The following is a 57,671-nucleotide window of genomic DNA, read 5'->3' on the forward strand; positions in this document are numbered from 1 at the left end:
AAGTTTTTGTATAATTCCATAGTCTTAAAAACAATATTGCCATGCACGCCTTAGGCGGGCTGGCAATGACAAAAAGGTCGCCCTCATGGGAGGAGATTGCCACGGGCTTCCTACGGAAGCCATCGCAATGGAAAAGAGAAAGTGTTGACAATGATATGGAGAAATTTGAACTCAAAGAGCTTTAAAGCTCTACTTAAGTCTTCTCGCCCCTACATAGCGGGATTTGTAATAACCCTCGTTAAGGCTATCAATTCTTACCCTGCCTCTCGCCGAGGAGGCGTGAATGAATTTACCATTCCCAATATATATCCCAACATGGTTTATTCTCTTGCTTCTTCCCGTGCGGAAGAAAACGAGGTCGCCAGGCTGAAGCTCGCTCTTGCTTACGGGTTTGCCGTATCTATATTGAGCGGCAGCATTATGTGGCAGATTCAAGCCATGCTTCTGATAAACATATTTCACGAATCCAGAGCAGTCAAAACCACGAGATGAAAAACCTCCATAGGAGTACCTTGTCCCTTGATAGGCAAGCGCCGTCCCAACCACTCCCGGCGCCCCATTTCCCTTATTTGAAGATGTCTTCGTTCCCTTTGCTGTGAGAGTTTTCTTCGCGGTTGACGATTGAGAACGAGCGACCTGCTTTCTCCCCTGTGAAGGGATGACGAGCTTGTCTCCAATTTGGAGGGTTTTGTTCAAGCTTATCCCATTTGCGCTCGCTATCTTTTCAGGCGAAACGCCAAATCTTTTCCCTATGGTCCAGAGGGAATCGCCTGCCCTTACTTGATAAATAATCCCTCCCTCACGAGAAGCGGATGAGGTGCGAGGGCTTGAAGAGACCTTAACAGATGTTTTCTCTTTAGCTACCTTCATTCCAGCTTTGGGGATAATCAATTTCTCACCGATTTTTAATGTTTTATTTAGGCTTATCCCGTTAGCCCTTGCTATCTCCTCCGGCGAGACACCGAATTTTTTGCCAATAGTCCAAAGGGAATCCCCTTCCTTTATTTCATAAACACCCGTTCCCGCTAAGCTCTTCACCTTTTGTTCGCCATTTGTTGTTATCGCGTTCGTATTGCTTCCTTCCTTTTGGGGGATACGCAGCTTTTCCCCTATTTGAAGCGTTTTCTCTATCTTTATGTTGTTAAACTTGGCAATTTCCTCAATTGACACGCCGAACTTTCGCGATATGCTCCAGAGGGAATCTCCCTCCTTAACTTCATAAACTACCTCTCTCACAGGGTTCTGCTTGACTGTTTGGGAAGCGATAGCAGGAGGGTTGGGGCTTTCCGCTTTGCTCTTGAATTTGAAGATGACAAGAGAACTTCCTATAAGGACTTCAATAACAACGACAGCCAAGAATAAGCCCTTCCGCAATTTCTACCTCCTTATCAAGTAAATTTTTAAAAAAGGATAGTCCGAAACAAATAGATAGTCAACAAAAATTTTAGCTTATTTTTCCCGTAAATCAAGCCGAAGGGCGAAGAGAGGCAACCGTTTGAGAGTCCAGCTTTTTCAAAACGGCGAGAAGGAGATTTTTCGTGTTTTCAAAATCCTCAGCACTCATAATGCTTATGGGAGAGTGGATATGTCTTGTGGCTACGCCTATAACTATGCTCGGAACTCCCTGGGCATGAAGATGGATTCTCCCAGCGTCCGTTGCTCCTCCTTCCATTATCTCCACTTGGTAGCTCATACCCATTTCTTTGGCGGTATCCATAAATATGTCTCGTAGGCGCAGATTAGGGATGAGAGATGTATCCAAGAGGCATATCACCGGACCGCCACCGAGCTTAGCCTGAGCGTCTTCGGGGCTCACCCCTGGGATATCCCCCGCTATGGCAACCTCTAAAACGATGGCGACATCTGGTTTGACGAGATAGGCAGAGGTCTGCGCGCCCCTTAGACCTACTTCTTCCTGAACAGTTGCGGCTGCGAAGAGAGTGTTCGGATGGTCCTCTCCTATTTCCTCCAAAATTTTCACCAAAAGAGCACAGCCCACCCTATCATCCATTCCCTTCCCAAGATATGCTTTCCCTCCTGCCAATTCCTCAAAGGGACCGTAGGGAACTATGGGGTCCCCTACTCTAATCCCTAAACTTTCAACCTCCTCCTGATTTTTCGCCCCCACATCTATGAACATCTCTTTCCTCTCAACCAGTTTCTTTCTCTCCTCTGGAGTCGCTAAATGGGGAGGTTTGCACCCTATCACGCCGAGAACATCTCCGTTTCTCGTCTTTATCAAAACCCTTTGCCCAAGGAGAACTTGGTCCATCCAACCGCCAAGTGGTGTGAATTTTATATATCCTTCCTTTGTAATGTAGCGAACGAGGAAGCCGATTTCGTCCATATGTGCAGCCAGCATAACTCTTGGTTCATCGCTTTTCCCTCGTTTAATCCCCACGATGGTGCCTAAATTATCCGTCTCCAGCTTATCAACATAACCTTGCATCAGCTCCCGCATTAGGGAGCGAACTGGGTCCTCAAAACCAGAGGGTCCATCTGCATCGCATAACCTTTTCAGAAGCTCCTTGCTCTCCATAAAAACTACTTCCTCCCTTCTATTATTTGCTTCATATAACTAAATTTAAAAGAAAACTCAAGAGCATGCAACAATTTTTTATTTGCATGTGTTGTCAATGGATAGGATTTATTTTCCACCTAAGGAGGCAAATATATTGAGAAAAGGAAATTTTGTATAAATTTTATTAAGTTTTTTACAAATTCTTATACTATCTATTAACTTGTCTATACGCGACTTTCTTCTTGTCTCTCTGAAGGGAAAAATGATATAAAAAGAAATTGTCTTTTTGGAGGTAGGTCTTTTTTACAAAAAGGGCGAGAAATTATCAGAGAATCTGATTAGCTGAAAAGGAGGATTGCTTCCCGTGCTATTTTCGCAGAACTGACGGCGGTTATACCGCTGGGGTCTAAAGGCGGGGATACCTCAACGATATCCATCCCAACGATATTATATCCCCTTAAGGAGAGGACGAAATCCAAAAGCTCTTTGAAGCTCCAGCCTCCAGGCTCAGGATTTCCTGTCCCCGGAGCACAGCTCGGGTCAAGAACATCTATATCAATTGATAAATATATAGGTTTCCCTTTGAGGTAAGATGGCAAGGGAGCGGGTGAGGGAGAAAGAAGAAGCGCCTTCTTTAATTCTTTCCATTCCTGAGGAGTGGCTGTCCTCAAGCCGAGAAAGACCATCCGCTCTAATCCGATTATATCGGCAATGCGTTTCATAACCGTTGCGTGGCATAACTCTCTTCCTTCGTATGATTGGCGAAAATCGGGGTGGGAATCAAGGGAAACGAAATGAAGGTCGGGGAAACGCTTTATCAACCCTTTTATTGCTCCCAATGTTATCGTGTGCTCCCCGCCTAACAATAGGAGAAACTTGCAGTTATGAGATTCAACAAAATTCTCAACTTCATTTGTCATATCCGATGGCTCTAAATCGGTAACCTCCAAATTCCCCATATCTAATAACTGTATTTCCTCCAAATCCTTCTCCAGTATTATGCTGAAGGATTCCAAGCTATGGGAAAAATCCCTTATAGCGTCTGGAGCTAAAGAAGCTCCAGCACGGAAGCTCTCCGTTTTCTCATAAGGTATACCGCAAATTAGAGTGGAATCTTGATTTATCTCCTTGCCCTTCTCCCATTCTTTAGAGGATAGGAAAGGTTTTTTAGCTGGTTTGAGGAGCAAAGACGTTTCCCTCCTCTAAAATCCTTTTAAGAAGGGGGAAATTCGGTGGGAAGAATTGAAAATCGGGGCTCCAATATCTCGTCTTCAATCCCCTTGCTTTCGCTCTTTTCCTCCACTCATCAGATTCAATTGCTAATGGGTCATAAATCTTTGAGGCAAGAGTGGCTGTCCAAATGACCCCGGGATATGTGGGGACGGGAACGAAAACCAATGCCAATTTGGGAAATAGGGAGGATAGCCTCTGATGGACATCCCTTATGAGTTGGGATTGATAGAATAAGGAGCCGCTTTGGGTTACGAAGATTCCGTCGTTCACCAACGCCTGATATGCAAGCTGGAAGAATTCTTGAGAGAACAGCTTCTCAGCTTTTCCCACTGGGTCCGTTGAATCCACTATTATGACATCAAATTTTTGCTCATTTTTTTCAAGGAAGGAAAAGCCATCCTCTAAAAGGAGCTTTGCTCTTTTATCTTCAAAGGCCTCCCCACCGATTGAGGGGAGGAATTTTCTGCAAGTATTCACTACATAATCGTCAATCTCTACTAAGTAGGCTTCCTCAATGGGATGTTTGAGACATTGGCGTAAGGTGCCGCCGTCTCCACCGCCAATTATGAGGATTTTGCGGGGGTCGGGATGGAGAAGCAGAGCTGGGTGGGTGAGCATTTCATGGTAGATGAACTCGTCTTTTTCCGTTGTTTGCACTGCCCCATCCAGAACAAGCATTACACCCCAGTCACAGGTCTCCACAACCTCCACCAGTTGGAAGGGAGACTTCTCTTTATATAAGCGCCTCTTTATTCTATACCCTTGACTATAATTGTTTAACCTTTCCTCCAACCATTCATCGTCCATCGCTTATGACACCTCTGCGTATCTCCATCATTTGGGTATGTTTGGGTTTAAGCCATTCAATGAAAGGCTCGACTGCGCGAAGAGGGTCAACATTATCTCCGCAGGTAAATATGTCAACCGCTGCGTAGTTAAGCTCCGGCCAGGTATGAATGGAGATATGGGACTCCGCGATAACCGCTATGCCTGTGAGTCCGTGAGGGTTGAAGCGATGCACCTTAAGGGATATGAGAGTGGCGCCCGCTCTCCTCACGGCTTCCTTCAGCGTTTCCTCGCACATCTTGGGGTCGTCGAGCCCTTGGCACTGCCAGAGCTCGACGATAAGATGTCTTCCAACGCTTCTCATTTCCATCACCATCACCTCCACCAAAGAATGGCGGCTGCGATGGCGCAGCCAATTTTTTCAACTTTATGTTCAGAGGAGATGATGTGTATCTCCTTTAAACTCATATTTCTCATTTTAAAGGCCTCTTCTACCTTTTTCTTAACTTTCTCCTCAACCTTTTCCTTTCCACCTCTCTCCGAGTGTTCCATAATAACTCCAAACTCCTCCCCTACCCCGATGGCAACTGCAGCGGAGATGACCTCTCCTTCTTTTTCGCTGAAAATCTCTGCTAAAACGATGGGGACAAGCGAGCCTTCCCTTATTGATGGCACTTCATAGCTAATCTCAGCTTTAGGTGGCAATATGCTTGAAACGCGGACGAGATTCCAGTTCGCTATGCCGGCATTGAGAAGAGCGTTGTCAAGCGCATTTAGGGGAGTGCCACCCTCTCCCGTTCCAGCGGCAAGAACAGCAAGATTCGGCAAGGAAGTCAACATTTTCTCCTCCTCCAAGCGATTGATTCCTCATCAACGTATAGCTCACCCTTGCCTTCTTCATTAAAGCTTTTATAGCCCGGCACCAGCTCTATCCTGTATAGAGAGGACTTGTACCAAAGCACTTTCGGCTTATGCTGAAGTGGTGGCAAATCCCTTACAATGCTATCCAATAGATAATCCCAATTCTCATAGGAAGAGAAATCTGACAGGATGTCGGTTATCGCAACGCCGAATTTCTCCACAAGCACTCTTTGAAAATCTCGCCACTTTTTCAGGGATGACTCCGTTTTAGTGAGTCCGAAATACCCCGCACAACCTAAATCGCGAAGGGAAGCTATGCCCCTTCCAATGAATACCTCTAACCCCTGTAGGGTCTCCACAGGGTCGGTGAAGAATGTATCAAACTGGGAAAGGAGGTCATCGGGAAGAGGATGGCGAAGGTCATGTTTCCTAACCTCAATCCCCAACCCTTTTTCTTCGTTAGCCTTTTCTATAAAATTTACTAATCTATCATCCAACTCCAAAACTACTATTCTTTTAGGCAATCTGCTTAAACCAAATGCGATGCTTAAAAGGTCATCGTCTCCAAGTATAATAATGCTTTTGCCTCTTACATCTCCTTTTGAGTCGGCAAAAGCGACGCGGGAAATGGTTGATTCCGGGGTCAGATATCCCTGGTCATACTCCAAAACGGGTTCTGGGCGTCCTTTGGTAGTTTCTTTGTACTCTAAAAGGAGACTTTCCCAAGGTTTAAGGCTAATTCCTGTGCCAGAACAGCAAGGGCAGCGAGAATCTAAGGAAGAAAAAAGTTCTGGCTTAATATAAGACTTCCCTTCTTCCGTCAGCAGGACCTTATCCTCCTCAAAGGAGATAATGCCTGCTTTGTGCAGCTCCCTGCAGGCTTCGACGAAAAGGTTGAACGGCAATTGACTCAAAGGTATTGCCTGCCAGAAATCGTCTGTGGAGAGAAAGGCGAAAAGCAGTCTCTCCAATTGTCTTTCGTTTATACCCAAGGATTCTTGGAATTTTTTTAACAATTCCTTCACAGGCATCACCTCCTATTGAGGCATTATTTATAGGGATACCCCAGAGGGGTATCCCTATTAGCAAATAAATATAATAGCAAGGAATAAAGAAATGTCAAATAATTTAAAAAATTTTTAAGCGTATCCCCAATCCATATGCGTACTGGACCTTAGGAGTCCCTTGTTATGGAATTAAACAACCCAAAATGCCTCGGAGATTTAGTCCAAATTGACTCAATCGTGATTTCCCTCAATGGCGTAAAAATGTTTCTCATTAGCGGTATAGATGTTGTCTCAAGATTTGGTTTCTCTTACTCTTTTCCGAGATTATCAACCAGAAGCGCGAGGAAATTTATGAAGAAACTCTTGAAGGTATCCTCTTCTACATTCATCCAAAGAGACCGCAAGAGAGCGGCTATGTGAAGCGATTCCAGAGAACTATCAAGAATATTTCTTAGATGTATACCCGCTGGACTCAACGGATATAGATGAATTTAATAACCAAAGGAGTCCCAAATGTTATGGAATTAAACACTTATTTGACTTCAAATGAAAAAGGGGGTAAAATTTAAAAATGATATCCGCCGAGGTGGCGGAATTGGCAGACGCGCCTGACTCAAAATCAGGTGGGCTTCGCCGCTCGTGGGGGTTCGACTCCCCCCCTCGGCACCACGCTCTATTGGTTTTCCCAAAGGTCAATGATTATTAGCCGAGTGTAATAACGCTGCCTCAAGAACCTTTTTAGCTATCGGTGCCGCAACGCTACCGCCTTTCCCACCCTCTTCTACCAACACGCTGACGGCAATACGAGGATTTTCCACTGGAGCGAAACAAACGAACCAAGCATGTGTCTTCTTCCTTGGTGGGTCTTCGGCGCTTCCCGTTTTGCCAGCCACGGTGATTCCCTCAACCCTTGCGAGCTTTGCCGTGCCAGCACTCCCCATTACCGCTTCCTCCATCCCCTTCTTTATCAATTCTAAAGTGGATTTTGATATCCCGATGGGCATCTTTTCCTCCTTCTCGCCCAACATAATGATTGGCTTTACAAGATATCCTCCGTTGGCGAAAACGGAAACCATTCTGCAAGCTTGGAGAGGTGTCAGCTGTGTGAAACCTTGTCCAATGGCCATATTCGCCGTGTCGCCCGGATACCAAATCTCTCCGTAGGTTTTCTTCTTCCATTCCTCATCGGCGATGAAACCGCTAGCCTCCCCAGGAAGAATTATCCCTGTCTTCGCCCCCAAGCCGAATTTTCTCGCCCATTCGGAAAGTTTCTCTGGTCCGACAAGCAAGCCCAATCTATAAAAATATGTATCGCAGGATTGCTCAATTGCGGAGATAAAATCCACGCCTCCGTGCCTTCGCCAGCAGCGGAAGAATCTCTTACCTACTTGTAACCCTCCCGAACAGTTAATCACGGCTGAGGGAGATATCTTCCCTTCCTCTAATCCAGCAGTTGCGGTCACGAGCTTGAAAATGGAACCGGGCGGGTAAACACCTGCTATAGCTCTATTTAAAAAAGGATGCCTCTTATCTTTAAATAAAGCGAGGCGTTCTCTTTTCTTCCCTTCAGGTGATGCAAATAAGTTGGGGTCAAAAGAAGGACTGCTGGCAAGAGCAAGGATTTCTCCAGTGTGGGGATTCATTGCTACCACAGCTCCTCTCTTGCCTTTCAAAGCTTCCTCAGCTGCCTTTTGAATATCAATGTCAATTGTAAGGCGGATGTCCTCACCGCTCTTGGGCTCGACTCTCTCCAAGAGCCTCTTAACCTGTCCCCTTACATCCACTTCCATCCTTTGACCTCCCTTTTCGCCCTTTAAAGATGCTTCACAAAGCCTCTCAATACCCATCTTTCCCACCATATCGCCCATCTGATATCCATTCTCTTTCCATTTGTTCAATTCTTCCCTTGATATCTCACCTACATATCCTACGAGATGAGCACAAAGTGAACCGTAAGGATAATATCTTTGGTTTACCTCTTCTATAATTATGTTGGGTAGGTAAGGCAGTTGCTCAACAAGACGGACAAGCTTATCAAAGGGAATATCCCTTTCCAACTCAACGACATCATACATTGCCCTTTTAACTATCCTTTCCCTCAAAATAGCATAGGGAACATTAAGTATCTCTGAGAGCTTTTTAAGGGATTTCGCATCTACATCCTTCCCTATGAGTAAAATCCGATATTTTCTCACATTCGTTGCTATTATTTTTCCATTACGGTCCAAAATTAGCCCTCGTGGAGGTGGGATTGTCGCCAATTTTATCGTTATGCTCTCGGAGAGCTTTCGCAGTTCCTCTCCCTTAAATATTTGAAGATACCAAAGATAGGAAGCGAGGAGGAGAAAAAGAGCACAAGCGAAGTAGAAGAGGGCTTTTATTCGCCCTCTATTGATTTCCCAGGGAAGGCTGGTCGGTCTTCTCATCTTGCTGAACTTTTTCCCCGGGGGGAGAGGTATGAAGTGGGCAAGTCTCTGTGGGCATTTCGTTAATGGGCACTTTTATTTTCTTAGGAGAAGGGCAATACTGAGTTGCAATCTTTCCCGATTGGGGGCAGATATTTATTTCCACCAAATCTCCCGTGTGAAGGTCGCATTTCTCTTTTGGCTCAAATCCCTTGACGAATTCCTGTATATGGGTGGATGGGCAATATTTTGTTGCGACCTTCCCTGTCTTATCACAAATGCGAATTTCAACTAAATTCTTAGAGTATGTTTCTCCTTCCTCACAAGTCCATATTTTCCCTGCTTTCTTCATAAAGTCAGCCCATATTTGGCAAGGGATGGAGCCGCCGACTATCTTAGGCATGGGAGAGTAATCATCGTTGCCAACCCAAACAGCACAGGCAAGTTGTGGTGTGAAGCCCACGAACCAAGCTGCCCTGTAATCGTCTGAGGTCCCTGTCTTCCCGGCTGCGCCTGGCACGCCCCTCGCTCGTGTACCGGTTCCGTGGAGAACGACCTCTCTTAACATCATCTGCATCGTCTTTGCTGTCTCTTCAGATAAAACGGGAAAGGAAACAGGTTGGTTATCCTCCAATATAGCCCCTTTAATTGTGTAGATTTTTAAAATCCCTCTTGGAAGACATCTAACACCGTTATTAGCGATAACTCCAACTGCGGACGCCATATCCAGAACTCTCACCCCAGACGCACCTATGGCAGTGGAGAGATAAGGTTGCAAGGGAGTTGTGATTCCCATCTTATATGCATAATCTATCACGGTCTTTATCCCGATTTTATCCGCCAATTTAATTGCGGGAATATTTATGGAGTAGGCAAAGGCTTTTTTTAGCGTCACTACTCCTCTGAAGCGTCCGTCAAAATTCTTAGGACGCCATACCCCGCTTGCATTTTTATAGGAAACTGGGGAATCCTCTATTGTATCTTCTGGCTTATATCCCTTATCTATAGCAGCGGTATAGACGAATATCTTGAATGCTGAACCAGGCTGTAATTTAGATTGCACAGCCCTGTTGAACTGGCTCTCCCAGAAATTCTTGCCTCCCACCATAGCTAAAACATCTCCTGTCCGATAATCTATAGCTACAAGAGCGGCTTGATGAACATTCAAACTCTTCGCTCTTTCAAGCCCATTTCTTACCGCCTCTTCCGCTATCTCCTGCAGGCGAATGTCTAAAGTTGTATATATTTTCAGCCCAGCTTTATACACGAAGTCCTCTCCATACTTTTTTGAAAGCTGGTCTATTATCCAAAAAACGAAGTAAGGAGCCTTGAATCTCCTTATCGAAGGTGGTTCTTTGTAGGCGAGCTTCAAGGGCTCCCTCTTCGCCTTCTCCGCTTCTTCTCGTGTTATAAATCCTAATTTCTCCATTTTGTCTAAAACATTATTTCTCATTTTTAAAGCGAGCTGAGGATTCTTATAGGGAGAATAATCGGCGGGGCGGCGTGGAATTGCGGCGAGAAGGGCGCATTCAGCAAGGGTAAGTTTGCTGACGGGCTTCCCGAAATATATCTTTGCTGCCATCCCTACGCCATAGGCACCGCTTCCATAGTTTACTTTATTAAGATACATCTCCAATATCTCTTCCTTTGTATAGTGGCGCTCTAAGCGGATGGCAATTGCCATCTCCTGCATTTTCCTTGATAACGCTCTCTTTTGGGAAAGGAAAAGATTTCGTGCTACCTGCTGGGTAATAGTTGAACCTCCCTCCACTATTCTGCCCATTCTGATATCTTGATAAAGGGCACGAAGGATTGCCCGGAGGTCCAATCCGCTATGGGAGAAGAAGCGACGGTCCTCGCTTGCTACTGTGGCTAATTGAAGGGCAGGAGGAATTTCCTTTAATGGAACATATTCCCTAATCTCCCCGGAGAGGTCGGCTAAGAGGACTCCGTTCCGGTCCAAAATTTGGGTGGCCCCAGCGAGGACCTGCGTATAGGTATCCGCCCCTTCAAGGGAGATATTTCGCACGCTGGCGAAGCAGTAGAGAAAATACCCTACTAGCCCTGCTACGCTTAAAAGCAAAATAGAGCCGACTAACTTGAAAATGACTTTTATAAATCTTAACATTTTTCATCAATAATTTTAACGGCAATTTCTTCTCTTTTCAAGATACTGTATAATTCCATAACATTTGAGACTCCTTAGTGAGAGCCCTTAGTAAACATCCATATTGCGTTGACTATAAAATCTAAAATAGAATTTCCTTGGATTTTTAGGTCTTCTTGAGAATTGTGCTTCTTGAAACGACAAAAGATTCCTTTCCCGCTTCCCCAGCTAAACAAGCGTGATTTACCGATGGATAAGAGCACTTGAAAGAGAGCGCCTCGCTCTCTCTTTTGGTAAATGCTTTCTTTTTATTGGGGGCTCCCCTACGGGGAGCCCCCAATTAATTCGTTTAATTCCCCTTATTCCGCTGGAACCAATACTATCCTATCTATCCATAAACCCTCTATGTTCCCCTCTCCAGGAGATAACCTAACTGGACCCGCTAACCCTGCTCCCGGTGGCGCTATCCATATATACTGTTCCGGCGAAGCTTCAACCGTTCCTATTAAGTAAGAACGATACCCTTCGCTTGTCTCTTTTATCGGAATCACTACCTCCGCTAACCCCACCTTTTTCCCAGTGTGATAAACGCCAGCCCAAATCGCTTCTTTCTCAGGGTCAACTCCCGCTTTCCTATCAACTTTTATAACCACGTAGACCTTCCAACGCCCCTTTTGGGCTTTTGCTGGCAGATTCTTCCAATATACCTGACAAGCCCATTCGTGATGCCAGCCTGGCATCCAGACTGTGAGGTAATCTGAGGAGTTCGGGTCAACTCTGCGGCGTCCCAATCTTCCTTCCTCCGCTATAGACATCTTGTCATCCTGCACATCAATGCATTTCTTAGGGTCTATTCCGGGAATATCTGAAGGTAAGGGCGCTTCCTTGGGGATTCGCTTGGGAAGCTTCTCAAGTTCGGGGTCATCTTCTCCAAGGGATTCAACGAATTTCTGTGGCGTCAAGCCTCCCTCATTCACATGGGTCATAGGAGACCAACCTTGGGGTCCCTTGCCGGTTACCACGGAAAGCCACTCCTGAGCAACAGCCTTGCGGGAGAGAGGTAAGGGCCATTCCGCACCCGCGCGGGCGCATTCAACCCTCAAGCGAGCCCAATTGTTGAGGAAAGCATAATAGACGGGCATATGAGCCTGGCGCACTCTCCAATAAATCTCAGGGTCATCCTTAACTGCTTTCTCAGCTTGCTGCCATAGTTTCTCTGCCTTGCTGAGCGTCTCAAAGTTAAAGAAGGGAGCATTTGCGGGAGTGAAACAGCCGAGGTAATAATCCTTGGCGGCGTTATGCATTAGCTCCATATACCGCCTTATGTAAGGCGCTGCCTTGCCATAATATCCCTTTAGGAATTCGTCTATCAGCTTCTTGTCATCCTGGTAAGGGTCCCAAAGAAGCTGGGCTAAAACCCAAGCTCTCAATTCCGCGAACTCAGCTCCGTGGGATTGGTAGGCACCCTGCTCAAAAACTCCCAAAACGCCGTGCTTATGGAAGAAACGGAGGTTGGGTCCAAGGGAGAACCAATTTGGATGCGGCTGGGCATAGTTTACGAAATCGGTTGTATAATCCCAGATGTAAAGCCTTCTTGTCAGCTGAGACCAGCCGCGGATGTCGTCGGCAAAAGCTTTGTTGCTCTCGTGTTCAAGGGGTTGGGCAAAGTTGCACTCTATTGAGCAGAGGCGAACGATAACATTGGGGCGAGGCTTTATCGTCTTAGGTGGCTTGCGCGTATACCAATAGGCAAGGGTGTCAAAGGCGACATTAGGGAATTCCTTCTCCAATCTCTGAGCTATATCGTTCACCATATCTAAGACGGAGGCAGCAGGGGTTCCTTCCCTTTCGTCTAAAGCTCGGCAATTCTCGCACTGGCAGTTGCCTACCCAGTCGTTTTGCGAAATGGAGACGATGTTAGCCTCGGGGGATTCCTTGAGCCATTGTCTCACCCTTTCGGTGATGAAATCTCGCAACTCTGGATTAGTGCAGCAGAGCTGAGCGCCCTGCCATTGACGTTTACCGTTTATTAGGCTGAACCATTCAGGATGCTTTTCAAAATACTCCTGCGGCGGAACGAGAGCATAGAAGGTGTGAACGAATCCCTTATAAATTATCTTTCCACCGTGTTTCTCCGTGAGGCGAGCGGAATTGCCGTTGTAATAGTTCCTTGCTGCCCAATCCCCATCAAAAGCGGGATACCAAAATGGCTCGCGATATTCAAAAGCTGGCTTTTCCTCAATGGAGAGATTGGGAATCGTTAATGTGCTCTTCTTGGGAATCGTTGTAGCCCAGGGTGTCCACCAGCGAACGCCACATTGCTTGCTCAAGAAGCGGTATACCGCATAGAGAGTTCCCCTCGGTCTTCCGCCTGCGAGGAGAAGATAATTACCCTTCGTTCGTATCGTCAACTGCTCTCCGCCGAAGGGTGAGCTGGGCTTCTGCAGATAATCAACTACCTCTGGAAAGAGCTTATCCGTTAGCTCTCCGGGACCGATGATTATTCCCGCCTTTGGGACTTCCCCTGGGGTGATTTCCTTGAGCTCGAATTTTGCCCCGGTGATTTTCTCCAGATGTGAGGCGAGCTCCTCGCCGGCATATCGTTCCGTTACCGTAGCTCCCGGCTGGATGATTATCGGGAGCAACGCCTTGCCGTTTTTAGCAAGGGTCAACTGCGCCTCCGCTGGAAGAGCTAACCCGAATAGGATTAGCCCTAACAGGGAGAGGACGACTTTTTCACTCATAGTTCCTTCAACCTCCTTTTAAAATAATTTTTATTTTTCCAAGGGCAAATATACCCTTTTATTTGTTTTAGCCGATTCATATATAGCCAAGATTAACTCAACTGCTTTCCTGGCTTCCTCACCGGTGATTAAGGGCTCTCTATCCTCTATGATTGCTCTAATTATATCACGAAAATTGAGCAGGTGGAGCCTGAGCCATTCAGAGCCAGAGGTAAACGGGATGGGAGAGGCTTTTGAGGTTTCCTCGCGTCCTCTTTCAAGATTTGCCAAAATTTCCTTTTCATCTAATCCCTCAATCTTCAAGAATGAAATCCGTCCCGGCTCACCCGTTTCCTCCCAGACGACGGAACCTTGGTAGCCACCGATGCTCAGCTGCGTTCCCACATCAAGATAAGCGGAGGTGGTAGCTTTTATCGCGCCCAGCGCGCCGTTTTTGAACTTTAAAATGGCAACTGCTGTGTCCTCAACCTCTATATTGTGAGCTAATGTCGCTATTTCTGCCTCAACCCATTCAACTGGTCCCATAATCCAAAGAAGAGAGTCAACGAAATGGACGCCTTGATTCATAAGACATCCACCGCCATCAAGCGCCCAAGTGCCTCGCCATTCTCCGCTATCGTAATAAGCCTGGCTTCTGTAAATCTTCATATCCATATCCGCTATGGCGATTTTACCCAATTTACCCTCTTCAACAAGCTTCTTCATCAGCCTTATATCCTCCATAAATCTTCTCTGAAAAATACCTCCCAATTTCACCCTGTTTTCTCGTGCCGATTTTATGAGCGCATCGCAGTTCTCAAGCGTTATATCCAGTGGTTTCTCGCAGATGATATGTTTCCTCGCCTTTGCCGCCTTTATCCCGAACTCCGCATGCATACCAGATGGAACGCAAATGCAAACGACATCTATGTCTTCCCTCTCCAGCATCTTGTCGTAATCCGTATACCAATCAACGCTGAAGCGCTGGGCTAATGACCTCGCTTTCTCCTCTACTTTATCGCACACAGCAATAAGCTTCGTTTCCTCAAGCTCGTTTGCAGCCTGGGCGTGAGCGGGACCGATTGCACCACATCCAACAACTCCAACCCCTAATTTCCTCATAAGATTCCCTCCTCTCAATAAATCTCCCTCAGCATATTGAGGGCTTCATCAATCATCATCTTCACTCCCTCCGGGGATGGCTTGGCGCTCCTAGCTATAAGGCTCTCATATCCACCCGCTTTCCAAGCTTTTTCCGTAACCAGGTAGCCCTGATAATCACAGCATAGCTCAACGGGAAATGTCCAAGGAAAGGGGCTCTCCTGTTTTATCTTCAACCCCCATTCAACGAAAAGCTCTCCGGGCAATCCAGCAAAAGCTATCTCCCCTATCCTCCACACGCTCACAATCGTTTCTCCTTCCATTACTCCTTCTTTCCTCATAATTTCTAATTCCTTTCGGAAGACCTCCTGTACATCTTCCGGCCATTGTGATGCCCTTATCCTCTCCTCCTGGTCTTGGTATAAATCCCTGTAAGGAACGACCACATCGCTTTTCCTAGCCTTCAAAATAGGCACCTCATCCCTTGGCTTCCTTGCCTCAATCTTGGGAATTATGCTATCAGCGAGCATATTGCCCGTCTCCTCCATACTCCTATAAGTGTTTATATCTCCCATCGCTCCCGGCATATAAAGGGTGATTACTTGCTCGCCGAATTTCTCCCTTATCCGTCTCGCTACCACGGCAGGATAATCGGCACTGAACTCTTCCCCGAAGTGAGTAGTCAAGTGAAGGGCGAAATTGAAGAGGACCGCTATGAGATTGCTATCCTTATCCTCAAATGTGAGGATTCCTATCTCGGGGTCAACGGGTCCCGCCGTTCCCACGCATTGCGCCTCCTCCCCTCTATCAATGAGCCAATTATTGAGCTCCCTTCCGTCTTTGAACCGCAATCTTCTATTCAAGGGAAGCATATAATTGTAGGCTCTCATAAAGCACCATTTAGCTGGTATTTTCCTTTTATCCGCTTCTGCTACGCAGTTTGCTACCTTTTCCGGAAGGGATGAGAGCCATTCCTTATCCACGACTTCCTCTTCCGTAGAGCCGAAGAATGGCATAGTGTAAGGTCCTGAATGAGTGTGGGAGGTAGCCCAGATGATGTTTTGGGGAGGAATTCCCGTGAGCTCGCTTGCCTTATCCACAATCTTATCTCCTATCTCTCTCGTCAAAACGCAGATATCAAGAATTATGTAGACAAGCTGGTCTCCCTTTGATTCCAAAACGATAGCCTTTGCCATCAATGGGTCGTGCACTCCTTTGGAAACTCGGGGATAAATCCCTCCCGCCAATAAAGTGCCAACCTTTGGGGTTATGTCAATCTCATAGGCTCCAACGAGTAAAGAATCAGTCATTTGCAATCCCTCCTCTCACCATTCAAATAAGGGAACATCAAGCCATTTTCCGCCCTGAAGGGCAGATTGATGGGCGATTAGACCGGGAACGGTGAAATCCATAGCCCTAATAACATCTATGGGAGGGCGGGTTCTCGTCTCAACCGCTTTGAGAAAATCCTCAATCATATAAAACTCAGGTGGATTTTCATCGTGGATTTTGCAGGGGAAGGGAGAAGGAGCGCCCATCTCGTCCTTGATGAAAATTAATCCATCCTCGCCCCTACGGGGAGATTCAATATATCCCTTCGTTCCATATAAGCTGTAATAAATTATGTGTCCCCTCGGGCTAACATTGCTAACCAAAACCTGAATAGTAGCTCCCTTTTGGGTTTGGAAGGTCGCCATCTCCATATCCACGAAGCCGATATAATCTTTGTATTGAGGATAGCTCACGAAATCACTCAGCAAGCCCATAGCCTTGACAATCCTGTCCTCCATAAGATGAAGGAGGGGACCGATGGAATGTGCGCAATACCAAATGGGCGCCCTTGTCGCTCGCCAAGAGAACTTCCTCGTTTTCTCATCAGCTAAAAGATGAATAATCGGGTTGAGATATTCGTTCTCTGCGTAAACAATCTCCCCCAATTTCCCCTGCTTCACAATTTCCTTCCATTCCCTTAAATAGCGGAAGTAGATGTAATTCTCCGCCATCATATAAACTCTACCAGTCCTCTTCACCGTATCAACCACTTTTTCACATTCCTCTATCGTGTAGGCTACGGTTTGTTCGCAGAGCACGTCCTTGCCAGCTTCAAGGGATTTTATCGTTTGTTCTGTGTGAAACTCTATGGGAGTTGCAATGACCACGATATCCAGAGGTGAATTATTGAGGAAATCATCAAAAGATGTGAACATTTGTTCGTCAGTAAAATTAAGTTCCCGCCCCATATTTTCCAGAAGATGGGAATTGACATCGCATATCGCCACTACTTCCGTTTGGGGATGGGACTTGAAGATATCAACGAAAACCTTGCCTCTTTGGAGACCGACGACACCGACTTTGAATTTGCTCATAAAATCATTCCTCCTTTTCTTCCAATATTTTCAACATTTTCCTTGCATAAATCAAGGAATTCTCGTAATCCCCTCTTTCAAAGGCAAGCTTTGATAGGAAAAAGAGATGTTGGATTTGGTAAATCCTGCTCTTCCATTCTCCGAATTCCCTGGGAGATAAAACTTCCAACTTGGGGATTTGCTTATTTAAAGACTCCTCGCTTTTTCGCCAAATTCCCTTTACACTTTCCTCCGCTTTAAGCGCATTCAGAAGTGAGGGACAAGGTAATTCTTCCCCTTTAACCATTGCCTCTATTCTTTCCATTAACTCCTTTGCCATTTGCGATATCCCTTCTGGGTTTGGGATATTTAACGGGGCAATTGCGAAGAGAACTTCCTTCCCCAAATCCTTCTCCTCACCCCAGCCTGAATAGAAGTAGTTAATTCCGCCTTCCCAAAGTTGAAGGAAAATGTGTTTATTCTTCCATAATTTATCATAAAAAGGATAAAGGAAAAGGAAACAGAGCTTTAAATCGGGATTGAAAAGGGCGAAGAAAGGACAATCGGGGTCAAGGGAGGAAAAGCTCTTTGGACCACCCCATCCCCATACTCCCGCATAGCCAGGACGACCAAGCGAACTTACCTCACCGGAAATTAGCGCCTTTGGGATGGAGAAGGCGAAATGGTTGAAGAGATTTATGTCAACCTCAAAGCGTGGCGCCAGCCTGACAATGTTCACGCCTTCCCTTTTCACAGCATCTATCAAGGAACGAACAGCGAGGAAATCATCCGCGATGTAAAAATTCCCCTCATAATAGGCGCCCTCCTCAAGGGGATAGATGAGGGAGACCTTGTAGCCATATTTCCAGCTCCCAACCTCAATCTTTTCTGGAGCGTTTTGGGAGGAGCGTATCTCACCCCTTGCGCAATTATATCCGAACCAAGGGGATTCACCAGAGGGATTATGAATTGGTTTTAAATCCCCTTTGCCATCAATAAGAAGAAAATCAAAGGTTCCCTTGTTTTTATAAAGGCGAAGGACATAATTTCGGGCTTTGAAACAGATATATTCATCGTCTTCTTCCTTTTCCAAAGACTGAGCCATGTAAATCGCTATTAAGAAACAGGAAAGGAAGAGACAAAATCCCCTCATTGTTCCTTTCTTATCTCTGCTATCAACCAAACATCAAAAGGAGGAAGTTCAAGAATCAAGTCATCCCCTTTCAGCACCGCATTGATTTCCCGAGGCGAGAATTCCCAGTCAGGGGAATAGCAAAGAACTTCCAAGGAAGGGCGAAATCCCTTCGGTAATTTTAAGGATATTTTGAGATTCTCCAATCGCTTGAATCCCTTTCCCTCCTCAAATTCCTTATTGAGGATGTGAAGGATTAATCCATCCTTTGATTGTCTAAGAACCTTATGCGTAAGGGGTTTGAGACCGAATTCAACGATTGAGGGAGACCAACCTGCCTTTTTAAGTCCGTCCAACGCCTTCTCCAAGAGAATGTCTGGTTTGTCCAGAGGAAGAACCTTATGCCAGATTATCTTTCCTTTCTCGTAGAACGACTCCAAGACATTCGCTGTTCTCTTGTTATGTTTCTCATCCCATTCTCCGCACTCTCCAAATATCAGGAGCTTTCCTCCCGCCTCAACATATCTTTTGAGCATGTCCAAGTTCTTATCGGTTAGATGGGAGGTAGAGGGAAGAATGATATAAGGGAACTCCTTGGGGGAAAGCCGGGGGAAGGCGCCCTTTTCGGAGGTTGCAACATCGTCGGGGAAAGTTCTCCCCTCTCCCAAGAACAAGCCAGCGAATTGAACATCCGAATCAAGGAGGAGATTCCCTATGAGATTGAAGGCTTTGCTATGGTCGGGAATATCCTTCCTCCCCCACCACTTGGGAAACATGTCGTAAATATTTGAGGCATAAGAATAGACCAAATAAACATCTGCTACGGGTTTTGTATCCTTGAAGAGATGCTGATATTTCTTTATGAACTGTCCGATTTTCGCAAGCTCATCAACGGGACCAGTCCAGAGGGAGAAGCGGTGATGAAGAGCATAGAAGCAGCCACTGGCATAAGCCTCTCCCGTTAGCCAGCGGAAGAGCTGTCCCTTTCCCTCAATGGAAAGCACAGCGAAGGGAGGTGGTTCCTCTTGGATATCAAGAAACATAACAACTGGCTTATTGTATCCGCAGGCTTTGGAAGCCAAATAACTTGGGATGTATGAAAATTGGTTGGGGAGAAACGGCAAGCCCCAGCCTATGTTGACGAAATCGTATATGCTTGATTCGCCGAGAACGACGGCTGATAAATTGACCATATCGTATTGATTCGCGTTCGCTATCAGTTCCTTTCCCCATTTCTTCCTACAGTATTCCTTTCCATCCTCAACAATCTCCTTCTCTCTTTCCAAAGTGCTGTAAAGGAGAAATCGCCAATATTCCTCCGCTAAGGGGCTTTCCCACGGCTTGGATTGAAGCTGCCTTTGGGCGAGGAAATCCCGATAGTTGAAATTATCCAAATCCATTATCCCGAGCTTACTCAATATTTGAGGCTTTTCCTTCTTCAGCCACTCCCTGAAACCCTTAATACAATAATCGCAGAAGCAGGGCATGGGATAGCTCCAGAACCAATGCCCGTAGGATTCATCGTAATGGATTCCCCAGACCTTCGCATCTATAGCGGACCTTGCAATCTCCTTAACGAAGTCGGAGAAACGAGGATTGTTGAGACATCCCTGCCACCATTGAGCGGGCTTTATCACATTTCCGAAGGCGTCCCTATCAGCGTACAAGGAGACATCTTTTTCGGGAAGGATATCGGGAATTATCGCGGAGGATGTAATCATAGCGCTCCAAAGGATGTTTCGCTTATAGGCTTCCTCAAGGGCGGGTTGAACAGCCTTGCTCCGCTCAAACATATCCTTTGGGCTGGCATACCAGCCGCAGGAAATTCCCCTCACAACAACATCAACCTCCATCCTCTCAAGCTCATCAACATCCTTTAAGGTCGCGGTTCCCTGTGAGATAGCGTAAACAATCGCGTTCTCCAAATGCCTTTTCGTATCCTTCACCTCCCCATAAAGGAGCGATTGTAATGCTAATGATAAGATAAACCAATAAAACAATCTTTGGAAACTGCTCACAATTGAATTATCAGGAATTACATATTTAAAAGTCAATCTATTTTTTAGAGGCAACCACCTCGCCTTCTCCTACTGTCTTGAATTGAACCCAAAGCGAAGGAGATTTCTCCCCTTCAAGCTCACAGGAAAACCTCACTATTACATCTCCATGGGGAAGAAGAGGAACAGTTCCATTTCCCTTAACTTTCGTGATTAAATTCCAATTGCAATCGTAAACCAACCCCTCCACAGTTCCTTCGCAGACGAGATATTGAGTGGGCTTGAGTTTAACGGGAAAGACCAAGACGCTCCCATTGACTTCCAAGCGGGGATTGAAAGCGGTTTTTTCACCCCCCTCATTTGGCAAAACCCTCAATACAAATCTGAGCGGTTGTTCTTTAAATTTATTTTCTATATGCCATTCAACAGATCCTTTTTCTTCCCCGGTATACTTGAATTTAGGCGAGAAGGCGAGAGGGAAAAGAAGCCAGCGCCTTTCTCCTATCTTTTCAAGGTGCCATTCGCTCGTGAGCTCTCTTAATCTCTCCTTTTGGCTCTCCGTGAACGCTTTGCTATGCCTTGCCTCTTCCCATTCCCTAATCGCCTTAATCACTGCCTCGCCTTGTCCATTGATTCTGAAGGTCTCGGGAGAGGAAACGAGGGCGAATCCCGCATCCCAACCCGCACATTTTGAGAGCATCCATTCAATCTCATCAAGAGTTGTCGCCTCCAATTGAGGTGAAGCAGACCTGAACTCAAACCAACCCATCATATGGGGGAAGAGGTTCCTCTCAAAATATTCCTGATTCCTCAGCCTGTATTCAGCCATTCCCTCCCTCATTGGCTTTCCCCAAGGTTCACCCCAGTTCATCCTCGTATTAATGTGCCAAAGGTAGTGCAAAAGCCCGCTGGCATCATTTATAACCTCTTGCTTCCAGCCATCGTAGCAGATTTTGACGAAGCGATGAGCAGCATATGGACCGCTACATTCATAATCCCATAAGCCCTCCAAGCCATCAAAGGAAATCTGCTGGAGCCCGCAATAATTGAAGAGTTCCACTATTCTCTTAGCCATTTCGTCCATCATTCCATTTGCGATGCCGGGATAAAAGGTCCCATAAGCGTGAGTGGCTAACCTGCGAACCTCCGCTCCCCTCTTATGAGGGGATATCCTCGTCCCGAACATACCCCTCGTGCAACCCAATAATCTCGGCGGATTGCCTTCAGAAACCTCTTTGAATTCTATTATTTCCTCGTCTATCAGAACGAATTTTCTATCCCATCCCCAATTTTGCCTTCTCTTGAAGGGGTCTGCCTCAGCAACCGCTATCTCCTTTGTTTCCTCATCAATATCTTCCATCAATTGGCTTGAGCCGAGCCCACCGAGGCGAGGGTCGGGTTTCGGGCTCACATAAGGGTCATTTGGGGTTATGAACGCAGTTAATGTGTGAACTCCCACCCTTATTCCCATTTTCTTCGCCTTCTCAACGCATCTCTTTAAGCTTTCATCTCCGTCGGGAAAGCGATTCTTGTCAAGAATGAAATGTCCCCAGGTCGCAAATGGTCCGGGGTGGTAGATATATTTTAAGCCCAATTTCCTGCAAAGCTGGAGAGCATCATCAAAGTTAGCCTCGCTGAAGTCGGTTATGAGATAGGATAAAGTGGCGGAGGGGGAAATCTTCGCCCATACTCCATCAAGAGTGGGATGCGGTAGCCCCTCCTCTACCTCTACCTTCCCTATGGTTTCCAAAGCCTTCTCCTTCTGGCAAGAAAAGATAGCTATCGCAGAATCTTTTATTCCACCTTCCCTCTCAATTGCATAGGCAAAGAGTTTGCTGCCGAATTCCGCTGCTGAGGCACCGCCAACTGTTTGGATATTGAGCGATTGGATGCCGATTGCTGTCCTCTCATCTTGCACAACACCTACCGTCTCGCCTATTGTCTTGTTGATTGTCGTGGGGAAAGGACCCCAGTCTATTCGCTCCGGCTGGGTTCCTTCCACTTTCTTCAGCTGAAAGCGAAGATGTGTAGGCTTCATCTTTACCTCCACGAAGGCTTTTATCTCCCCATTTTCGTAGGTAAGAACCAAAGTTTCTCTCTTTTCGTCATAAAGTAGAGATATGGGTTTAAGTTTCCTTGAATTAATAGTTAAACTAAGCAAAGGAGCGTTTTGCCCAGAGGGAAGATATTCCTTATGGGAGGAAGCATCAAAGAGGCTGATAACATATCCCGATTGATTTATCTTCATTTCCAATGAACCAGCTCTTAGGGAAAGCAAATTAATATCGCCTCCTTTCAAGAGTGAGGGAACATATAAAAGGTAGAAGAGAAGAAATGGATGGGGAAAACAATTTTTCATAAATATCCTTCTACTCTATCACTTCCAGCATCTGTCCGCCTCCTGCTTCCAACCTTATCTTCACTTCGTTTCCGTTCACTGCTTTGCTCTTCCCTCCCTCTAATATCACCACTTTCTTAACCTTTGGCGAAAAGCGGATGCTTGCGTCACGAGGTGGGATATCGCCCCAATTCTTGCTCACCCTACAATCCACAACCATAACGAGGGGATTCTCCCCTTTCTTCGTCAGAAGACCGACTATGAGGTTTTCATCCATCTCCTCAATAAATTCTCCCTTCCCAGGCTTCCTCAAGCCCTCTATCTTCTCCATTTCAGGATTTGAAGTGAAAGCTGTGCTGAAGACGGCTAAACAATCCCTCCCTATGACCTTATCTCCCCAGAGGGCAATGCGATTATTGACCTTTTTAACAATCCGATAGAGAGGAGTTAAGGCATTCCGCACTTCCTCCTCAGTCTTATAGCCTCCTTCCTTGTATCGTTGAAGGCTTCCTCCATTGTAGCAGAAATACCAGATTCCATCTGAGGCGAAAACGAGGGCAAGGTAGGCGGGAAAGCGGGTGAGGGAATCGCTGGGAAGATAATCTGTCCCGGGAGGTGGCGCCACATTGAACATGGGCCAGAACATGATGCCGTATTTCCTGCATTCCTTAGTCCAATTGGAGTAGGCTGAGATATAGCGGATGGCCAACATATCGGCTGAGAGGTTCCATTCATAAAGGGTGGGATATATTTGAGGATTGGCAATGGGATTATTATGCTCCGCTAAGTTCTTCGGCGGTATCCAGCCGCAAAGCCAGGGCATGAGGTGGGGCTTGGGTTGGCGGAAGAGGAAATTCGTGCAGGCATCGGAGCGAGGAGTTACTTCCCCTTGGTCATCGCCAATCATAAAGCCTAAAAGGGCAGGATGTCTTCCGACTTTCTCGTAAAGCCATATCAGCTCTTCCAAGCTGGCGGCGTGATGGAAAGGATGGTCGTAGGGTTCCTGCCAAGCCTTTCCTCCCCAGGGGTGGTCGTTCTTTGTATATGTATCAAACATCACCCACAGACCGTATTTCTTCGCCAAATCCAGCTCCTTTAAACATTTTTCAATATCGGAATAATTGTCTAATTGCATATAGCGACCAATCATCACCACATTGAAGCCGGCTTCCTTATAAAACTTCAGCTCTGCCTCGTTTTCCGAAGGACCCCACCATGCCCCTATAATGAACCCCTTATATCTAAAATCCCACCTATCACGAACTTTTGATGTGGGATTATCAGCGGAAAAGGAAAAAGAACAGATGATTAAAGCCGTTAAAATCTTATAAATAGTGCTCATAAATATCACTCCTCCTTTTAGGGGAGGGTCTGGGGATTTTATTCCCGGAACCCTCCCCTTTATTTTGTTTTAAAGCTTTATTAATTTAATCTTCAGGCGGTCCCAGTTGTGCCCAGACAGAAATATGGTCGTGGTCCCTATAGGGATAGAAATGTCTTCCACATTCGTTTCCCATCTGCTTATAATTCATCCATTTGGCGTGTCCATCTGCGAAGACATAGTTGGAACCACCAGTATGGCGGGTGTTCCTTTCCGTCCTTCCACCCGGCGTGCACCAGGGAGCACAGTTATTCGTGAAGACCATTCTTGAGCCTCCGCAAGCGATTGGACGCAAAGCGTCGCCGAAAACGACCGTCTCGGAGGGAGTGGGCATATCTGCTAATCTTATAATTATAACCTCCCCAACATTAGGTGAGACATTTCTTCCTTCTCTTCGCAAAATCCTGTACAACCACACGCCGCCCATCAATCCATTATATCCGATGTCAACGCTCTTGCCGAGGAATTCTCTCGGCCAGGTCCAACCTCCACATCCGCCATGGGCGATATTCCTTGCCGGGTCGTCCCCCGTTATAGGACAGGCATCAGCAGATGGGCAATCAAAAACAGCGGCGTTCTTCACATAAGGATAAATTTTCCCTTGGACTGTGAAGTTGGGAGAACACATCTCCAGCTGTGCATTTGCCGAGCATGCGCACCAGTCCAACTGATAGGGAAACGATTCATCCCAATCCTGAACATACATCATAAGCGCTTGCCCTATCTGCTTCGCATGAGTGAGACAGGCAGTTTTTCTCGCCTGCTCCCTCGCCCTTGAGAAAACGGGGAACAGGATAGCTGCCAGGATAGCAATTATCGCTATCACTACCAACAGCTCGATCAATGTGAATCCTCTGCTTCTAACTTTCATAATATAACACCTCCTTGCCAAATATATTACCCCCCATAAAAATAGTTTTCTTGGACTTTTTTGTTTTGATAATGGGAAAATCTTGCTAAATTTTTCTCAGTCTGCGATATCTTGCGGGAGAGTATCCCGTAGCTTTCTTGAATAAACGAGAGAAGTAGCCAGGGTCACTATAGCCGACCTCTAAAGCTATATCAATAATGCTCAGCTCGCTTGCCTCTAAAAGCTCCTTTGCTCTTGCAATTCTTATCTCTTTAATATATTCGCCAACGCTTTTCCCCTCCGAGCTCTTGAAAAGATGGGCAAGGTAATAGGGGCTTAATCTTAGTGCCTTCGCTACCTCCCGTAGACCCAATCTTTCTTCTGCGTAATGCTGGTGAATATAATCCTTAGCCCTTTCCACTATTGAAGCCCTATACTTCGGCTCACCCCTAATAGCGAGAAGGTCGTTCATTATCCAGCTCAGTGTTTCCCTCATTTCCTCGCTCCTCTCACACCTCTTAACCATAGTTGCATAATGGGAGTAGAATTCCAAGAGATTAATCCTTGAAGAAGCTTGAAAAACCCTCAAATGGGATAGCAAAGAGGTGATGACTCCCCAAATGCGAGATTTCGTTTCCCAAGGGAATTTATCAAAGGAGTGCAGTTCCTTCTCCATCCATTTAAACCAATAATTTCTAATTGATTCACCGCTCGCCCAATAGAATAAGGAAATCAGCTCCCTCTCCTGCTCCGAGATATGGCGGAGCAGTCTCTCTTGTTGAACTAACCAAAGTTTCTCATCTACATCTGAAATCTTTGGCTTGGCTGGCGAGAAGAAGTGTGATAGACTGCTCAATAATTCCCTATGCGCTTCAAATATCCCTTCAGCTATCGCCTCCACATAACGCATGGGCACGAAGGTGAGCTTTAAGTAAGCCTCCTTCATCTCTTCATAGGGCAGCCCTAAATCCTTGATTTTCTCCCAAATCCTTTGGAAATTCTCTTCCGTAGGCGGCTCACTTAGAAACTGTCCGAGGCAGAACTGCGCGATGACTTCGTCATCCAATATAATGGGGATGATGCCATCTATTAAGCCGGCGTGGCACTGGTAAATCAGCGGTCTTTTCGTCTCTCTCACGATTTGATTCGCTCGCCTATCACTTGCGATACAGCGTCTTAAACCGTCCTTGCTGTGCTTGATTAAATTGCAAAAGGGAGTTGGTGATTGGAGAGGATAAAGGCTCCAACTCGGACATACCTCACAACTTACTCCCAAATTGATATTTGGCTTATGTGAGCGTTCAAACATTTTCTAAATTTTAATCCTTCAAAGAAAATGAATCAAGATTGTTGTCAATGCAAAATTGTGTTATCATTTTTCTAACCCAGAAAGAAAGGCAAGAGGAAATGAGGCTAACTTTTCTCCTCCTCTTCATCGGAGGTTTGATTATGTGCCAAGAATACCTCTTAACAGAGGATTTTGAAGCAGGTAAAATATCCTCCATTTGGAGATTACAAATCGGGGCGGGAAAGAGCTTCGTGGAGATTGAAAGAAGGAACGGTGGCAACTGCCTTCACCTTTTCGGCGACCATTCCTCTACGAGCATTTCCACTTCTCAAAACATTCCTAATATCGCCTATACATTGGAATATGATTTCTTCCAACCTTCAGAGGAGGTGGGCGGCTATCAAGCGGTGGTTAATCATCATCGCCCCCAAGGAAATTCATATTGGTGGCTTGAATATGGTCCCCAACGTTTCTTCCTCTACACGATTTCTGGAGGTATTTGGTTCAATAGATGGCAGGCGCAGGGAATCCCCTCAAATCGCTGGCTTCATATTAAAATCCAAAATACACCCACAAGCGTGAAAGTGTGGATTTACGATGAGGCAGGGAAACAGCTCTCGGAAAGTCCACAGATTCCTCACGATGACGGCGACCCCGCTCCTGTCTTCTTCTCAGCTGTCGGAGAGCAAAGGGGCGTTTGGGGAATGAAGATAGATAATATCAGACTCTATATCACCCCTATTGAGGAGAGGGCAGATTACCGGTTCAGGAAAAAGTTTCTTGAGCTCGCTCGTGCCTCGTTGAGCGGCGAAGATATGGATAAACTGGTGAGCGCCTTCAATAAGATTTCTTCAGTTTCTCCTTCAGATTGGCAATCCTATGTTTCCGCTATCAAATTTTTTGATACCGTTGCCCAGCAAATTGGAGAGGAATATCACGATAAGGTCATTTCAAAGCTCGAGAAGAGGCAAAACGATTGGGTTATGTTGGACATCTGGGAACATTTCAATTCCGACTCCTTGACTCTTTCCATCCCCTTCCCCTTCAACCAACCGATTTCAAATGTTGAGGGGATTCCCTTTTTAACCATCCCCTTCGGTAGAAATTGCCTCTGGCAAGACCTGCCCTCTCGTTCCCAACACTCTATCCCCTTGAACGCCCAAGCCGGTCTCGTTGCTCTTCTCTTGGCTCCAGTTTACGATGTTGAACTATATGGGCACGACGATAGCCTTGTTGATGTGCTTCAAGTGGAGCTTCGCTATGCTGATGGCTTCAAGGAGCGAATCTTCCCCACCCCTTCAGATTGGCAACCTCCCCTACCCTATGGCGTCGGCAACCCACCTATAAGCAATAGAAAGGTGAAAGCCTATATCGTTCAACCATCTCATTCAGCTCCCATCTCCCAAATCGTCCTATGCGATGGAGGGATTCAAGCCGGTTGGGCTTTGTTTGCAATCTCGTATAAGCCCGGTATCCCTTCTATTTCCTCAACAAGAGCAATCTTAAAAGAGAAGAGAAAAATAACCCCCTTCCCCGCTGAAGCTGTTCAAACAGAATATGGAATCTCTCTTGATAATGCTTATTTCCACATCCTTTTCGATAGAGAAAGGGGAGCAATCAAGGAATTCAGCTCTCCTCTCATTGGCGATATCGTTTCTTTCACCAATCCATCTCCTTTGTTCGCAATTCAATCCGAAAAAGGTGAACTCTTTTATTCGGATAGCTTCCAATTAGGGAGAGCCGATATAAAGAAATTGGCTTATGGGGTCAATCTAAACCTGACCTATAAGGGGGTTAAAGAGCTGGAGAATCTACGAGTGATAGTTGATGTGAAGGCAGGAAGGGAAGGAGCGATGAAGTGGCAGGCTACATTAGTAAATGATTCACAGGTGACCATCAAAGTTCGTCTAATCTTTCCACTCATGGATGGTTTATATTTAGGCGAAAAAGTGGGTTGGTTCTTCCCTCAGAGGGGTGGTGCTGTGAGCGAGCTTCCTCTTGAAGGATTGGCGAGCTATGGTGGGATGGCTTGGCTTCAACTTCTTGATATATTTAGACAGGAAGGGGGCGGGATATATGTGCGATGCGATGATACACAGGGGATTTATAAGATTTTCTCCCTTCGCTGGAGTCCCAAGGAGGAAATCTCTCCCCGACGGGTAGCTGATATCCCAGAGCCCGCCCATCCCATTGACGCTTGGAGAGCTAAAGTGGGCGCACATCTATCCATTCAATATCTACCGACGAAATTACAGCCTGGTGAAAGCATATCCTCTCCCCCTGCAACCATATCCGTTCACGATGGCGATTGGCATAAAGCTCTTGAGGATTATAGGGATTGGCTAAAGACTTGGTGGAAACCCCTTCGTCCCTGTCCCGAGCGCTACAAATACGGTTTCTATGCCTTAGTCGGAGGTGCGCCCGCTGATAACCAAAAGGGCGAGGAGTTCGGTTCTTATGATTGGTGGCATCTCTCCCCTTTTTGGACGATAGATTATCCTGACGAGCTCAAGAACGAGATTGAGGGAATGAAGAAGCAGGCGGAAAGGGCATCAAAATGGGGGCAAGCTGTGGGAATTTATATAGAAGGGATGGTTTTGGAGAAGAAGAGGAAAATAGCAAAGGAGCGCGGCGCCGAGTGGGCGATGATGGATGATAAGGGAAATTATTATACCTATTATTCAAGCGAGGAAAATCCCGTTTGGAATATGTGCCCCGCCGTTAAAGAGTGGCAGAAATGGGATGCTTGGGCTTATTCGGAAATAGCGAAGAGGGTTCCCCTATGCGCTATGTATGTGGATTCCACTGGTTCCCGTTGGGCGGAGGTCTGCTACAATCCCGCTCATAAACATCCAACGCCTGGCATTTGGGTTAAAGGATGTGGCGAACTATTTGAGACGATTAGGCAGGAAGTTATGAAAGTTAATCCCAACATAGCGATTCATTCTGAGGAACCGGGAAGCGATTATATGGCTCTCCACGAGGACGGCTCTTGGTCCCATAGTCTCTGGACCAACCTAAGCGGAGATATTGAATACAATCCCGCAGGGCTTAACTATTTCCGTTTCGTCCTCCCTCAGTTCAAGATGTATGAGATACCAAGCTATAGACACGCACTTTGGCGTTGCAAGCTTGCCTTCTTCAATGGGGAAGGCTTGTGGACAAATCAGCCGGATGCACTGAGAAGGGAGCTATTCATAAGATGGATGCCAACTTTAAGGGAAAACGCCGATGTATTCCTCAGCGAGGATGTTGAGCCCGCTCTTCCCCTTCTTTCTCCTCCCCTCTACATCAATAGGTTCAGGAGAGGTGAACAGACAATCTACACGATATACAACGCCGGATTAAGAACCCAGTTCGCCAACCTTCGCCTTCCTATCCCCTCAAAGGGACATATATTTGACCTTCTAAATCTGAGGGAGATTTCCTTCATAAAGGAGGGAAATGAGGCTGTTTTTGATATCAGCGTTGACCCTCACGATGTCCTTTGTTTCCTGATAACGCCTAAAAAGATGGATTTGGAGCTGGAGGGAGATAAACTGAAGGTGAATTTATCTGGCGTTAAGGCGAAGGAATTATGGGTGGCAGGGGTAGATGAAGAGGGAATCAGGAGGGATATCCAAAGATTTCCCCTGAAGGGGAAAGAGATAGTGATTGAGCGAGAAAAGCTCCCCTCAAACGCGAGGAAGCTTCTTCTTCGTCTACCCCTTCCTCACTCTACGGAGGATATCGTCAGTGTGGTCTTTTAATATGGTTTCCACATATGGACATATTTGCTCTCCACCCAACCGTGCCCTAATATGGCGAATTTCCCCTTTGAAATCTCCACGGCTTTAGCCCCACAATGTTGTTCGTATCCGTCGTCTATCAAATAGCGATACCATACCGTTCCTTTCGGCTCCGCCATCTTATAAATGAACAACCTGCTCCTGCTTTTATAAGGCTTGAAGGGGTCGTGCTCTCCTGCGATGATTTCCGGCTTTCCATCCCCATCTAAGTCGGCGACCGAAAGCGAGTGAGGACAAATGATGCGGTCAACGATATGGGGAATGAACTTCTTTTCCCTTGGGGCACCCGTGTTCTCTAACCACGCTATCCTAGCGAAATAGCTTCGTCTCACTTCCCAGTCAACCTTTTCCTCAGAGACAACCACATCCATTTTGCCATCTCCGTTTATATCCGCTACCGCTATCCTTGCCACGGAATCGAACCCATCAACTAAAAGATGAGGAACGAAATTTCCATCTCCTTTATTTTCCAACCACCAAGGACCAGCAACCAAATCCAAGAGTTTATCCCCATCAAGGTCGCAAGCGATGATTTCTTCCCCGTAAGGAATTTCCGCTATCACTCTACGCTCCCAAGGGGAAGTAGGTTTTCCGGGAAATTCAAAAAGTTCAACTGGTGCACGATTGTGATAGCAAACAACGAGAGCTATGCGACCGTGGGGAAGAAGAGGAGCTATTGCTGTGCCGTGCGGCCAATCTCCGCTGCCCTCACCAATAGGATGTTCTTCCCAGCGATTATTCTTTGGGTCAATGGGCTTTAACCAGCAAATCTTGTTTGTTAATTCGCCGGGATTTCCCTTAAGCGCGATTAGCTCTACACGCTTATCTCCGTCAATATCATAGGAATTGACAACCTGTGCTATTCCCGGGATTTGATAGCGTTCCCATGAAGGGTTTTTATACCACCAAGCCCCGCAAACTATATCTGGTAGCCCATCTCCATCAACATCGGTCCAAAGTATGTCTGTCGCTGTGGCAGGTTTCTCTGCGTCAATGAAAACATGACGATAATTGAAAGGTTCGGGACCAGTCTTTTGCTTCCAAAGCTGAATCCAACCTATGCAGTCGGGATATTCTGTATATCGCACTTGGGAAGAATGTCCCACTATTTCTAACTTTCCATCTCCATCAACATCGCAAACCTTTGCTTCGTGCGTTCCCTCTCCCTTATAAAGGACTGCTCGTCTCATAAAATCTCCCCTCTTTGAGAAGACATATTCCAACAAGCGAGCGTCATAATTATAAGGAGCTCCCCAGCCTCCCTGATTCATCTCCGCAACGAAGATATGTATCGTCCCTTCTTTTGCGTCCCTCCAAGTTTGAAGAGTATGAGCGAAAATCAAGTCCTTCTCCATCTGGTGTTCTCTCCAGGGATTCTTCTCTTCCTCCCCTATCCTATTTTCAAACCATGATAAATGCCCGTCAAGATATTCCGATTCCACTATAACTATGTCAAGCTTCCCATCCCCATTCATATCTATAAGGGCAGTTCTGCACATCTCTCTGAAATTAGGGGCGAATTTGTGCCGTTCCCATAATTCACCTGAAAGAGGTCCGTTTTGGGGAGGGGAGAACCAATAGGGACCGCAAACAATGTCCATCCTTTTATCTCCGTCAATATCGCCAACAGATATGCCTTCTATCGGAAGCCCCATTTGAACCAAATACTTTCGCCAAGGCTTTGTGGCATCTTTGTTAGGTTTATAAAAGTAAATCGCTGGGTTGGAGCTGTACATCGCGCCAGCGATTATCTCAAGATTTCCATCGCCGTCAACATCGGCAACCAAGATATCATGGGGATGCCCTCCGACATCAAAGTCAATGATGTATTCGGTGAACGGCTGTTTAGGGGTTTCCCCTGCCTTATACCAGCACAGAGCCCATTTATCCGTATTTGGAACCGCCTTTCCCGCTATTATCTCTATCCTTTCGTCCTTATCAACATCCATAAAGGCTATTCCCACAGGGAACCTCCCTTCCGCTACCACTCCCTTCTCAAATGTCGCCGGACGATGCCAGAGCATAGCCCCTACGCCACCAGTGATTATTTCCATCTTACCATCTCCATCAATATCCGCGACGCCTGTGCTTGCCGTCTCGCCCACACCGGGCGGCTCAGGGTCTAAAATCATCAGTTCCCATCTTGCCTCTGCCAAGGATGCAAGAAAAATAAAAGGCACCAAAATAAAGAACAATTTTTCCATAACGATTATATTTTAAATTTTCAGTTTTTCCCTGCAATAGGAACAAAGCAGGAAAGAGCACCACATTTCACAAAACAAATCATGTTGATAAATTTGTATGATTTTTTTACAATTTAATAAATGCTTTAGTTGAGAGGAGAAGGGAGGTTCTTGAATTGCTGGATAGCTTAATTGAAAAGAAGTTAAAGATATTGTCAGCTGTAACAAAGCTTCATCAAAGCATCGGAGTCCATCTGGAGTTAGGGGAAGTAGGGGCTATTTTAGTTGAAGCTCTCTCCGATATCACAAACTGCGAAGCGTGTGCAATCCTTTTAATAGAAGGAGATAAAGTAAGTATTTTAGCCGAACGAGGATTCATCAATTCCTTCGGAAGTATAAATCTATCAACAGACCTGCCGGCTATAAGACAAATAATTGAAACTAAAAAACCCATCTTCAGCAACGACTTGGAGAAGGACGGCGCCTTAGCGGGTTGCGTTCCCGCTGGCTGCAGAGCCAAATCCCTCTTATGCGTGCCAGTGCTCATAAACAACGAAGTTAAAGGTATTATTCACTTGGATTCCATTGAGAAAAACGCATTTGATGAGGAGGATTTAAACTTCGTGCAAGTGCTTGCCAAGGAAACCGCGATAGCTATAGAGAGGTCTTTATTATATGAAGAAATAAAAAATCTCTCTGTAACTGATACCCTCACGAATTTGTTCAATAGAAGAAGGATGGAGGAGGATTTGAGAAATGAATTGGAGCGTTCAAAGCGCTATACGAGACCGCTATCAATCCTGATGATAGATATAGACCATTTCAAAAACTATAACGATCATCACGGTCATCAGAAAGGCGATGAGTTGCTGAGGGAAATAGCCAAACTTCTCAGAAGGAATTTGAGAGCAATTGACAAGGTGTATCGCTATGGAGGGGAGGAGTTCCTCGTTATGCTTCCCGAGGTAGATAAGGAAGGAGCCCTTGCCTGTGCTGAGAGGTTGAGAAAGAAAACAGAGCAGGAACCTTTTGAGGGAGAGGAGCAGAGCCAACCAAGCGGTAAGATAACCATCAGCATAGGTGTTGCCTCCTACCCATTGGATGGAGATTCAATAGAAAAGCTCATAGAGGCGGCGGATTCGGCTCTTTATCGCGCGAAGGCATTGGGAAGGAATAGAGTGTGCTTATACTAAAATCTTTGACTTTTTCAAAATAAATTTTACAATACCCTCAATATAAAAATCAGGCAAAAGGAGGTTATCGTTATGTCGGAAGATGTAAAGAGAGTTCTCTATGTGAATTTGTCTATGGGTTTTCGTCATGATACGACAGCCACGGCTGCAGATATAATAACCCGCCTTGGTTGGCGCTCCCAACCTCGCTTTTTAACCACCGCTACGGAGGACTGCGAGCTAATCAACCGGGAGATTTTGAAGAGATACGATGTAATCATCTTTTATACAACTGGTGAGCTTCCTTTGAATGAGGAGCAGAAGAAAGCTCTCCTTGATTTCGTTCGGGAGGATGGTAAGGGATTCGTGGGAATACATAGTGCAATTGATACATTCTATCAATGGCCGGAGTATGGGGAAATGGTAGGCGGTTATTTCAATGGTCATCCTTGGCATCAAAAAGTTGGTATAATTGTTGAGGATAAGGAGCACCCAGCGACAAAACATTTGGGGGATTATTGGGAGGTTGTTGATGAGATTTATCAGGCGAGGGATTGGTCAAGGGAGAAGGTAAGGGTCTTATTGAGGTTGGACACAAAGTCAGTGGATATAACAAAGGGAGCAAGAGAGGACCAGGATTACGCACTTGCTTGGTGTAGGAATTACGGAAAGGGGAGAGTTATTTATACGGCGCTCGGTCATCCAGAGGAGCTTTGGCGGGATGAGAAATTTCAGGAGCATCTATTGGGAGCGATTCTCTGGGCGATGGGTGTTCTTCCCGGCGATGCCACTCCCCGCTCTAAGCCCTGAAAAAATTTTGAAATTTTTTTGACATTTAACTGAAATGGTATATAATTGGAATCAAATATAACAAGGAAGGAGGTGAAAAAGAGATGCGTAAGAGAGGTTTTACGCTCATTGAGCTCCTCGTGGTCATAGCAATCATTGCAATTCTCGCCGCGATTCTCTTCCCGGTTTTCAGCCGGGCGAGAGAGCAGGCTAGAAAGACGCAGTGCCTGAGCAACCTAAAGCAGATAGGAACAGCGCTGATGATGTACGCCCAGGACTGGGATGAGTCCTTGCCAGTTGCCACTACCTGGTGCAATCGCCCAGATCCCCAAAACAACCTCCAATATTATGTGAGGTTGGGCCCATATGTGAAAAATTGGCAAATATGGGCTTGTCCTAGCGCTCGTGTGGATACCTGCGGTGGCATAGCCATCCCTCACCATGCTGTACCCCAGATGATAGACGCCGGCTGGGTCCCCTCCAACTTCCGTCTCCACTATGGCTATTCCGAGAACATACAGAACTCGTATCCGGAGAATCGTCAGTGGGCAGACTGCAGTGCCCTTAACCGTTCTAAGCTGGCCAATATACCCGAGCCCGCGGTATCTCCTGTAATCGCTGACTGTATGGGACTTATGAACAGCGGTTGGCGCATAGGGTATGCTAATGTCTGCGCGGCTGGCTGTAATCCTGACCGAAGAACGGAGAACAACGCTCGCCACAATGGAGGTTCAAATGTCCTGTTTGCGGATGGGCACGCGAAGTTCTTCAGCGCTGACCAATGTGTTTCCAACTGGGATACCGGCGTTTGGCACGCGGGCTGCGGTTGGTGGGGCAATGGACGAAGATAATCAGCCAACACGAGGAAAAGTTCTTGGTTTGGGGAGGCGTTAGCCTCCCCAAACCATTTTTTCACTATTTATAAACAAACAATTGACTTCTCTTGATAACAAATGGTAATATTTGAACAAATTGAAAAGCTTTAAAAGAGGTGTTAATGATGATTAAAAGCCTATCTAAAATCTTCTTCCTCATCCTTTTCCTTTCTTTTCCCATCCTTGCTACCTCTTATTCTCTCCACCCCAACCCCATTCTAACCGCCAAGAGAACTACGCTCTCTCCCGAAATAGATGGTCTTCTCGCTGATGAATGCTGGATGCATGCAAATTGGCAATCCGCAAATCATGTAATCTACGGTTCAGGAAAAGGCGATGAGCTCTCCTTTGCCATCCTTTACGATGGTGGGAATCTCTATATTGGAGCGAAAATCAGGGAGGAAATTCCACAGGTTAAGCACCGCAAGGATGAGGATGTTGTTTGGGAGGATTCCTGTCTTGAAATCTTCCTTGCTAACCCTTCCCCAAATCAATCTATATACACTTATCGCCACTACATCATCAATGCGGAGGGATACAAGCTTGATGAGATTGGAAGTAAGGGAGTGGGAAGCTGGAATGGGAAATGGGAAGCTAAGACAAGCAGAACCGCCGATGGATGGAACGCCGAGATTCGCATCCCCGCAAGCGATTTGAATCTTCCCAGTTTCCAAAACACAATTCTTCCCTTTAATATTTGTGCCTCCCTCTATCATCCCTCTCATATTCTCATCAGCTTTTCCGAGTTAAAAGGTGGCTATTTCCATCAACCAGAGCGTTTCGCCAATCTTGTTTTAGGAGAAGTCCCTCAGCTATCGGGAGAAGTCCTATTATCCCTTCATAGGGGAGATAATCCCCTATCTTCCCTGAAAGCAAATATCGTCAAAGAAGAGGATTTGAAGAATATTTCTTCCCTCGCCTCCTTAAATCCGGGCATCTATGCACTTGATGTCTTCATGGAAAACCGCTTTATCGCCCGTTATCAATTATTCCTCCCTTATTTTCCCGACAGCTTCGGTTCTACGATTTACAGAGATGGAGAGTTAACAATATGGACAGCCGACCCAATGTTCAAAGTCTTCAAGGAAACACCACCTCCCCCAAAAAGGACTGGGAAAATCGCAATCTTCGCGGGAAGAAACGAATGGGAACCCTTCCAGATAATCTTCCGTCCAAATTCCGATATAAAGGATTTTCAGCTCAAGCTCAGCGACCTCAAGGGCCCATCACTAATCCCCGCAAAGCTAATTAACATCTATAAGATTGAATATGTCCATATCACGATTCCCACAGACCCCGATGGTAAAAAGGGAGATTTCCCTGACCCACTTTTGGAGCTTAAAAAAGCGATAGACCTTGAGGGAGGAAGAAACCATCCCTTCTGGTTGGAGCTCCGCATACCATCAAACGCTAAAGCGGGAATTTATAGAGGGGAGATAATCGCTCTCTCAGGGAATAGAAAGTTAGCATCTATTCCTGTTGAGCTGAGGGTCTTCAATTTCTCCCTCCCTGTTAAGCCAGAAGGCTTCCACATTCACACTGCCTATGGGATGGATGTTAACCTTGGCTATCATAAAGCAACTCCTGAGGATAGACCTAAAATCCTTCCCTTTTACCTTAGGCTTCTCGCCGACCATCACATCAGCCCTTACAATCCCTTCAGCCATCAAATTAAATATGAAATGAGCCCGGGAGCACTTGAGCTTTCAAATGGGATTTTGAAAATCTCTTTCCCCAAAGCGGGTTCAACCATCGCGAGGCTTTCACTTGGAGATGCTCCCCTCGCAAATCTGAATTTCTGTATAGACCAAAGGGTTGGTCAAAGCATAGGGTGGCCAGGGTTGGAGAAGGTAAAGCCAGAGGTATTGATAGGGGGACCGCTCAGATATAAATTGAGGGTTAAGGGCGAGAATGTATCTCGGGGCGCATATGAGACGGAAGAAGAGATAGAGATATTCGCTAGACAGAAATGGATTTCCCGAAGACTTCTCTCTTTGAAGTCAAAAGCTCAAAATCCTTACCTCATCGCTTATTATTTCCTGTTATTGAGTCCAGCCCAGTCAGGAGCGGAGCCTGTGAATGGTTCGGATTGGGCGGCTTGGAGGACAGCGAAGGGTTGGGCTTCCTGCTTTACAATTTCACCAGGCAAATTCGGCTTCGCTTTCCGTCTTGATAGCGCTGGAGGAGCCCATGGTGATGTAACAAGAGATGTGGGTCTGGAGATGGACAAGGGCAAGGAGGCAATAAATGAGCCTCAGCCATCCCTGTTCATCGCCCTCACGAATAATGAGGAGGAAATGCAAGTGATTAAGAGGAAGCTTTCCAACCCTTTACAAGTGAATGTTGAGGGAGAAGGGGACGATTTGATAATAAAAATTAAGGAAACCGCAGGGATAAAAAGGGAGGGGGAGCCGTTGGTGATTTCATTGGGAGAATTGGCGAGAGGATGGAAATATGCCAGGGCTTTTCTTGATAATAAGGAGATTCCCTCCCAGTTAGATGGCGATGAGCTTACCCTGTTTGTTTATCTGCCCGCAAATGGAGAGATACAAGTAAAGGTTAAAAAGGCAAGCTCTCCCTGGACGGGAAAGGGGATAACTTTGAGCGAAAAAGCTCCTTCGTTACAGGTAGATTTCTCTCAATTCACTCCATCCGCTCATTATGCCCTTGATGAGCTCGGCTTTTCCGATTACAACATTTGCTCTGCTTTGGATATGGGTTGGCTATGGAGAAACGAATCCATAACGGATGAAGAGAAAACTTTATTTAAGGAATTGGGGAAGAGGGTGGAGGATTTCCTGAGGAGGCATGGATGGCTCAAGAAGGCATATTGCTATTGGTATGATGAGCCCGAGGAGAGCGCTTATCCCTTCGTGATTAGAGGTATGAAGCTTCTCAAAGCCACATTCCCCAATGTGAGGAGGTTGCTCACTGAGCAGCCGGAGCCGCCTTTATATCATTATGTTGACCTCTGGGTTCCCATATTCCATTTATACAACGAGGAAAGGTGCAAGGAGAGGCAGAGGGAAGGACAGGAGGTATGGTGGTATGTTTGTTGTGGACCTCGCCATCCCTATCCCAACAATTTCATAGATTATCCAGGGATAGAACATAGGATAAGACTTTGGATGAACTGGAAATATAAGGTAACGGGAGACCTATACTGGTCAACGACTTATTGGCATAAGAACCCTTGGCAAACGCCTATGTCCTATACACCGGATGATACGGGAATGTGGGGGAATGGCGATGGCTATCTTCTTTATCCACCCAAGCGTGGAGAGGCAAAGGAGAAGGTGATAGGTGGACCAGTGCCCTCAATGAGGATAAAGATGATAAGGGAGGGGATAGAGGATGCTGAGTATCTATGGATGTTGGAGGAGAGGATTGGGAAGATGAAGAATCCACCGAGTGAAGCGGTTTCCGCCCTTAATCTTGCTCGGTCCCTCATTAAGAGCCAGACGGAATTCTGCCATTCACCCGAGGAGCTTCAGGCGGTTAGATTGAAGGTGGCAGAGGCTTTAGAAAGGTTGGTGAAATAGACGGTATTAGATTGAATTTTGTTGCAAATTGGCAAAATTGAAGAAAAAACTCTTCTTAATTTTTACTCCGCTTTAAATATCCTTTCAATCGCCGTAATATCGTCCGCTTCCTCTGGCTTTTTATCGTCCCTTATTCTCACTATCCTCGCCAAGCGAAGAGCGTATCCGCACTTGTATTTAGGGCTTCTCTGAACATCGTTGAAAGCCACTTCCACCACTACCTCCGGTCTCACATAAACAACTCCTCCCTCCTCCCTTATCTTCAATTCTAAAAGCTTTTTAGTCATCTCCTCAAATTCCTGGTCCGTCAATCCTTTGAATGTTTTTCCCACCATCAATAGCTCTTTCCTCTCCTTATCCCAGCAAGCGAGATGATAATCGGATAGCCAGTTATGTCTCCTTCCATATCCCCATTCAGCTCCTATAATCACCAAATCCAGTGTTATAGACTTTTTCACTTTGAGCCAAAGCTTTCCCCTATTCCCCGGAGTATATATACCCTTAAGAGCTTTCGCCATAACGCCTTCCGCTCCCGCCTCCAGAGCCCTTTTGAAGAAACTTTCCCCTTCTTCCAAATCCTTAGGCAATATCCTTTCCGCAAGGGGAATTCCTCCCGCTATTTCTTCCAATTTTTTCCACCTTTCCTCATAACTCACATCCAAAAGCGATTCACCATCTACATATAAACAGTCGAAGAGAAATAGCTTCAAAGGTATTTCCTCCCTCATCCTCTCTATCTCCCTTCTCCTACTCACTCTTCTGAGTATATCTTGAAAAGGCAGGAACTTTCCCTCTTTAACCGCCACAACTTCCCCTTCCAAGATTACATCCCCTTTTATATTTTTCCTCACTTCCTCTACAATCTCGGGGAAAGAAGGGGTCAAATCGTTCAATCTTCGGGAGAAAATCATAACTTTATCCCCGCCCTTATGTATCTGCACCCTTGCTCCATCGTATTTGAACTCCAGAGCCAGTTCTCCACCTATCTCCTCAAAAGCTTCCTTTATAGAATACGCCATCTGGGCAAGCATCGGCTGAAGAGGTTGGAAAAGGGTCAGGGAAAGGGATTCCAAGGTTTTCTCTTTCTTCTCCAAAAAAGAGCGAACCGTTTCCCCTATATCTCCATATAGAAGATAGCCCTTCCTGATTTCCTCAAGGGGAACATCAACCGCTGTCGCTAAACCCTCCAAAATCATCCCGTCCTTCACTCCTATCCTCATCTCACCCACTATTACCTTGGCGAGATATCTCGCCTCAAGCGAATCCATCTTGGTTAAAAGCCCCTTCAATATCGCCTTTCTATACCTCATTGCCCCCTTCCCTTCCATTTTATCCAGGCTAAGCAAATTATCGTAAACTTCGCTGATAGTCAATCCTTTTGAGGTATATTTAGACCATCTTCTATAAATCCCCTCCACTATATCTCCAACATCAACGGCGTTTGTGCTTATCCTCTCCATTTCCTTAGGAGATATGGGGAACATCTCTTTGAGGGATTCAAAAAGGATGTTCCAGGAGACGAAAATCCTTTTTCCCGCGGGAAAGCGACCAAGGAAAAGATAGGAGGCGATTTTGGCTTCCTCGGGAGATAGGGAGCGGAAAAATTCCCCTATCATCCTCGCCTTTTCCTTTTTCCCACCCTCCTTCTCCAGTTTTTGACATACCAAAGCGAATTCCCTGAATTCCGCCATCTACTTTTAAGCTTTCCTCATCTCCTTGACCTTATCCAAAAGGACGGCGGCGAGGATAATTACTCCCTTCACTACATACTGGTAGAAAGTTGATACCCTCATAAGAACGAGACCATTATCAATTATCCCGATTAGAAGGGCACCCAGGAATGTTCCGCCGATATTTCCCTTTCCACCCATCAAGCTCGTCCCACCCAAGACGCAGGCGGCTATCGCGTTTAGCTCATACATCTGCCCCGTTTTAGGGTCGCCCGAGCCGAGACGCGCGGCAAGTATAATGCCAGAAAGAGCGGCGAGGAAGCCGCTTAATGTGTAAACCATCAGCTTTACTTTGTTGATATTGATTCCCGATAACCTTGCTGCCTCCTCATTTCCACCGATTGCGAAAACATAGCGTCCGAAAGTCGTCCTTGCGAGAATGTAGTGGGCTATCAAGGCTATAACAGTCATTATAATCACTGGTATGGGAATTGGACCGATGTAGCCGGAGCCGAGGGTTATGAAGGAATCGGGGAGTTCGGGAACGGGGAAGCCACCGGTGTAAATGAAAGCTAAGCCTCTCGCTATCGTCATCATCGCGAGGGTTACGACGAAGGGAGGCATAAGGAAGCGAGTGATGAAGAAGCCATTAATTGCGCCGAGGAAGGCGCCGAGAAGCAAGCCAATTATGATTCCCAGAGGGACTCCCAAGGCTGGAGAAGGCGGTGGAAGAATGGTAAGATGGGCTATGGTGATTCCTCTTTTCATAACTCCTGTGCAGATAACGGCTGCAAGGGCGACGATTGAGCCGACGGAAAGGTCAATTCCCGCTGTGATTATGACAAAGGTCATCCCCACAGCAACGATTGTATTGATGGAAATCTGTCTCAAGACATTGAGGAAATTATCAATTGAGAGGAAATTCGGGGCGGAGATGGCGAAATAAATTGAAAGGAGGACAATGAAGAGGGGGATGCCATAGTGGAGGAGGAGGTCAAGAGGAGAGGTGGTTAAGGAAGTAGGCTTGTCTGCTTGTTCCTTAGCGGGCGGTTGCTTCTCAGGAGACAAGGCTCCCACCTGTTGCAAGATGCATTATCTTCTCCTGCGTTGCCTCCTCCCTTGTTAATTCGCCTGCTATCTTCCCCTCGTGGATTACGAGGATGCGGTCGCTCATTCCCAAAATCTCGGGAAGCTCTGAGGAAATCATAATTATGCCCACGCCCCTTTCCGCCAGCTGATTCATAAGCTCGTATATCTCCACCTTCGCTCCCACATCTATCCCCCTTGTGGGTTCATCAAATATCAGGACCTTGCTCTTGGTGAAAAGCCATTTCGCCAAGACGAGCTTTTGCTGTGTTCCTCCGGAAAGGTTGCGGGCTATTTGTTCAATTGAGGGAGTCTTGATATCCAAATCCTCAACGAATCTGCGAGCAGCTTCTCTTTCCTTGGCAAAGTTAATGAAGCCTCGTATAGCGACTTCCATCAGATTGGCGAGAGTTGTGTTCTCCCTCACGGTCATAGGAAGGACGAGACCATAGCGTTTTCTATCCTCGGTGAGAAGTCCTATTCCCAACCTGATGGCATCCTGAGGACTACGAATACGCACTTCCTTCCCTTCAAGATAGATTTTGCCCCTATCTATTGGGTCAGCCCCGAAGATGGCGCGCGCGATCTCCGTCCTTCCCGCTCCTACCAATCCCGCCAATCCCAATACTTCCCCCTTATGAAGAGTGAAAGATATATCCCTGAAAACTCCTTCACGAGTCAAGCCTTCCACCCTCAATATCTCCTCCCCTATTTTCGCGGGACGCTTGGGAATCTTCTCCTTGATTTCCCTTCCAACCATCATAGTTATCACTTCATCTCTGTTAGTTTCTTCTATCCTCTTAGTCCCTATATATTTTCCATCCCGCAGGACGGTGATTCTATCCGCGATTTGAAAGATTTCCTCCAAACGATGGGATACGAAGATTATCGCCACTCCTTCTGACTTAAGGCTTCTTATAATCTCAAAGAGATGCTCAACTTCCCTTTCCGTGAGGGCGGAGGTAGGCTCATCCATAGCGATTATCTGGGCATTTTGAGAGAGGGCTTTGGCGATTTCCGTCATCTGTTGCTGAGCAACGGATAATTGGGCAACGAGGGTGCGAGAGCTGAAGTTGGCACCGATTCTGTCAAGAATTTCCTGTGCTTCCCTATGAAGTTTTCCGAAGTCCACGAACCCATTGAACTTCCTTGGCTCCCTCCCTAAAAAGATGTTTTCACCAGCGGAAAGATAAGGAACAAGATTGAACTCTTGATAGATTACCGCTATCCCAGCTTGTATAGCGTCCAAGGGAGAATGAAAGTGAACGGGCTTTCCATTGAGGATTATCTCCCCTTTGTCCATTGGGATGGCGCCAGCGAGGATTTTCAGGAGAGTGGATTTACCCGCTCCGTTCTCCCCAACGAGGGCGTGGACCTCTCCTTTCTCCACCTCAAATCGGACATTGTCCAGCGCCAATACCCCGGGGAATTGCTTGGTTATCCCTCTCATTTCCAAAAAAGCCATATTTACCCTCCTTCCGCAAGTGATTTGAGAAGGTCTGGTTTAGAGTTATCAACTATATCTACATCTATGTAAATTACTTTGGGAATGTCAATCTTTTCCCCCTTCTTTTTCGCCTCAAGATATTTAGCCGCTACTTCTACCACTTTCTCCCCTATCTTTTTTGGAAATTGGATAACATCGGCTTTGAGATTGGTTTTGTTGAGGATTGCCTTGCAAGCCTCTGGTGTGGCATCGTAGCCAATGATGATGATTTTGTCCTTATTGGGTATCTTGCTTCCTCTTATAGCGGAAAGCGCTCCCAATGCGGAGTCATCGTTTATGGCGAAGACGGCGTCTATATCGGGGTGGGCTTGAAGAATGTTTTCCATCACCGTCATCGCTTTATCTTTCTGTCCTTCTCCCGATTGGCGGGCAACGACCACTATACCGGGATATTTCTTTATTTCCTCCAGAAATCCCCTCACCCTTTCCTGAACAGAGGTCACAACTGGGTGGTCTATAATCGCTATATTTCCCTTCCCTTTCAGAAGCTTGGCAAGGTAAGCCCCAGCGAGCCTACCTCCTTGCACGTTGTTTGATGCTACATGGCATACCACATCCCCGCCTTTCGCCGCAATATCAGCAGTGAAAACCGGGATGCCGGCTTTGTTCGCCGATTTCACCGCCTGAACTATCCCTTCGGAATCGGCTGGGCAGAGAATCATCGCATCCACTCCCATCGTGATGAAGTTTTCAACTTGGGATGTTTGCTGGGCATTGTCAAACTCCGCCGATTCAATCACCAAATCAACATTCATCTCTTCCGCTTTCTCCCTCATTCCTCGCTCCAAATCCCTGTAGAAGACATGCTGTTTCGTAAGGAGGCTAACCCCTATTAGGGGCTTTTGCTTTCCGCCTCCACGGGAATACCAAATACCAATGCCGATTAAACCGATAATAATCAAAACGCTGATGAGTATAACCAAGAATCTACGCATCTCCGCTTCCTCCTTTTTTCTTAATTATATGGAGCTTCCATACGGTGTCAATAAAGAATGCCAAGTCCCCTTGCCTGCCAATCCCTGCTTTCTTTAAAATTAATATAAATGAACTGTAGATTGTTGCTTCTCTTCTATTTATTAACCCTTATCTCCTTAGCTTGGGGAAAGGGGGTTCTGCTCATCTCCAGCGAGGAAAACGACTTCACATCCCTTCTAAAGGATTTGGACATACCATTTAGCCAATCCCCTTCTCTCTCCTCCCTCAAGGATTTGCCCCAATACGATGCCCTCATCCTTTGCTCACTCAACTACCCAGAGCCCAATTTCCTCAGAGAAGAAGATGAGTCTAAAATAAAGTCCTTTCTGGAAAATGGCGGAAGGGTCTTTATGGAATATTCTACATCCATAAACAATACACTATTCGGCATGAAACTTGATAACCCCAAAAGAATGCTCCACGAACGCTTAATCGTAAGCGAAAGCCACTTCATAGCGAAGGATTTGGAGGTGAATACCCTTCTTGATGAGCATAACTCGGCATTCCTTTCTCCTCTTCAATTTGAAGGTGAACCAATAATTCATTATGGCAAGGTCCTCGGAACCTATAAGTTATTTAAACCCCAAGATTGGATTGAGATAAACTTGGATTTGGGAGAAATTCACAACCTTTCCCTTTATCGCCAAAGATTTGGAGCTTCAATAGCTGATTATTGTCCGGAGAAAGTTGAAGTTTATTTGAGCGAGGATGGGATGGATTTCAGAAAGGTAGGGCAAGCGGAGGGGAATCTGCTTGGGCAGATTGTGGAGATTCCCCTTAGTGGTGGAAAAGCCCGCTATGTGAAGATAAAAGTATATAAATACAGGCGAAGTCCGACGACAGATTGGTTATTTTTAGGCGAGATGGAGATTTTAGACGAAAATGGAGAGAACATTGCCCTGAGGAAATCTTATACTCTTTCTCCAAGCCCTCCCTTTCCTTATTCTGATGTTTTCCCAGGAAAGTTGACCGACGGGATTATTGAGGGGCATTACAGCGATAAATTATCGGTTGGTTTCCCTGTTCGTTTTCCTCCCTCCCCTCTTTATCCCGCAATCGTCGCGTTGAATATAGGCAAGGGAGAATTGATAATCGCTTTCCTGAAAATTAGCGATTACAAAAGGCGATTCTTCCGACCGAGTGAAAAATGGGAAATATTGCTTAAAAACATTATTTTATTCCTCTTGCCCGACGATGAGCGTGCGAGGATAGAGGAAAGCTATATCCCTCTTAAGGTCTGGAGCGAGCCGAGAAAATGGGTTGTTCCGGGAGAGAAGTTAAAAATAATCGTCCGAACTGAACCTGAAGTGAGCGTAAAAGCAAGGCAGGAAGAGAGGGAAATCAAAATGAGAAAAGTTGAAGGAGGTTTTTGGGAGGGAGAGCTGAGTTTAAACAGGGAAGGAAACTATGAAATAAAGGTTGTGGCTATGAAGGGTAAAATGAAAAAGGAGGGGTCATTGAAAATAGAGGTTAAAGCGAGGGAGAAAAAGTATCTGGAGGTTTTGGATAGAAATATAAATTGGTTTCTTCGCTCGGGAGTTATGCCGAAAGGCGATGGTTCGGAGGGTGTTTACAATCAAAGATGTATTGCTTGGTTTGATGGAGGACCTTTGGAATCCCTACCCTCTCCATATAGAGTTGATTGCAACGCGAAGAGCGCGCTCGCCTTTTACCTTTATGGCAAACTAACCAAGAACGAAAAATTCAAGATGATAGCGGAAAAGATAATTGATTTTATGCTTCCCCATCAAATCTCTGACCCAAATCGCCACTCATTTGGCGGTTGGACTTGGCTTTATGAAAAGATAAACACGATTTGGTTTTGGGACGATAACACGAGAACCGCTCTCTGCCTTCTTTATCTCTATAAGAACACTGGAAAAGAAAAATTTCTCATCCCAGCTTTACGCACCTTGGAGCTATGTCGCAGAGTAGCCCATCCCGATGGCTTGATAACTCGCACCGCAGTGGAGCCTGAGGAATTAGACAAGCTTGGCTGTTCAGCTTATAGACGATTTCAACAGGGAATCGCTTCCGACTTTGACCTCCTTCGTTGGTTCTCAGCTTATGCTATAACAGGGGATGAGGAATACAAGAGACTGGCGGAAACCTGCCTGCGTTGTTGGAAACATATCTCTACTGTGAGAGGATTGCCCGTTGCCTATTTCTACACAATGGATGAAGAGACGAAGAAGATAATAATAAATTATTGGCAATCATATCTGGAGAATCCCGATGTCAAAAGGTGGGGAGTTCCCCGAGTTGATGCTCCTGATTATCTCTGGGCTTTTGAAGGCGATTGCTCTATAACTACTGCTGTGGATGACCCTCTATCCGACCAGCTTTACCAGACCTCTTTCCTCCTGCTCCATTCTTGGTGGTCATATAAAGCGACGGGAGAGTCTGTTTGCCTCTCTGCCTTCCATAAAATAGGCGATTTTCTCGCGAGAATACAGATGGAGAGCGAGGACAAAAGAATAGACGGAGCTTGGGTGAGAGGGTGGGATTTGGAGAATTGGGAGTGTTTCGGTGCACCCTATGACCCAAACTACGGACCCTACTCCGCCTACACGGGTTGGATGAACTCCATCATTGATATAGCCTACAGCTTATATCTTTTGAATGAAAACCCATTTTCTCCTCCAAGGAAAAACGAAAGAGCGCTTTCCATACTCAAAGAATTGCGAGCCACTGCACCCCAAGAAGGTATAAAAGAGGAAAATATAGCCCTAAATCGTCCCTATACACTCACTCCGGCTCCCGAAGGGGAGTATGGGGATTCCCCTCCTGGGAAGCTTACCGATGGTCTGATAGATGGTCATTATGAGGATGGATTATCGGTTGGTTGGCATATTGACGAAGGAAAGGAGATAGCTGTTGAGATGGTGTTGGATTTAGGGGAGGAGAAGGAAATCGCTATGGTGGCCCAGCGATATGGAGCTGGAGAACAGGGATATATTCCAGATGAGGTGGTGATATCGGCAAGCAAGGATGGGGCGAATTATATTGAGATAGGAAGAACCAGGCCCCAAATTCCTGGCTTTCTATATATTCCCTTATCCCAACCTGTTAAAGCAAGGTATCTGAAATTCTTCATAAAGAAAGCAAGGCACTCGCCAACTACTGATTTCCTTTTCATTGGCGAGACCTTGGTTTATCCAAAAAGCTGATGAAAGTTAAGATAGCCCATATAACTTACTCTTATTTCCCTATAAAGGGCGGGGCAGATGTTTATTTGGATAATTTGTTTAAACTCTTGGAGGAAGAAGGATATGAGCAGGAGATATTTCAGAAGTGGGGGAGAAATCTCCCTTCCCATATTCATTCCTATCCGCCACTTCCAAAAATAAAGGGACACGATTTTTGGCTCGTCCCGCTCTGCATTTTCCTCTTTTCCCCCCTTCTCACCAAATACAACTTGCTCCTCATCCACTATTCCCCTTACTTTCTCCCTTTGAGATGGCATACAAGGACAATCGTCATCTCTCACGGCGTAACTTGGGACGATTCCCCCAAATCCAGGGCGGGGAAAATCAAAAAATGTCTCGCCAAATTCGCATTTGAGAATTCAACCTCCTTCGTGGCAAATGATTCTTTTTTCTTAAGGGAAATGGGCGTAAAAATTCCCCCTGGGGAGAAGATGTTCTCACAAGTTCTTCCCTATCGCTGGCTCATTCCCAATTGCGTTGATACCTCCCATTTCTTCCCCTCTGAGGGGGAAGAAAGGGATATAATAGTCCCCCGCAATCTCTATTTTTCCCGTGGCGTTCATCTCGCAATAGAGGCTTTCTCAAATATTAGGAAAGACCTGCCCTCTTCTCGCCTTTTAATTATCGGTGGGATTGGAGATTCTAATTATGCGCTGCGCCTTTATAGAAGGGTCACAGAGCTTGGATTGGATGATAGGGTCTTTTTCTTGGGGCATATGAAATGGGAGAAGATGAGGGAGATTTATCAAAAAGCGGGAATTTGCCTCATCCCTTCCCTTTTCGGGGAAGGAACTTCCCTTTCCGCTTTGGAAGCGATGGCAAGTGGTGTTGCAACGATTTCCACTTCTATAGGTGGGTTAGCCGACCTCCCAACGATTAAGTGTCAGCCGAACCCGGATTCCCTTGCGGAAAAGATACTGGAGGTCTATCCTAAAAGAAGGGAAATAGGGAGATGGCAGAGGGAACAGGTCTCCCTTAATTTCTCCATCAATTTATGGAGACAAGCTTGGCTAAAGGTAATAAAATCTACTCTTAAAGGAGGTGCATAGATGAAAGTCTTGGTCATCCACGGACCCAATCTCAACTTATTGGGGGTGAGGGAGCCGGAGGTCTATGGTAGACAAAGCCTTGAGGAGATAAACAGGATGATAGAGAATGAGGCGAAGGAGCTTGGTATTGAAGTAAAGATAGTTCAGTATAATGGCGAGAAAGAGATATTGGAGGAAATTCATTCCGCCTTAGGCAACTTTCAGGGAATAATAATAAACCCGGGAGCCTATACCCATTACAGCTATGCAATTAGGGATGCCATCGCCGGTGTTAGGCTTCCCACTATTGAGGTTCATCTCTCTAACATCCATTCTCGTGAGGAATTCAGACGCCATTCGGTAATCGCTCCTGTCTGTATAGGCGGAATCTATGGCTTCGGAGCCATCAGCTACATTCTCGCGCTTAGGGCGATGAAACTATCATTGGAAGAGAGGTGAAAGCGATGGTTTCAAGAATTTCGGATGTGCTGAAGAGAAAAAGGGTAGACGCTTTTTTGGTAACCCAAAGGGAGAACATAGCTTATTTGAGCGGTTTTTACGGCTCAATGGGCGCCTTGCTCATTTCCGAGAAACCAGTTCTATTCGTTGATGGGAGATACTACATCCAGGCTAAGGAACAAGCACCAAATTGCGAGATTGTGCTCGCCAAGAATTCCTTTTGGGATGTGGTGAGCGAATTCATAAAGAATCATGGAATTAAAAGGCTGGGATTTGAGGACGCGAATGTAACTTATCGGGTATATCGTTCTTTGAAGAGGAAGCTCAAAGGGGTTTCTTTTGTTCCTTTAAGCGGGATAGTTGAGAAGGAGAGGATAATTAAGAAGGATTGGGAAATAGAGAGAATGAGGAAGGCTCAGGCGCTGGCTGAGGAAGCGGTATCTCATTGTTTGAATATCTTAAAAGAGGGCATTTGCGAGAAGGATTTAGCTAGGGAATTTGAGTTTTATGTGAAGGGAAAAGGAGCAGAGTTGGCTTTTGAGAGTATTGTTGCTTTTGGAGAGAGAAGCGCCCTTCCTCATGCAAAACCAACCGAAAGGAAGTTGAAGAAGGGGGATATAGTCCTGATGGATGTAGGGGCGAGAGTGGATGGCTATTGCTCTGATATGACCCGTGTATTCTTCTTCGGAAAGCCGGAGGATGAACTCCTGAAGATGTTCAATGCTGTGTTGGAGGCTCAGAACCGAGCGATAGAGGGTATAAGGGAGGGAAAGAAATGCGGCGAAATAGACGCTTTGGCAAGGGAGTGCTTGAATGAGAAAGGTTATGGTGAGCTTTTTACCCATTCTCTGGGACATGGCATTGGTAGAGAGGTTCACGAGATGCCGGGCTTGGCTCCCAATAGCAAGGAGAGGCTCGTCTCCTCCGCTATTGTAACCGTTGAGCCCGGCATATATGTTGAGGGTTTGGGTGGTATAAGGATTGAGGATATGGTATTGGTGGGAAAGAAATCGTGCGAGGATTTGACCCACTTCCCCAAGGAGCCGACCATCATTTGAGCCCCTTTTTGATTTTTGCCTCTGAATAAGTTAAAATTATTTTGGAAATGACTGTAGAGATTGATGAATTTTTGAATTATTTGAAAGAGGTGAAGAGCTCATCGCCTCACACCCTTAAATCATACAGCGAAGACCTTCTTCAATTTGCGAAATTCGCTCAACAAAGAAATGTCTTCAATTGGGGTGAGGTGGACATCCAATTGATTAGAGCCTTCATTGGTTCCTTACAGGAGCAAAAATACAGCAGAAGAACGATAGCGAGGAAGTTATCATCCCTGCGGTCACTTTACAAGTTTCTCGTGAAAAGCGGTAAACTAAAATCAAATATAATGTTACTTGTCTCCTCACCTCGACTTGGGCGTGGTTTGCCTCGCTTTTTAAAGGTTAAAGATATTGAAGCTATGCTTTCAAACAGCGATGAGGATATATTGGGGATTCGCAATAGGGCTATACTTGAGCTCCTTTATTCCACGGGAATGCGGGTATCAGAGCTCGCCTCCTTGAATATAGATGATGTCAAGGAAAAAAGCGAAGAGCTGAGGATAAGAGGAAAGCGTGGAAAGGAGAGGACGGTTTTCCTCGGGGAAAAAGCGAGACAAGCACTTAAAGACTATCTTTCCCTTTCTCGCCCGATTTTGGAGAGAAAGCCGATAAAAGCCCTCTTCCTCAACAGGTTCGGAGGTAAATTATCCGTCAGGGGAATCCACAAGATTGTAAGTAAAACGGCTAAACTCAACGCCCTTTATGCCTCTCCTCATACTTTTCGCCATTCCTTCGCCACGCATCTATTGGAGAGGGGAGCGGATTTAAGAGCTGTTCAAGAGCTTTTAGGACACGCGAGCCTTGCCACAACCCAGATTTATACCCACTTAACGGTGGATAAACTAAAGGAAGTTTATAAGAAGGCGCATCCAAGGGGATGAAAGGAGAAATGAAAAGCACAACGATATTGGCAGTCAAGAGATACGGGAAGGTAGCGATAGCGGGAGATGGGCAGGTCACCTTCCAGAATACAATCCTAAAGAACTCCGCCCGCAAGGTCAGGAAGATGTATAATGGGAGAGTCATCGCGGGCTTCGCTGGAGCAGCTGCCGATGCCCTTGCCCTATTTGACCGGTTAGAGGGAAAACTGCAGGAGCACAAAGGAAATCTTTTAAGGGCTTGCGTTGAGTTGGCCAAGGAGTGGAGAACCGAGAGGGCGTTGCGCCAGTTGGAGGCGCTTCTTGTGGTATCAGATGGAAAGCAGCTATTGGTTGTCTCGGGCACTGGCGATGTCATAGAGCCTGATGATGATGTCGTGGGAATAGGTTCTGGTGGACCCTATGCCCTCGCTGCTGCCAAGGCACTGATGAAATATACTAATTTAGATGCAGAGCAGATAGCAGTAGAGGCTATCAAGATAGCTTCCTCAATTTGCATCTATACAAATGACCAGATTTTTATGGAAACGATAGAAGGAAGTGAGTGATATGACGGACCCAATGGCTTATTTAACGCCTCAAAAAATAGTGGAGGAGCTGGATAAGTATATCGTTGGACAATATAAAGCGAAAAAAGCAGTTGCCATTGCTCTGAGGAACCGCTATAGGCGTAAATTTCTTCCACCTCACTTAAGAGAAGAGGTAATCCCAAAGAATATATTGATGATAGGTCCTACGGGGGTTGGGAAGACGGAGATAGCGAGGAGGATGGCGAGAATCGTCTCCGCTCCTTTCGTGAAAGTTGAGGCAACCAAATTCACAGAGGTCGGTTATGTGGGAAGGGATGTGGATTCAATTATAAGGGATTTGATGAATGTTGCTGTGCAGATGGTAAGGCAGGAGAAGTTGGAGGAAGTTAAGGAGAAAGCGAGGGTTCTCGCAATTGAACGCCTCCTTGATATCCTTTATCCCTTACCCCAACGCTCTTCACAGGTATTCAATCCCTTGCAGGTTCTCTTCGGGAGAAGAGAGGAAAGCGATATGAGCGAGGAAGAGTTCAATTATCGCTTATCTGCTGTTCAAAAGCAAAGGGCGGAGGCAAGGGGGAAAATAGAGAGTGGGGAAATGGATAACGAGGTAATAGAGATTGAAGTTGAGGATAGCAGGGTTATTCCCGCTGTTGAGGTGTTCACGCCAGCGGGGGTTGAGGAGATGGGATTGGATTTCCAGGAAATCTTCGGCAATATATTGCCCAAGCAGAAGAAAAGAAGAAAGGTCACGATAAGGGAAGCGAAGGACATATTAGCAGCTGAGGAAGCGGATAAATTGATTGATATGGATGAGGTGAGGAGAGAGGCAAGGGAAAGGGCGGAGAATCTCGGCGTTGTCTTCATTGATGAGATAGACAAGGTGGTGGGAAAGGGAGGTGGAGTTGGACCAGATGTCTCAAGGGAAGGAGTGCAAAGAGACCTCCTCCCCCTTGTGGAAGGCTCAACTGTGCAGACAAAATACGGACCAGTTAAAACCGACCACATCTTGTTTATCGCTGCGGGAGCTTTCCATAACGCTCGTCCCTCTGACCTTATCCCCGAGCTTCAAGGACGATTCCCTATAAGGGTGGAGTTAGACCCCCTTACTGAAGAGGATTTCCGCAGGATATTGACTGAGCCGGAAAACGCCCTCTGTAAGCAGTATCAAGCCCTTCTCGCCACGGAAGGAGTGGATTTGCAGTTCACTGAGGACGGAGTGAGGGAAATCGCGCACATAGCCCGCCTCGTTAACGAACGCACTGAGGACATTGGGGCACGCCGCCTCCACACTGTTATGGAGAAACTATTAGAGGATATCTCCTTCCAGGCGCCCTCCTTAGCTGGGCAGAAGGTAATCGTAGATGCCAACTTCGTCCAGCGTCAGCTGGGCGAAATCCTGGAAAGCGAGGACCTCTCGCGCTTTATCCTCTAACTCTTGCGAAGCTCCAATATCTCCCAGCTCAAAGGAGGCATAGTAATTTCTATCCTTAGCTTGTCCCCTTCCCTCTTCCATTCTACCTTCCTTCCATCCTTTATGCTCTTTATCTCTAATGTCTTGAAATCTACATCAATCAAATAATTCTTTGGCACGAATTCAATCACCGCCTTGTCCTGCTCCTCGCCGGGATTCCATAGGCAGATATAGCCATATTTCCCTTTGTGAAGAGGACGGAGATGCATTACTCCGTCAATGTGGGGCTTCGCATTGGGGTCTCTCGGCTCCCAGGGTCTATCAAGTATCGGCTGGGCAAAGGCAAGCCAATCCCTGTTCTCCTTGTTCCATTTCACCCACTTTTTAATAACTTCTTTCTCCCTCTCCGTCATCTCGTCCAATCTCCCGTGAACCTCCACATTGCATATATAGGCTCCAATTGAGGTAAAATGATACTCAAGCGCGTTTATATCCTCCTGACCAATGGGGAGATGGCAAGGGGTCTCCCAGGCAATGGTGAATGGCGGACGCACAAAGGTCAAATTCCAGAGGGTTTGGCGATAAATATCCGCATTCTTATACCACCACCTCACAACCCTTTGCCTATTTGGGTCATAACCTATCTCCCAGTCGCCAAACCATCCCTCATCGTTCACATCACATACCTCAGGTCCGCCTTCCCATCCTCTGTCTATGACGAACTTGGGATTGATTTCCCTCACGCTATCGCAAAACTCCTTCCACCCCTTCCATTGGGAAGCGAGTGAATATCCAGGCAAATGCTTGTGGTTTGGCTGAGTGCATCCCGCCTCTAACAATCCATCATCGCATTTGAAGAACTCTACCCCTTGCTTTACATACTTTAACATCCTCTCTTTAATGGAATCAAGATAATCGGAGCCGAGACACATCCCATAACGAGAACCCCACTCGTGTGCTATCTCGCCATCCCTCTTCACTACCCATTCGGGATGTTCCCTCACTACCTGTGAACCGGGAGCTGCCATTATGGGAGCGAACCAAATGCCAAAACGCAATCCATGTTCTTCGCAGAGCTTCTTTATATAAGCCAAGCCTTTTGGAAACTTGTTCTCATCCACAATCCAGTCGCCGTAAATATCATCCCCGTTGTTTTTCTGCCAGCCGTCGTCTATCACGAAGTACTCACAACCCAACTCCTTGGCAATGGGTATTATCCTCTCGCAGAGCTTCTCATTTACATTGTGATAATAGCCGAACCAAGTGTTATAAATAGGAGGAATACTGTAAGGCGTGGCTCGAACATAGTGGTGGGACATATAAAGCTGATAGATGAAGGCTCCATTCGCTCCATCGCCTTGGAATACAGCTATGATAGCCTTGGGAGTCGTAAGCTCTCTCTTAACCACATCATCATAGAGCCAGCGAAGTTGGAATTTGTATTCGGCAAAATCGCTGTTTCCTAAAATCGAGCCCACCCCTCCTATTATCCCCTTTCCACCTGCCCAAACAGCTTTGCTCGTGCCGGGAAATCCCCTTACCTGATAATCAGCCTTTGGGAGCCTAATCTCGTCTAACACTATCTCCCTTGGCAACAAGGTCTCGGAAATGCCAGAACGCTTCAATTCAAACCATTTCACAATCCAAGGCTCGTCTCCCTGATAAACTTGATAGTGAACATCAACCGCCCCCCCCCTGTTCGTCCCCTTCCCCGATAGAGAGATGATTAGCTCCTTCCCATCCTTGTTGCTATTGATTTTATATCCCCTCAAATCCCAATCCTTGCTCAAATCAAGCGTATATACATCCCTCATAGGCGTTATTGAAACTTGACCATAAATGCCGTTCGGTTTACCATGTCCTCTAAGCTCTATTGCAAGCACCTTTCCCGCTGGAATCCGAATTGCTATATCTTTTGTCCAAGGTGCTTCATCAGATTTCACCTCTCTTATCAACTTCCCGTCAATATAAATCAGGGCTTCATCATCTATTGCTCTGTGAAACTCCAAAAAATAGCTTTCGTTCTCCGCAAGGGAAAGCCTTTTTCTCAGCCACCAAACTTTGTTATCCTCTTCAACTCGGAAGGGGAGATTTATCTCTTTCCAATCGCTATCGTCAAATTCGGCTGACTGCCATCCCTCCGGTGGCTTGGTCTCGCTCATCCTCCATCCACGCATTATATGGACGGTTTTATCGGGAGAGAAAAATCCGAAGTATCCTTCTGGAGATGGCTCGGCTACGAATTGAGTAGATGTTATTTTATCCTTTAGAGAGGTCGTAAACAAGCCGCCGTTTTTGAACACTATTACTCTTTCCAATCTTAAATTGCTCAATGTCCAAGTATTTTCCCCCTTATCATAGCGAATATTCGCCACTCCTTTGCGGAAGAAGTTGCTCGTCGTAGTTGCTAAAGTCAAAGGGGAGAGAAAAAGCAGAACCAATTTTAAATATTGCATTTTCCTTCCTCCTTCGTTAAATTCATTATATGTGTATCAATGTCATTATATGCGAGGTGGTTCTAGGATGCAAGAAGAACTTTCAATTGATGTAGATTATGTTCGCAAGAGGATAATTTATTTCATTCGGAAAGAAACGGAGAGGGCGGGTATTAAAAAAGCAGTTATCGGGTTATCCGGTGGGCTTGATTCCTCAACGGTTTTTCTCCTTGCGGTTGAAGCGTTGGGTGGAGAGAACATAATCGCCCTGTCGCTTCCCTATAAGACAAGCGACCCTCAAAATATTGAGGATGCAAAGGAACTTGCCTCCTCAACGGGCGCTAAATGGGAATTAATAGATATAACCCCCCAGATTGATGCCTTTTTCCAATCTTGTCCTACTGATAACCTTGTTCAAAAGGGAAACAAAATGGCAAGGGAAAGGATGAGCATATTGTATGATAGAGCGTATTTTTATAGAGCTCTTGTTTTGGGGACGGGAAACAAAACGGAGTGGCTCTTGGGGTATACAACTCGCTGGGGGGATTCAGCCTGCGACCTTGCTCCAATCCTTGACCTCTACAAGACTCAAGTTAGGCAATTGGCGAAAGCGATAGGCGTACCGGAAAAGATAATAAAGAAAGTTCCCACAGCTGAGCTCTGGCCGGGTCAGACGGACGAAGGAGAGTTAGGATTCACTTATGAGGAAGTTGATAAGCTTCTTTTCAATTTGATTGATAAGGGTTTGTCAAGGAGACAATTGATTGATAAGGGCTTTGCTACGGAATTCATAGATAAAGTGATTGAGAGGGTTCACAAGATGGCATTTAAAAGGAAATTACCTCCTTATCCTCGTATCTATTAGGAGGGGAATTGGCGAGCAAAGGCAATCTCTTCGTCGTCGCTACCCCGCTTGGAAATCTCAAGGACATAACCCTTCGGGCTTTAGAGGTTTTCAAAGATGTAGATTTCATTGTCGCAGAGGATACAAGGAAGGCGAAGGGGTTGCTAAGCCATTATGATATAAGAAAGCCCGTAATCTCCCTTCACCGACATAGTCCAAGAAGCAGGGTGGAGCAAATTATAAAGAGAATTGAAAATGGGGAGAACGCTGCCCTCATCTCAGAGGCAGGAACGCCAGCCATTTCCGACCCAGGCGAGGAACTTGTGAAGTATTGTGGTGAAAGAGGTATAAAAACAATCCCCATACCAGGTCCTTCCGCTATAACGACTGCGTTGAGCGTGAGTGGGATGCCAGCCCAAAATTTCTCCTTCTTCTCTTTTTTGCCAAGAGGAAGAAGCAAAAGGAGAAAATTGCTGAACGAAATCAAAAATTATCCCCATACTTTAGTTTTCTTTGAAGCACCTCATAGGATAATAGAAACATTAGAGGATATCTTAGAGGTAATGGGAGATAGGAAAATCGTTTTGTGCAGAGAGCTCACAAAGATTTACGAGGAGATATTCAGAGGGAAGGTGAGCGAGGCTTTGAAGATGTTGAGGGAAAAGGGAGCGAGGGGAGAGTTCACAATCGTTTTAGAGGGGTGTCTTTCTTCCTAAGTTGTCTAAAATCCGCAAAAAGGAGTTTCCCGCTATTAACTTGCTGAAAGAGACGAATTCTCCGAGTAGAATCATAACAAAGAGAAAAGAAGCATAGCATATTTGAACATATAAGGGAGTATATGCGAAGGATAAGCCAAGAATAGCGCCGAGACTATTAGAACCGCTATCGCCCAACATCGCTTTTTCCCTAAGGTCATAGACAAGGAAAGCAAGGGCGAAGGAAAAGAGAAACGGGTAGGATTTGCCAGAGAAGAGAAGTGAAAGAAAGGATAGCAGAGCGAAAGCCTTTAGACATCTTCCGGGACGCAAATCCAAGAGATTTAGAAAATTGGCTGAGGCGGCAATTACGAAGGCTGAAAGCAGGATACGAGGCAAGGAGGAATAAAGCGATGAGGCTATTATTATCGCAATTACTCCGCCTCCCAATGCTTTCAGCCAGCCAGTTGAGAATTTCCCCTTAAACAAAAGGGAGAAATGTCCTTTGAACCCTTTAACATCTTTTAGCCCCCAAACATCATCGGCAAAGCCAAGAACGCCGAAGGAAAAAAGAGTCAGGGCTGAGATGAAATCCTTGGAAAAAAGAAAGTAAATGCTTCCAACGAATGGGATAAGGAATCCGGCTTTAGGGATATATATGCCCTGGAAATTTTTTTCCTTCAAAGGCAAACGATGAGAAAATAAAGGCAAAAGCAGTCCGAGCAGAAAACCCAAGATTAAAGAGTTCATCTTTTGATTAATATTTTAAATAGAGCGAAGAGAATGTGAATAAACTGCTTGCCCCTGTGAATAAATCCTCGCCAACTCCATCCCGTTCTTCTATGCGTTATGTTCAAGGGTATTTCCTTTACCCTATAACCTTTTCTTAGGGCGTAAATCGTCAAAGCGGTCTCAAATCCAAATCTCCCTTCCCAAGGAAATCCCTCTAATATCTCCCTTCTCATAGCCCTCTGCCCTGATATGGGTGAATTCAAATCCCTCCCCGTAAATAACCTCACCCCAAATCGGGAAAGTGCTAAAACAAGACCCAACCCACCTCTTCTCTTGGGCAAATCCGCAATCGTCATATCTGCCTCTCCCTTCAAAACAGGTGGAATGAGGGTAAGGGCTTTAATCGCGGAAGAACCGAGGTCTGCATCTAATAAAAGCAGAATCTCCCCTCTGCTGAGTAGAAATCCCGCTCTCAATGCCCATCCTTTCCCCCTATTCCTACTCAACCTAAAAACTTTCGCTCCCGCTTTTCTTGCTTCCATAGCGGTTTCATCTTCCGAGCCATCGTCAACTACAATGAGCTCCTTAGCAAAAGGCAAGACGCTCCTTACCGTTTCCCTTATCCTATCAGCCTCGTTGTAGGCGGGGATAATTATAGAAACTCTTTCCTTACCCAAATCCTTCAAAG

At 46.0% G+C, this 57,671-nt stretch carries 43 protein-coding genes and 1 tRNA gene (1 of these 44 running past the window's edge); 16 read left to right on the forward strand and 28 right to left on the reverse strand.

Features of this window, described 5'->3' with window-relative positions; genetic code table 11:
* Positions 1-189 precede the first annotated feature (189 nt).
* From H5T88_05900 to H5T88_05930, 7 genes are all read right to left on the reverse strand, one after another.
* Positions 190-1,374, reverse strand: coding sequence for a LysM peptidoglycan-binding domain-containing protein (locus H5T88_05900; GenBank protein ID MBC7329877.1), 1,185 nt, complete (start codon positions 1,372-1,374; stop codon positions 190-192).
* A gap of 91 nt (positions 1,375-1,465) precedes the next feature.
* Positions 1,466-2,539 carry a M42 family metallopeptidase gene (locus H5T88_05905; protein MBC7329878.1) on the reverse strand — a complete coding sequence of 358 codons (1,074 nt, stop codon included), beginning with the start codon at positions 2,537-2,539 and terminating at the stop codon, positions 1,466-1,468.
* A 320-nt stretch (positions 2,540-2,859) separates the two neighbouring features.
* Positions 2,860-3,708 (reverse strand): agmatinase, encoded by an 849-nt coding sequence (gene speB / locus H5T88_05910; protein MBC7329879.1) that lies wholly within the window; start codon positions 3,706-3,708, stop codon positions 2,860-2,862.
* Positions 3,689-4,561: a polyamine aminopropyltransferase gene (gene speE / locus H5T88_05915; GenBank protein ID MBC7329880.1), complete on the reverse strand. Its 873-nt coding sequence runs from the start codon at positions 4,559-4,561 to the stop codon at positions 3,689-3,691. Before speE ends, speB begins: the two co-directional genes overlap by 20 nt.
* Entirely contained in the window at positions 4,551-4,904 is a 354-nt protein-coding gene (speD, locus tag H5T88_05920) for an adenosylmethionine decarboxylase (protein MBC7329881.1), read from the reverse strand. Before speD ends, speE begins: the two co-directional genes overlap by 11 nt.
* Before the next feature lie 11 nt (positions 4,905-4,915).
* The gene (locus tag H5T88_05925; protein MBC7329882.1) at positions 4,916-5,380 is read right to left on the reverse strand and encodes an arginine decarboxylase, pyruvoyl-dependent; all 465 of its coding nucleotides are present in this window, start codon (positions 5,378-5,380) and stop codon (positions 4,916-4,918) included.
* Complete coding sequence (locus tag H5T88_05930; GenBank protein ID MBC7329883.1) at positions 5,374-6,426, reverse strand: bis-aminopropyl spermidine synthase family protein; 1,053 nt, start codon at positions 6,424-6,426, stop codon at positions 5,374-5,376. The genes H5T88_05925 and H5T88_05930 overlap by 7 nt, the downstream gene beginning before the upstream one ends.
* Positions 6,427-6,591: 165 nt before the next feature.
* On the opposite strand from H5T88_05930, the gene H5T88_05935 reads away from it, so the two are divergent.
* Together H5T88_05935 and H5T88_05940 are read left to right on the forward strand one after the other, a co-directional pair.
* Positions 6,592-6,828, forward strand: coding sequence for a hypothetical protein (locus tag H5T88_05935; protein ID MBC7329884.1), 237 nt, complete (start codon positions 6,592-6,594; stop codon positions 6,826-6,828).
* A 160-nt stretch (positions 6,829-6,988) separates the two neighbouring features.
* Positions 6,989-7,077: transfer RNA gene (locus H5T88_05940), tRNA-Leu, on the forward strand.
* A gap of 23 nt (positions 7,078-7,100) precedes the next feature.
* On the opposite strand, the gene mrdA is transcribed toward H5T88_05940, so the two are convergent.
* The 12 genes from mrdA to H5T88_06000 all read right to left on the reverse strand — a co-directional run bounded on the left by mrdA (position 7,101) and on the right by H5T88_06000 (position 26,096).
* A complete protein-coding gene (gene mrdA / locus H5T88_05945; GenBank protein MBC7329885.1) occupies positions 7,101-8,834 on the reverse strand; it encodes a penicillin-binding protein 2 in 1,734 nt (577 codons plus the stop codon).
* A complete protein-coding gene (locus tag H5T88_05950) occupies positions 8,797-10,941 on the reverse strand; it encodes a penicillin-binding protein 1A (GenBank protein ID MBC7329886.1) in 2,145 nt (714 codons plus the stop codon). Before H5T88_05950 ends, mrdA begins: the two co-directional genes overlap by 38 nt.
* A 338-nt stretch (positions 10,942-11,279) precedes the next feature.
* Positions 11,280-13,664, reverse strand: a complete 2,385-nt coding sequence (locus H5T88_05955; protein MBC7329887.1) for a DUF4838 domain-containing protein — start codon at positions 13,662-13,664, stop codon at positions 11,280-11,282.
* Positions 13,665-13,694: 30 nt separating this feature from the next.
* Positions 13,695-14,765: a Gfo/Idh/MocA family oxidoreductase gene (locus H5T88_05960; GenBank protein MBC7329888.1), complete on the reverse strand. Its 1,071-nt coding sequence runs from the start codon at positions 14,763-14,765 to the stop codon at positions 13,695-13,697.
* Between the two features lie 14 nt (positions 14,766-14,779).
* Entirely contained in the window at positions 14,780-16,054 is a 1,275-nt protein-coding gene (locus tag H5T88_05965; GenBank protein MBC7329889.1) for a hypothetical protein, read from the reverse strand.
* A 15-nt stretch (positions 16,055-16,069) separates the two neighbouring features.
* The gene (locus tag H5T88_05970; GenBank protein MBC7329890.1) at positions 16,070-17,110 is read right to left on the reverse strand and encodes a Gfo/Idh/MocA family oxidoreductase; all 1,041 of its coding nucleotides are present in this window, start codon (positions 17,108-17,110) and stop codon (positions 16,070-16,072) included.
* A gap of 4 nt (positions 17,111-17,114) precedes the next feature.
* The gene (locus tag H5T88_05975; protein MBC7329891.1) at positions 17,115-18,242 is read right to left on the reverse strand and encodes a hypothetical protein; all 1,128 of its coding nucleotides are present in this window, start codon (positions 18,240-18,242) and stop codon (positions 17,115-17,117) included.
* Positions 18,239-20,239 (reverse strand): hypothetical protein, encoded by a 2,001-nt coding sequence (locus H5T88_05980; GenBank protein MBC7329892.1) that lies wholly within the window; start codon positions 20,237-20,239, stop codon positions 18,239-18,241. The genes H5T88_05975 and H5T88_05980 overlap by 4 nt, the downstream gene beginning before the upstream one ends.
* Positions 20,240-20,276: 37 nt before the next feature.
* Positions 20,277-22,577 (reverse strand): hypothetical protein, encoded by a 2,301-nt coding sequence (locus H5T88_05985; GenBank protein ID MBC7329893.1) that lies wholly within the window; start codon positions 22,575-22,577, stop codon positions 20,277-20,279.
* 10 nt (positions 22,578-22,587) lie between these two features.
* Positions 22,588-23,898, reverse strand: coding sequence for a hypothetical protein (locus H5T88_05990; GenBank protein ID MBC7329894.1), 1,311 nt, complete (start codon positions 23,896-23,898; stop codon positions 22,588-22,590).
* An 85-nt stretch (positions 23,899-23,983) separates the two neighbouring features.
* A complete protein-coding gene (locus H5T88_05995) occupies positions 23,984-24,808 on the reverse strand; it encodes a prepilin-type N-terminal cleavage/methylation domain-containing protein (protein MBC7329895.1) in 825 nt (274 codons plus the stop codon).
* An 85-nt stretch (positions 24,809-24,893) separates the two neighbouring features.
* Positions 24,894-26,096 carry a PocR ligand-binding domain-containing protein gene (locus tag H5T88_06000; protein ID MBC7329896.1) on the reverse strand — a complete coding sequence of 401 codons (1,203 nt, stop codon included), beginning with the start codon at positions 26,094-26,096 and terminating at the stop codon, positions 24,894-24,896.
* 98 nt (positions 26,097-26,194) lie between these two features.
* Here H5T88_06000 and H5T88_06005 point away from each other — a divergent pair, with 98 nt between their 5' ends.
* Positions 26,195-29,824, forward strand: coding sequence for a hypothetical protein (locus tag H5T88_06005; protein MBC7329897.1), 3,630 nt, complete (start codon positions 26,195-26,197; stop codon positions 29,822-29,824).
* Here the strand turns inward: H5T88_06005 and H5T88_06010 are convergent.
* Entirely contained in the window at positions 29,821-32,067 is a 2,247-nt protein-coding gene (locus H5T88_06010; protein MBC7329898.1) for a VCBS repeat-containing protein, read from the reverse strand. The genes H5T88_06005 and H5T88_06010 overlap by 4 nt on opposite strands.
* 155 nt (positions 32,068-32,222) lie before the next feature.
* Here H5T88_06010 and H5T88_06015 point away from each other — a divergent pair, with 155 nt between their 5' ends.
* The 4 genes from H5T88_06015 to H5T88_06030 all read left to right on the forward strand — a co-directional run bounded on the left by H5T88_06015 (position 32,223) and on the right by H5T88_06030 (position 38,424).
* Positions 32,223-33,239 carry a GGDEF domain-containing protein gene (locus H5T88_06015; protein ID MBC7329899.1) on the forward strand — a complete coding sequence of 339 codons (1,017 nt, stop codon included), beginning with the start codon at positions 32,223-32,225 and terminating at the stop codon, positions 33,237-33,239.
* Between the two features lie 72 nt (positions 33,240-33,311).
* Positions 33,312-34,028, forward strand: a complete 717-nt coding sequence (locus H5T88_06020) for a ThuA domain-containing protein (protein ID MBC7329900.1) — start codon at positions 33,312-33,314, stop codon at positions 34,026-34,028.
* An 83-nt stretch (positions 34,029-34,111) separates the two neighbouring features.
* On the forward strand, positions 34,112-34,858 hold the full coding sequence (locus H5T88_06025; protein ID MBC7329901.1) for a DUF1559 domain-containing protein: 747 nt from the start codon (positions 34,112-34,114) through the stop codon (positions 34,856-34,858).
* 146 nt (positions 34,859-35,004) lie between these two features.
* On the forward strand, positions 35,005-38,424 hold the full coding sequence (locus H5T88_06030) for a DUF4091 domain-containing protein (GenBank protein ID MBC7329902.1): 3,420 nt from the start codon (positions 35,005-35,007) through the stop codon (positions 38,422-38,424).
* 62 nt (positions 38,425-38,486) lie between these two features.
* Here H5T88_06030 and H5T88_06035 read toward each other — a convergent pair whose 3' ends face one another.
* The 4 genes from H5T88_06035 to H5T88_06050 all read right to left on the reverse strand — a co-directional run bounded on the left by H5T88_06035 (position 38,487) and on the right by H5T88_06050 (position 43,622).
* Complete coding sequence (locus H5T88_06035) at positions 38,487-40,115, reverse strand: ATP-dependent DNA ligase (GenBank protein MBC7329903.1); 1,629 nt, start codon at positions 40,113-40,115, stop codon at positions 38,487-38,489.
* A gap of 6 nt (positions 40,116-40,121) precedes the next feature.
* Entirely contained in the window at positions 40,122-41,069 is a 948-nt protein-coding gene (locus tag H5T88_06040) for an ABC transporter permease (protein MBC7329904.1), read from the reverse strand.
* A gap of 82 nt (positions 41,070-41,151) precedes the next feature.
* The gene (locus H5T88_06045) at positions 41,152-42,645 is read right to left on the reverse strand and encodes a sugar ABC transporter ATP-binding protein (GenBank protein MBC7329905.1); all 1,494 of its coding nucleotides are present in this window, start codon (positions 42,643-42,645) and stop codon (positions 41,152-41,154) included.
* A gap of 2 nt (positions 42,646-42,647) precedes the next feature.
* The gene (locus H5T88_06050) at positions 42,648-43,622 is read right to left on the reverse strand and encodes a substrate-binding domain-containing protein (protein ID MBC7329906.1); all 975 of its coding nucleotides are present in this window, start codon (positions 43,620-43,622) and stop codon (positions 42,648-42,650) included.
* Between the two features lie 108 nt (positions 43,623-43,730).
* Between H5T88_06050 and H5T88_06055 the strand changes: the two genes are divergently transcribed.
* Genes H5T88_06055 through hslU form a run of 7 tightly spaced genes read left to right on the forward strand, consistent with a single transcriptional unit; the run spans position 43,731 to position 52,298 of the window.
* Positions 43,731-46,832, forward strand: a complete 3,102-nt coding sequence (locus tag H5T88_06055) for a discoidin domain-containing protein (protein ID MBC7329907.1) — start codon at positions 43,731-43,733, stop codon at positions 46,830-46,832.
* Positions 46,832-47,920, forward strand: coding sequence for a glycosyltransferase family 4 protein (locus H5T88_06060; GenBank protein ID MBC7329908.1), 1,089 nt, complete (start codon positions 46,832-46,834; stop codon positions 47,918-47,920). The genes H5T88_06055 and H5T88_06060 overlap by 1 nt, the downstream gene beginning before the upstream one ends.
* Positions 47,921-48,358: a type II 3-dehydroquinate dehydratase gene (gene aroQ, locus H5T88_06065; protein ID MBC7329909.1), complete on the forward strand. Its 438-nt coding sequence runs from the start codon at positions 47,921-47,923 to the stop codon at positions 48,356-48,358.
* 5 nt (positions 48,359-48,363) lie between these two features.
* On the forward strand, positions 48,364-49,416 hold the full coding sequence (locus tag H5T88_06070; GenBank protein MBC7329910.1) for an aminopeptidase P family protein: 1,053 nt from the start codon (positions 48,364-48,366) through the stop codon (positions 49,414-49,416).
* A 47-nt stretch (positions 49,417-49,463) separates the two neighbouring features.
* Positions 49,464-50,339, forward strand: coding sequence for a tyrosine recombinase XerC (gene xerC / locus H5T88_06075; GenBank protein MBC7329911.1), 876 nt, complete (start codon positions 49,464-49,466; stop codon positions 50,337-50,339).
* The gene (hslV, locus tag H5T88_06080) at positions 50,336-50,884 is read left to right on the forward strand and encodes an ATP-dependent protease subunit HslV (GenBank protein MBC7329912.1); all 549 of its coding nucleotides are present in this window, start codon (positions 50,336-50,338) and stop codon (positions 50,882-50,884) included. Before xerC ends, hslV begins: the two co-directional genes overlap by 4 nt.
* A gap of 13 nt (positions 50,885-50,897) precedes the next feature.
* Positions 50,898-52,298 carry an ATP-dependent protease ATPase subunit HslU gene (hslU, locus tag H5T88_06085; GenBank protein ID MBC7329913.1) on the forward strand — a complete coding sequence of 467 codons (1,401 nt, stop codon included), beginning with the start codon at positions 50,898-50,900 and terminating at the stop codon, positions 52,296-52,298.
* Here the strand turns inward: hslU and H5T88_06090 are convergent.
* Positions 52,295-54,733, reverse strand: a complete 2,439-nt coding sequence (locus H5T88_06090; GenBank protein MBC7329914.1) for an alpha-galactosidase — start codon at positions 54,731-54,733, stop codon at positions 52,295-52,297. The two genes, hslU and H5T88_06090, sit on opposite strands and share 4 nt — an antisense overlap.
* Positions 54,734-54,800: 67 nt before the next feature.
* Here H5T88_06090 and H5T88_06095 point away from each other — a divergent pair, with 67 nt between their 5' ends.
* Both H5T88_06095 and rsmI read left to right on the forward strand, forming a co-directional pair.
* Positions 54,801-55,577 (forward strand): NAD+ synthase, encoded by a 777-nt coding sequence (locus H5T88_06095; protein ID MBC7329915.1) that lies wholly within the window; start codon positions 54,801-54,803, stop codon positions 55,575-55,577.
* A gap of 8 nt (positions 55,578-55,585) precedes the next feature.
* Entirely contained in the window at positions 55,586-56,272 is a 687-nt protein-coding gene (rsmI, locus tag H5T88_06100; protein MBC7329916.1) for a 16S rRNA (cytidine(1402)-2'-O)-methyltransferase, read from the forward strand.
* Here the strand turns inward: rsmI and H5T88_06105 are convergent.
* The 3 genes in view from H5T88_06105 to H5T88_06115 are tightly spaced (at most 5 nt apart) and all read right to left on the reverse strand, a layout consistent with a single transcriptional unit that may run on beyond the window.
* Positions 56,249-57,001: a phospho-N-acetylmuramoyl-pentapeptide-transferase gene (locus tag H5T88_06105; GenBank protein ID MBC7329917.1), complete on the reverse strand. Its 753-nt coding sequence runs from the start codon at positions 56,999-57,001 to the stop codon at positions 56,249-56,251. The two genes, rsmI and H5T88_06105, sit on opposite strands and share 24 nt — an antisense overlap.
* The gene (locus tag H5T88_06110) at positions 56,998-57,660 is read right to left on the reverse strand and encodes a glycosyltransferase family 2 protein (protein ID MBC7329918.1); all 663 of its coding nucleotides are present in this window, start codon (positions 57,658-57,660) and stop codon (positions 56,998-57,000) included. The genes H5T88_06105 and H5T88_06110 overlap by 4 nt, the downstream gene beginning before the upstream one ends.
* 5 nt (positions 57,661-57,665) lie before the next feature.
* A protein-coding gene (locus H5T88_06115) for a copper transporter (protein MBC7329919.1) crosses the window boundary here: on the reverse strand, positions 57,666-57,671 show its final stretch. 792 nt of this gene lie beyond the right edge of the window; the window shows 6 of its 798 coding nt (coding positions 793-798); its start codon lies beyond the right edge, outside the window; the stop codon is at positions 57,666-57,668.

It is taken from the genome of bacterium, assembly GCA_014360495.1.
Taxonomy (GTDB): Bacteria; Armatimonadota; JACIXR01; order JACIXR01; family JACIXR01; genus JACIXR01.

Coding starts and splice junctions, on each gene's coding strand:
- mrdA (MBC7329885.1), bottom strand. CDS start 8,834: ATGAGAAGACCGACCAGCCTTCCCTGGGAAATCAATAGAGGGCGAATA.
- xerC (MBC7329911.1), top strand. CDS start 49,464: ATGACTGTAGAGATTGATGAATTTTTGAATTATTTGAAAGAGGTGAAG.
- H5T88_06010 (MBC7329898.1), bottom strand. CDS start 32,067: ATGGAAAAATTGTTCTTTATTTTGGTGCCTTTTATTTTTCTTGCATCC.
- H5T88_05995 (MBC7329895.1), bottom strand. CDS start 24,808: ATGAAAGTTAGAAGCAGAGGATTCACATTGATCGAGCTGTTGGTAGTG.
- H5T88_05990 (MBC7329894.1), bottom strand. CDS start 23,898: ATGAGCACTATTTATAAGATTTTAACGGCTTTAATCATCTGTTCTTTT.
- aroQ (MBC7329909.1), top strand. CDS start 47,921: ATGAAAGTCTTGGTCATCCACGGACCCAATCTCAACTTATTGGGGGTG.
- speD (MBC7329881.1), bottom strand. CDS start 4,904: ATGAGAAGCGTTGGAAGACATCTTATCGTCGAGCTCTGGCAGTGCCAA.
- H5T88_06025 (MBC7329901.1), top strand. CDS start 34,112: ATGCGTAAGAGAGGTTTTACGCTCATTGAGCTCCTCGTGGTCATAGCA.
- H5T88_06035 (MBC7329903.1), bottom strand. CDS start 40,115: ATGGCGGAATTCAGGGAATTCGCTTTGGTATGTCAAAAACTGGAGAAG.
- H5T88_06060 (MBC7329908.1), top strand. CDS start 46,832: ATGAAAGTTAAGATAGCCCATATAACTTACTCTTATTTCCCTATAAAG.
- H5T88_06055 (MBC7329907.1), top strand. CDS start 43,731: ATGAACTGTAGATTGTTGCTTCTCTTCTATTTATTAACCCTTATCTCC.
- H5T88_06105 (MBC7329917.1), bottom strand. CDS start 57,001: ATGAACTCTTTAATCTTGGGTTTTCTGCTCGGACTGCTTTTGCCTTTA.
- H5T88_06090 (MBC7329914.1), bottom strand. CDS start 54,733: ATGCAATATTTAAAATTGGTTCTGCTTTTTCTCTCCCCTTTGACTTTA.
- H5T88_06005 (MBC7329897.1), top strand. CDS start 26,195: ATGAGGCTAACTTTTCTCCTCCTCTTCATCGGAGGTTTGATTATGTGC.
- H5T88_06030 (MBC7329902.1), top strand. CDS start 35,005: ATGATGATTAAAAGCCTATCTAAAATCTTCTTCCTCATCCTTTTCCTT.
- H5T88_06020 (MBC7329900.1), top strand. CDS start 33,312: ATGTCGGAAGATGTAAAGAGAGTTCTCTATGTGAATTTGTCTATGGGT.
- H5T88_05905 (MBC7329878.1), bottom strand. CDS start 2,539: ATGGAGAGCAAGGAGCTTCTGAAAAGGTTATGCGATGCAGATGGACCC.
- H5T88_05975 (MBC7329891.1), bottom strand. CDS start 18,242: ATGAGGGGATTTTGTCTCTTCCTTTCCTGTTTCTTAATAGCGATTTAC.
- H5T88_06070 (MBC7329910.1), top strand. CDS start 48,364: ATGGTTTCAAGAATTTCGGATGTGCTGAAGAGAAAAAGGGTAGACGCT.
- H5T88_05935 (MBC7329884.1), top strand. CDS start 6,592: ATGGAATTAAACAACCCAAAATGCCTCGGAGATTTAGTCCAAATTGAC.
- H5T88_06045 (MBC7329905.1), bottom strand. CDS start 42,645: ATGGCTTTTTTGGAAATGAGAGGGATAACCAAGCAATTCCCCGGGGTA.
- H5T88_05950 (MBC7329886.1), bottom strand. CDS start 10,941: ATGTTAAGATTTATAAAAGTCATTTTCAAGTTAGTCGGCTCTATTTTG.
- H5T88_05960 (MBC7329888.1), bottom strand. CDS start 14,765: ATGAGGAAATTAGGGGTTGGAGTTGTTGGATGTGGTGCAATCGGTCCC.
- speE (MBC7329880.1), bottom strand. CDS start 4,561: ATGGACGATGAATGGTTGGAGGAAAGGTTAAACAATTATAGTCAAGGG.
- hslV (MBC7329912.1), top strand. CDS start 50,336: ATGAAAGGAGAAATGAAAAGCACAACGATATTGGCAGTCAAGAGATAC.
- H5T88_06050 (MBC7329906.1), bottom strand. CDS start 43,622: ATGCGTAGATTCTTGGTTATACTCATCAGCGTTTTGATTATTATCGGT.
- H5T88_06095 (MBC7329915.1), top strand. CDS start 54,801: ATGCAAGAAGAACTTTCAATTGATGTAGATTATGTTCGCAAGAGGATA.
- H5T88_05970 (MBC7329890.1), bottom strand. CDS start 17,110: ATGAGCAAATTCAAAGTCGGTGTCGTCGGTCTCCAAAGAGGCAAGGTT.
- H5T88_05955 (MBC7329887.1), bottom strand. CDS start 13,664: ATGAGTGAAAAAGTCGTCCTCTCCCTGTTAGGGCTAATCCTATTCGGG.
- H5T88_05925 (MBC7329882.1), bottom strand. CDS start 5,380: ATGTTGACTTCCTTGCCGAATCTTGCTGTTCTTGCCGCTGGAACGGGA.
- H5T88_06000 (MBC7329896.1), bottom strand. CDS start 26,096: ATGTTTGAACGCTCACATAAGCCAAATATCAATTTGGGAGTAAGTTGT.
- hslU (MBC7329913.1), top strand. CDS start 50,898: ATGGCTTATTTAACGCCTCAAAAAATAGTGGAGGAGCTGGATAAGTAT.
- H5T88_05965 (MBC7329889.1), bottom strand. CDS start 16,054: ATGACTGATTCTTTACTCGTTGGAGCCTATGAGATTGACATAACCCCA.
- H5T88_05985 (MBC7329893.1), bottom strand. CDS start 22,577: ATGAAAAATTGTTTTCCCCATCCATTTCTTCTCTTCTACCTTTTATAT.